Genomic DNA, 57,671 nt, shown 5'->3' on the forward strand with positions numbered 1-57,671 from the left:
CCGCCGCGGCATGGTCTTGGGTAGAAAAAATGTTGCAGGAAGACCAACGCACAGTTGCGCCCAATGCAGTCAGGGTTTCAATCAATACCGCTGTCTGAATAGTCATGTGCAAACAACCGGCAATACGTGCGCCTTTTAAGGGCTGTGCTGCACCGAATTCTTCACGCAATGCCATCAATCCCGGCATTTCAGTTTCGGCAATATTAATTTCCTTGCGGCCCCATTCTGCCAGAGCGATATCGGCGATTTTATAATCTGCTTGGCTCATTATATTTCCTGTATTTAGTTAAAGGCCGACTGCATCTTTTAATGCGTCAACTTTGTCGGTTTTTTCCCAGCTGAAAGTATCCTCGTTACGGCCGAAATGGCCATACGCAGCCGTTGTTTGGTAGATAGGCTTCAACAAGCCCAACATGGAAACCAGGCCTTTGGGTCTTAGATCAAAAATATCTCTGACAATTTCCACCAGTCTGTCTTCACTGACCTTACCGGTACCAAAGGTTTCAATACTGATCGACGTAGGTTCTGCAACACCAATGGCATATGAAACCTGGATCTCGCAGCGCTCAGCTAATTCGGCTGCAACAATATTTTTGGCTACATAGCGCGCCATGTACGCTGCAGAACGATCAACTTTTGATGGATCTTTACCGGAAAATGCACCGCCGCCATGTCTTGCCATGCCGCCGTAGGTATCAACGATGATTTTACGTCCGGTTAAACCGCAGTCGCCGACGGGGCCACCGATAATGAACTGGCCGGTTGGATTAATGAAATATTTGGTGTCTTTATGCAGCCATTCTTTGGGCAGAACCGGCAGAATAATTTCATCCATCACCGCTTCATGCAAGGCTTTTGCACCAATGTCAGGCGAATGCTGGGTAGACAAAACGACCGCGTCAATTGCTACGGGTTTGTTGTTTTCGTAGCGAAAGGTAACCTGACTTTTCGCATCAGGGCGCAGCCAAGGCAGGGTTTTATTTTTACGTACTTCGGCCTGACGCTTGACCAACAGATGAGCGTAGGTAATCGGAGCCGGCATCAGCACATCGGTTTCATTGCTGGCATAACCGAACATTAAGCCCTGATCGCCCGCACCCTGCTCATGATTAGCGGCCTCGTCAACACCCATCGCAATATCCGCCGATTGCTTGCCGATAGCATTTAAAACCGCGCAACTTTGACCGTCGAAACCGATGTCGCCGTGATCATAACCGATGTCGCAAACGACTTTGCGTACCAGGGCTTCAAGGTCAACCCAGGCATCGGTAGTGACTTCTCCGGCCAAAATGACCATGCCGGTTTTTACCAGGGTTTCGCAAGCGACACGTGAGCGTGGATCTTGAGCCAATAAAGCGTCAAGTACCGCATCTGAAATTTGATCGGCAACTTTATCAGGATGGCCTTCTGAAACAGATTCCGATGTGAAAGTATAATTATTGCTCACGATACCACCTTTAAAATGTAAAACCCTGATGTACAAAAGGCTGCCGAGGCAGCCTTTCTTATGTATGGTGGGCCCTGTAGGACTTGAACCTACGACCTGCCGATTATGAGTCGGACGCTCTAACCAACTGAGCTAAGGGCCCTATATGTTTATTTATTCACCATCCAGGAAGCATCTTAATTGCTCTGATCTTGATGGATGCCTGAGTTTTCTCAATGCCTTGGCTTCAATTTGACGAATCCGCTCACGGGTCACATCGAACTGTTTGCCTACTTCTTCCAGCGTATGATCGGTATTCATATTGATACCGAACCGCATGCGCAGAACTTTAGCTTCCCTTGCGGTTAATCCCGCCAACACGTTTTGTGTCGATTCGCGCAAGCCGGCAATCGTTGCTGCTTCCACTGGGGACAATACTTTAGCATCTTCTATGAAATCTCCCAAATGAGAATCTTCATCGTCACCGATAGGCGTTTCCATAGAAATAGGCTCTTTGGCAATTTTCAATACCTTACGAACCTTATCTTCAGGCATTTCCATGCGCTCAGCCAATTCTTCCGGCGTTGCCTCCCGTCCCAATTCCTGAAGTATCTGCCTGGAAATTCGATTCAGTTTATTGATCGTTTCGATCATATGCACCGGAATACGAATAGTTCTGGCCTGATCCGCTATGGATCGGGTGATCGCCTGCCTGATCCACCAGGTTGCATAGGTAGAAAATTTGTAGCCGCGACGATATTCAAACTTATCGACCGCCTTCATTAAACCGATATTGCCTTCCTGAATCAAATCCAGGAATTGTAATCCGCGATTAGTGTATTTCTTAGCAATCGAAATAACCAACCTTAAATTAGCCTCAATCATTTCTTTTTTCGCACGTCTCGCTTTGGCTTCGCCGATAGACATGCGCCGATTAATATCCTTTAATCCGCTAATGTTCAGGCCATATTCCGCCTCTATATCGCTTAATATCTTTTGCGCTTTTCTGACTTCTTTTTCACGCTCTTTCAATGCAGCCGAGTACTTGCTCCCGGCACTTAAATACTGATCGAACCATTCTGAGCTGGTTTCCTGCCCAGGAAAAGAGGCAATAAACTCCTTACGAGGCATCTTTGCATGATTGATGCAAACATCCATAATCAGCTTTTCCTGTTCACGCACAGCGGTAACGCCATTAGGAATAATAGCCGTCAATTTCTTTAAATACGCGGGGATCCATTTAAACTCCATAAACAGATCAGCCACCGCATCAAGCTCATGTCCTGCCTTGTCACTTGAATAGCCATGCTTTTTAATCGTAGCAGCAGCCGATTTCAACTGTTTTCGGAGCACTTCTACTTTTTCTTTAACTTCCTCGTAATTAAGCCCCTTCGGCTCTTCTTCAGCATCAGTCTCTTCGGCATCGTCGGTCACAGGCAGTGCGGCGACAAAATCTTCGGGCTCAGATAAATCGACAAAACCGGAAATTAAATCCGTCAGGCGAATACTGCCTTCTTCACCGGTAATACTATCAAATGATTGTAAAAAATTTTCAACTACTATGCAGGAACGAGCAATGGCTTTAACCAATTGCTGCTGACCTTCTTCAATACGTTTAGCAATTTTTAATTCGTCTGCGCGAGTCAGTAATTCCACTGAGCCCATTTCCCGCATGTACATGCGCACTGGATCCGTGGTTCTGCCGAACTCACTATCAACAGAGGCTAAAGCGGCCACTTCTTCAGCATCTTCATCGTCCGCAGATGCGGCCGCTGAATCAGTAATAAGGGAGTCTTCATCTGGAGCAACTTCGTAAACCTGAATCCCCATATCATTGATCATTCCAATAATATCTTCAATTTGCTCAGGATCAACAATATCACTAGGCAAGTGATCATTAACCTCGGCATAAGTCAGGTAACCCTGCATTTTGCCTTTGGCTATCAATTGTTTAAGTTGGGACTGCTGTTGTTCTTGATTCATATTTACTCACGTAAGACTCTGCTCGACCTAACTTCGCCGAACCGAAAATTATACTACAAATTCCTGTTATTTTGCACCACAAATCTGTCTGGAACAGATTTGCATTTACCCGAAGGGTGTCGGGCATAAAACTATTTACCTGTAAGCATTTTACGCAACAGCTCTTTTTCCTGTGCATCCAATCCCTTGGTCTTGTCTTTATCCAGCAATCTAGCTAATCCAGCCTCCCTGGCTTGAATTAGCAATCTGTTTACTGCGTCACAAAATACGACATCTACCTTGTCATCGGAAATCTGCAGATCCAAAAAAGCCAATGCTTTTATGGATTTTTCTTCAGCAGCATCTCGATAACACTCCATCAAAACAGCTGCATTTGTCGGATGTTTACCTGCAATCATGTTTAAAATATTTTTAAACAGAGGCGCCCCTGAAAATTCAAGCCCACTCCAGTCTATTTCTCGTTGATCAAGCAACTCAGCTAGCCTGGGATTCTGAACCAGCAAGGCAACCGCAACCCGCGCCGACGACAATCTGCCATTATCCTGAGGCCGCTTTCCACCTATTTTTGGCGGAGACTTAAGAGCAAGTGTAGCTGCATTCTCCAAAATATCCAGGCGATCCCACCCAGACAATTCTTTTAGTCGTGCAAACATCATCTCTTTAAAAACACTCTCCGGCATCTTCTCCAGATAAGGCTTAGCCTTACTGACTAATTGCGCTCGACCTTCCATTTCGGACAGATTTAACTCATTCGAAAAATGCCCGAAAAAATATTCCGACAAGGTTTCCGCTCCCTGTACGCGACCAACAAACCCATCAACCCCTTGCTCTCGTATTAGCAAATCAGGATCATGATTTTGCGGTAACAGCATAATACGAATCTGTCGCCCATCTTTTAAGCTGGAAAAAGCGGCGTCCATCGCTCTCCATGCCGCTTCCCTGCCTGCCTTGTCACCATCGAAACAAAATACCAGTTCCGAGGAAAACCGGAACAATAAATCCAGATGCGCCTGCGAAGCCGCCGTTCCTAGGACTGCAACCGCGTAACGAATGTCAAATTGAGCGAGGGCGATAACATCCATATAGCCTTCAACAATCAGAATCCTCTGGGGCTTGGCATTTTTTTCCAGAAGCTCATACAAGCCATAAACTTCTTTGCCTTTGTGAAATAGGGATGTTTCTGGAGAATTCAAGTATTTGGGCAAAGAATCGTCAAGCACCCGCCCACCAAAGCCAATAATCCGAGCACGCTTATCCCTGATAGGGAACATGATTCGACCGCGAAAACGGTCATAGGTGTGCCCGTCTTCTTTACTGACTAGCAATCCAGCATCGAGTAATAATCTTGGGTTAAATCGAGACGCCAAGGCGTTCCATTCGTCTGGCGCATAGCCCAGCATAAAATCACCGGCACAATCGCCGCTGACGCCTCTATTTTTTAAATACTCAACGGCTTTTTTTCCTTCATCACCGATCCGCAGCTGCTCTGCATAAAAATTAGCTACCTGCTCCATTAGCAAATACAAACTATTTAAGTCTTCTTTCTTCTGCCCTGGCTGATATTCGATTGATTCCCTGGGCACCTCGACCCCGGCAAATCCGGCCAAGTCTTCAACCGCCTCAACAAAATCAAGATGGCTAAAATCCATCAGAAAGCTAATCGCGTTACCGCTAACGCCGCAGCCAAAGCAATAAAAGAATTGTTTCTTTTGGTTTACAGAAAAACTGGGCGTTTTTTCGGCGTGAAAAGGGCAGCGGGCGACAAAATTGTTACCCGTTTTTTTTAGAGGGACGTGCGAATCGATTAAGTCGACAATATCAACTCGCACCAAAAGCTCATCAATAAACTCGCGAGGGATTCTACCTGACACACAATGCTCCGACTGCCGATCTAATGGAGAAGACTGACAAAAGTAGGCGCTTTACGACTGCATGGATGCAGGAGGTAGAGCAACGCATGGAGCAGTTGCCGACGACTGCATGAACAGGAAATGATCCTGTCATTTCTCTGCATTCCCCGTATCCCTGTGGGTCATGCAGGAGGTAGAGCACCGCAGGGAGCAGCTGCCGAGGCGGCACAAGAGTCGTTGCCGCACAAAGTCAATAAAAAAACTACCCAGCTAGTGCAGCCTTAATTTTGACACTCACAGCCGACATATCCGCGCGCCCTTGCATTTTTGCTTTAAGCAAAGCCATAACCTTGCCCATATCTTTAACCGATTCTGCACCGGACTCTGCAACCGCGTCTTTAACCATTAAGTCAACTTCGGCTTCAGTCAGAGCTTGCGGCAAAAAATCCTGAATTACTGGAATTTCAGCCTCTTCAATAGCGACCAAATCTTGTCGACCGGCATCAGCAAATTGACGAATGGATTCGCGACGCTGCTTGAGCATCTTATCAAGAACCAGGATAACCCGTTCATTATCCAAAACAATGCGCTCGTCGACCTCAACCTGCTTAATGGCAGCCAAAATCAAACGAATCACCCCTAGTCTTGCCTTATGGCCACCTTTCATGGAGGCCTTCATATCTTCCTTGATACGATCTGTTAACAAATCCATCGTATTAACCTTAATATTTACAGTGCAGGACGTCCGCGACGTAAGTTTTTCAACGCATAACGTTCACGCGCTAATTTTTTCAAGTGACGTTTAACGGCAGCAGCGCCTTTACGTTTGCGTTCTGCAGTTGGTTTTTCATAAAACTCACGACGACGCACTTCTGCCAATACACCGGCTTTTTCACAAGCGCGTTTAAAGCGACGAATTGCAATATCAAAAGGTTCGTTTTCTTTGATTTTTACTGAAGGCATTATAATGACCTGAATATGTTAATATTTAAAAAGTTAGGATTTTTCAATCCACTGAACAAACAGAACCCTTAATTATACCTTTACTTTTATAAAATTCAAAAACTCAATGTACGTTTTAGGCATAGAAACCTCTTGCGACGAAACCGGCGTCGCTATTTATCACTCCGAACACGGCCTGTGTAGTCACCTTTTATACAGCCAAGTCGACATGCATAGCGAATATGGCGGCGTTGTTCCTGAGCTGGCATCACGCGACCACATCCGCAAATTAGTGCCGCTGATCAAGCAATGCTTGCAGGAAAGTCAACTCGCCAGCAGTGATATTAACGGCATTGCTTACACCGCAGGGCCCGGCCTGATGGGAGCGTTATTGGTTGGTGCGGCCACAGCCAGAAGCCTGGCTTGGGCATGGCAAGTTCCCGCAATTGCCGTTCATCATATGGAAGGGCATCTGCTGGCACCGATGCTGGAAGAAAATCCGCCGGAATTTCCTTTTGTTGCACTGCTGATTTCAGGCGGACATACCCTGCTGGTACAGGTTGAGGGTATTGGCCGTTATCAACTATTAGGTGAATCCTTAGATGATGCCGCCGGTGAAGCTTTTGATAAAACCGCGAAGATGCTGGGCTTGGGCTATCCGGGCGGACCAAGACTGTCCGCACTCGCCGAACAGGGCACACCGCAGATTAAATTTCCTCGTCCGATGACCGATCGCCCCGGATTGGACTTTAGTTTTAGCGGCTTAAAAACATTCACCATGAATACCTTCAACGCTTCCGGCAAAACCGAGCAGGACAAAGCCGATATTGCCGCCGCATTTCAACAGGCAGTTGCCGAGACGCTGAGTATTAAATGCAAGCGGGCTTTACAGCAAACCGGCCTAAAAAGACTGGTTATTGCCGGCGGCGTCAGCGCCAATAAGCAAATTCGCGCCTGTTTAACCCAAATGGTTGCCAAGGAGAATGCCCAGCTCTATTTTCCGAGACTCGAATTTTGTACCGATAACGGCGCGATGATTGCCTATGCAGGCTGTCAGCGTTTAATGGCAGGCCAGCAGCAAGGACTGGAAATTTATGCGCGTCCTCGCTGGCCGATTAGTGAATTAAATTAAATCAGGTGAAAGTCAAAATGTCGGGCAACGAAAAGATGTTGCCTGACCTATTCAATTATAGCGGCTTGTTTTCAGGAATTCCATTTCGTGCTATCCATGTTAGATATTCTACGCCTTTGTTTGTAATATGAATTTGGTTGCTTTGAATGGTGATAAGTGAATGTCCAAACATAAAATTGAGATATTGATTAACTGACCAATCATCAAACGTATCTGGATATTGCAATTTAATGCGATCAAAATGGTCATCAACAAAAGATGAAGCTCTGCCTTGCCCAGCAACTTCATTAAGCTTTTTAAGTAGAAAAATTTGGCTGCCAAAAATTAGATTGTGAATTTGTTCAAAAGATAAAAGTAGTTGGGTGCCTGCTAAATGTCTAATGAGAACTTCTATGCTGTCTCCATCCGTACTTAATCCTTTTGTTTTTAATTCATCCTTAATACAATCTTCAATCGCTGTGATTACTATTGAACTACCTATAGCATCAAGAAGTTGCTGTACCGCCTCAGGTTTTTGTTTTTCACGCTGAGCTTCAGGAGCTGAAATAGCAGTTACTCCGTCTTTATCGATTTTTATGGTTCGGTTAATAAAGCCTGAAATTGGTTTATGGAATAATAGAGCTACACCCCCACCAAATATTGGCCACGTTAGTGTTTTTGTTATGTCTGCAAAAAAAGTTAACCAATCCATTCTAGTAAGCCCTATATTTTTTATGATTTTGACAACGATTGCGGTATTTACGAGGTGGAATATTGACTAAATCATTTTCCAAAAGGGATTAGGTTATCGATATGATTTTTAGCCTTTAGCCTTGCTCGACTCTTCCCCAACCATCAAGCGCTGAATATTGCCTTTATGCCGCCATAATAAAAAAACCGTCATAATCAATGAAGCGGCAACGATAGCCTCGTTCCCCGCTATAAACCAGGCAAAAACCGGCGACAGGATCGAGGCGATTAAGGCAGACAAGGATGAAATCTTGCCCAGCTTGTAAATCAGAAACCAGGTTGCCATGAAGGCAAAGCCGAGCACCCAGGAAAATCCGAGCAACACGCCGACCGAGGTCGCAACACCCTTGCCGCCCTTAAAGCCGAAAAACACCGGATAGAGATGACCCATAAAGGCGGCCAAGCCGGTCGCAGCGACTAGCTCGGCGGGAAGTTCCAACACATTCGCGGCATAGACCGGGATCAAACCTTTCAGCATATCGCCCAACAGGGTAATCGCTGCCGCTTTTTTCCCGCCTATACGCATTACATTGGTCGCACCGGGGTTTCCCGAGCCCTGCTCTCTAGGATCGGGCAAACCCATCAGGCGACAAATTATAATTGCACTGGAAATTGAGCCTATCAAATAGGCGGCCGGAACAAACAACCATTCAATCATTAGCTAACCTTTTCATCATTTTGAACTTGTCAGCACCGGACGTTTCCCTGATACTGAGCGCTTTTAAAAAACACGCATCATAACCGGAAATCATTATGGACATCATATTTTTAGGCGGACTGGAAGTTGAAACCATCATCGGCATTTTTGACTGGGAACGAGTAACCAAGCAAACCGTCGTCCTTGATATTGAGATGGCTTTTGACATTCGAAAAGCCGCAGAAACCGACGATATTCAATACACGCTTGATTACAAAACAGTTTCTCACCGTATTATTTCTTTTGTTGAAGGCAGTCAGTTTTTACTGGTTGAAAAATTAATATCAGAAATAGCCGACATTATCCGCAACGAATTTAATGTGCCTTGGGTGAAAATAACCCTGAATAAAAAAGGCGCTATCAGCGGTGCCAGCGATGTCGGCATTGTGATTGAACGTGGAGAAATAAACCCGTGACCCGAGGCTACATCAGCATAGGCAGCAATATAGACAAGGACAAGCACATTCCTGCCAGCCTCAGCGCGCTTGAGCAAGTCTTTGGCGAGCTGACGCTTTCAAGTATTTATGAAACCGAAGCCGTGGGCTTTATCGGTGATGCTTTCTACAATCTGGTGGTCGGCTTTGATTCCGATTTGGAGGTAAAAGCGGTTGCCAAACTGCTGCGACAAATCGAATTGGATAATGGTCGTACCCGCGACAGCCGGAAATTTGCTGCGCGTACCCTGGATCTGGATTTGATTCTATACGGCGACCTGATCATCAACGATGGCCGCCTGCAAATACCCCGCAATGAAATTGAGCATTACGCTTTTGTGCTGGAGCCTTTGGCGGAAATCGCTCCTACCCTGAAACACCCGGTCAGCCAGCTTAGCTATGCCCAGCTTTGGGAGCAATTTGACAAGACCGATCTTAAACAAAAACGCGTCACGCCATCCTGGGCCTCAACAAAATAGGGTGCGCCCGCCATCGACGGTCAGTATCTGGCCGGTGATGTAGTCGGCATCCTTAATCAAAAACAGCACTGCTTTGGCAATATCAAATGGCTCACCGCTACGCTTTAAAGCCACTCGTTGCAGTATCTCCAGTTTGGTCGATGCTAATAGATTATTATCCGGCCAGAGTATAGCGCCCGGAGCCACCCCGTTGACCCGGACTTCGGGCCCCAACTCCTTGGCTAAAACCTTGGTCATGGCGGCCAGTCCGGCTTTTGAGATGCTGTACACCGGATAACCGCTTAAGCCCCGTTCGGCATGGATGTCGACAATATTGACGATGCAGCCCTTATTGTCGACTAAGGTCTTTGCCAAGGCTTGCGCCAGAAAAAACGGCGCTTTTAAGTTACTGCCCAATAACTCGTCCCATTGCCGCTCGCTTACATCGGTCATGGCCGTTGGGTAAAAGGATGAGGCATTATTCACCAGCACATCTATGCCGCCCCAGGCCAGACTGGCCGCTCTGGCAACAGCCTTCAACTCGGCCATGTTCAGCAAGTCGGCCTGCATGATTCTTGCCGAATCGGGCCGCTGTTGATTCAGTTCATCGCAAAGCTGCTGCGCTTCTGTCGCCGAAGACCGGTAATGCAAAAAAACATTACAGCCCTCGCTATGCAACAACCGCGCACAAGCCGCGCCTATGCGCTTGGCGGCACCGGTAATTAATACATTTTTTGCAGCAACATTCATTGAATTACCTCAAGTGCTCAGCACCTAATGATTTTATTTTTTTAGTTAAGCACTGTAGGAGCGGGCCATGCCCGCGATGGGTGCGGGTATGGCAAACAGATCGCCGCAAATCTTCGCGGGCATGGCCCGCTCCTACGTCAATGAGAATTTATGCTTGCTGAGCCAGACTTTTACTCGCCACTTCGTAAACATCTTTGGAAATCGCCTCGGTGGTCATGATCCGTTCCAGTTGTGCTTTAATCAATGATTGTCGGCCTTGGTCATATCTGCGCCAAGACGTTAACGCGCCGACCATGCGCGAGGCAATCTGGGGGTTCAAGGTGTTCAGCGCGATAATCTGATCGGCGAGAAAGCGATAGCCTTGCCCGTTGGCGGCGTGAAAATGCAGCGGATTGGACTGGCTGAAGGCGCCGATTAACGACCTGACCCGGTTCGGATTTTTTAAATCGAATGCCGGGTGTTGCATTAACGCCTGCACAGTTGCAAAGGTTTCGGGCATGCTGCTGGAGGCTTGCAGCGCAAACCATTTGTCGATAACCAGCGCTTCCGCTTGCCATTGATGGTAAAAGCTGTCCAGACACTGTTGTTTGGCGGGATGCGGGTTATCGACGATAACCGTTAATGCCGCCATTTGGTCGGTCATATTTTTAGCTTGGTTAAATTGCTGTTGGGATAATTGATAAGTATCCTTATTTTCCAGCTTACCGAGATAGCTTAAACAGGTGTTTTTGATGCGTCTGCGGCCGATTGCGCCGGAATCAAACTGTCCGGACTCATCCCGATGATTATTTCGATATAAAGTCTGGAATTGCTCTTCAAACTGTTCGGCTAAAATCAGTAGCACAAATTCGCGGGCGGCATGAATCGCTTCAACATCGACAACCTGCATTTGTTCGGCCAGATAGGTTTCCGAGGGCAGACTTAATAATAAAGAGAAATACGACAAGTCATCCCAGGGTTGCTCCAGCACCTGTTGAATGGCGGCGACCATGATAGGACTGACGTGCATGTCTCTGCCGTTTTGCCAATCGGCAACCAGCCCTGAAATAATCTGTCCGGCCAGTTGCTGCCCGGCTTCCCAGCGATTAAAGGTGTCGCTGTCGTAGCTTAATAAAAACGCCAGCTCATCCAGACTGCGTTCCATGACCAGTTTAACCGGCGCTGAAAAGCCTCTTAGGATAGACACCACCGGCTGTCCGACTAAGTTTTCAAAGGTAAAGACTTGTTCGGGTTGGGTGAGCTGCAGAAGGCTTTGTAGGGGCGGATTTATCCGCCCTGGGCGACTGAAGTCGCCCCCACCAGCTTGTAACTTGCAAGGCGCTACAGAGCCGTCTTTGTTAAGTAAACCCACCGTTACCGGAATATGCAGCGGTTCTTTAAGCGCTTGTCCAGGCGTTGGCGGGCAGTTTTGGCTCAAGGTTAACGTCAGGGTTTGTGCGGATGGGTCATAGTGCTGTTGAACGGTCAATACCGGCGTTCCAGCCTGCGCATACCAGCGGCGAAATTGGCTTAAATCAATATTATTGGCCGCCTCCATCGCGCTAACGAAATCATCGCAGGTAACCGCCTGTCCATCGTGACGCTCAAAATACAAATCGCTGCCTTTGCGAAAGCCGTCAGCACCAATCAGCGTGTGGATCATGCGCACCACTTCCGCACCTTTTTCATACACGGTCAAGGTATAAAAATTGTTGATTTCTATATAGGCGTCAGGGCGTATCGGATGCGCCAGCGGCCCGGCATCTTCGGCAAACTGGCGGGTGCGCAGCATGTTGACGTCTTCGATGCGCTTTACCGCTTTTGAGGTTCGGTCGCCGGTAAATTCCTGATCGCGGAATACCGTAAAGCCTTCTTTCAGGCTAAGCTGGAACCAGTCCCGGCAGGTGATGCGATTGCCGGTCCAGTTATGGAAATATTCATGACCGATCACGCCTTCGATATGTTCATAATCGGAGTCGGTTGCGGTATCGGGCCGTGCCAGCACAAATTTGGTATTGAATACGTTCAGTCCCTTGTTTTCCATCGCGCCCATGTTGAAGTGGCTGACCGCGACGATCATGTATAAATTCAGATCGTATTCGCGGCCATAGACCTGTTCATCCCAAAGCATGGCGTTTTTCAGCGACTGTATCGCATGGTCGCATTTATCGACATCGTGTTTTTCGACAAAGATTTGCAGGTCGATGTCGCGACCGGATTTGGTGGTAAAGCGGTCTTCAACGCATTCCAGTTGCCCGGCAACCAGCGCAAATAAATAACAGGGCTTGTTGAATGGATCTTCCCAGGTTACCCAGTGGCGATTATCCGGCAATTCGCCTTGGGCGACTTTATTGCCGTTGGATAACAACACCGGATAACGGTCTTTGTCGCCAACCAGCGTTGTGGTGAACAAGGTCATTACATCGGGGCGATCCAGAAAATAAGTGATTTTTCTAAAGCCTTCCGCCTCGCACTGGGTGCACAACATGCCGCTGGATAGATACAGTCCTTCCAGAGCGGTGTTGGCTTTCGGGTTGATACTATTTTCGATAGTTAAGACAAAACGTTGCTGCTGCGGAACCTGGTTAATGATTAACGCATCCTGGGTTTGCAGATATTGATCTTTGCTTAAGTCATTCACTCTGGGCTGTCCTGCCCAGAGCCCTTCGGGTAAATGCAAATCCGCTCCAGACGGATTTGTGCCGTCATCCAGATTAATGCGGATGAGCTTCATATTTTCACCCGATAAGGTCAGCGCCGTGTCTTTGGACTGACTGGCTGGGTTACGGCTTAGGGTGAGTCGTGAACTCACTCGGGTGTTTTCATCATCCAGGTCAAAATTCAAGGCTACGCTATGAATCAGGTATTCGGGTACGGTATAGTCTTTCAGATAAATGGTTTGGGGATTTGCGTCGCGCATTATTGTTACCTGCTGTGGTGATCGGAAGCCCTGGTGTTTTTGGCTGCGAAAATTGTGATGAGTAACCAGGCTGTTAAAAAACAAACACCGCCGATGGGGGTGATCATGCCTAGCCATTTAAGATTAAGGAGAGCCAGCAAATACAAGCTGCCGGAAAATAGCAGTATGCCGCTGAACATCAAGCGACCGGCCCAGTGCAATAATTTGGAATCGGGTGCTTGCTGGTTGATCAGAGCAATGCCGATCAGACCTAGTGCATGGTACATTTGATAGGTCACGCCGGTTTGGTAGACAGCCAGCATCTCCGGACTGATGACGGTTTTTAAACCATGAGCGCCGAATGCACCCATGCCGACGCCGATTAAGGCGCTTAGCGCACCGAGCAATAAAAATTTCATCTACTTTTCCAATAGTCTGGGCATCAACTGCACCAGATTGCAAGGCCGGGTACGATGATCCAGTTGCTCTTTAATCAGTGCATCCCAGGCGGTGCGGCAGGCTCCCGATGAGCCGGGCAGGCAAAAAATATAGGTCGCATTGGCGACGCCGGCAATGGCCCTGGACTGAATGCTTGAGGTTTTAATGTCCTGATAGGAAAGCATCCTGAAGATTTCGCCAAAACCGTCCAGAACCTTGTCCAGCAACGGCGCAACCGCCTCAGGCGTACCATCCCTGCCGGTGACGCCGGTGCCGCCGGTGGCGATCACGACATTAACCTTATCTGCGGCAATCCAGTTTGAAACCGCCGCCCTGATTTGATAAATGTCGTCAGCGACTATTTTCTTTTCGGTAACCTGATGTCCTGCATCGGTTGCACGTTCCGCCAGTATTTTTCCGGAGACATCGTCGGCATCGGTACGGCTGTCGGAAACGACCAGGATCGCAATGTTTAACGGGATGAATTTTCTGTCTTCTGTAGTCATGTTTTTTAAAGGCGAAGGGCGAAGGGCAAAAAGCGAAGGGGTCAGGATTCAAGGTTCAAATTACGCACCTTTCGCCTTTTGTCTTGCGCCTTTCATCTAATCACTTTAACACAATGAAGAAGCTTTCCTGTCCTCGCTGAATATTAATCAGCAGTGCGCCGTTCGGGTCAATGACCTGTTTTAATTCGTCAAGATTACGAACGCGATAACGATTTGCCGAGACGATAACGTCACCGGGACGCAAGCCTACGCGCCAAGCATTGGACGCCGTATCGACTTTTTCAATTAAAACGCCTTCGATCTGACTCTTTAGCGGCGCGCTTAACAGCGTACCCTGTAAGGTACGATGCAGCTTATCTCCGGCCAATCGCGGCAACTCCTGTTTGCCGATCGTTGCGGTAACCTGTTTTTTCTCGTTGTCGCGGAAGTACTCCAATTCAACATTATCGCCAATTTGCATCAGGCCGACGATATTGCGTATATCATGGCTGTTTTTAATCGGACGACCATTCGCTGCAACAATAATATCGCCCGGCTCCAGCCCTGCTTTTGCTGCCGGTGAATTGCTTTCAATTCGGCTAATAGCGGCGCCATGTTTGTTTTTTAAATTAAACGCCTTGACCAGTTCGGGCGTCAGATTCTGCGTGGTAACGCCTAACAGTCCGCGACGAACCTCGCCGTGCTTAACCAGCGACTCTTTAATGGTCATGACCATATTGGAGGGGATCGCAAAGCCGATGCCGACATTGCCGCCGTTGGGGGCAAGGATTGCGGTATTCATGCCGACAAATTCACCGCGCAGGTTAACCAGCGCTCCGCCTGAATTGCCGGGGTTGATTGATGCATCGGTCTGGATGAAATCCTCGTAGCCTTCTATGCCGAGGCCGGAACGACCCAAAGCGCTGACTATGCCGGAGGTAACGGTTTGCCCCAGGCCGAACGGATTACCGATAGCGACAACAAAATCACCGACTCTCAGTTGACTGGAATCGGCAATAGGCAACATCGTTAAGTTTTCGGCAAGAACCTGAATGATGGCGACATCCGCTTCAGGATCGGTGCCGATTAATTTAGCAGAAAGCTGGCGACCATCGTTCAAGGTCACCCTGATTTTGTCGGCTTTATCGATAACATGGTTATTAGTCAGAATATAGCCTTGATTGCTGTCAATAATGACGCCGGAACCCAAGCTGTTTTTTTGCTGTTGACGCAGCTGATTGGGAACATTAAAAAACTGGCGAAAAACCGGATCCTGCATCAGTGGATTTTCACTGACCATAACCTGGGTCGACGTTGAAATATTGACTACCGCCGGCATGCTGCGCTCAAGCATAGGCGCCAGAGACGGCAATGGCTGGCCTTCAATGTAGGGCGGCAGGTCGGCCTGTGTAACAGAAGTTGTACAATAATAAACAGGTAGAAAAGTTATCATTATCAATAACAGCTGTTTTGCTGATTTAGTGTTCATCATGATTTTCCAGAACTTGTTAAATAGACACAACCAATAATATACGTGCAAAAATGTTTAATACAAGGTGTGTTAAAGTAGTTTTTTAAACAATCAACACTGTCATTTAACGGTGATCTTGCATAGAATATTCAAATGAGCGTAGATGTCAATTCTGAAGATGGGCTGATTATTCGCAAGCTAATCCCGCTCGCAACCTTGTCCGGCACTCAGTTTAATGCGTTATGCGCTGAAATAACTGTCGAAGAAGTCCAGGACGGTTTTTTGTTTAAAAAAGGCGATGTAACCCCCCATTTTGTTTATCTAATAAGCGGCGAGGTTACACTTCAGGCAGCCGGGTTGGTTGTCGAAGTGATTGCCGCGAGCAGCAATTCCGCCAAGTTTGCATTAGCGCACCAGATCCCAAAAAAAATTGACGCTGTCGCAAACGGAATGGTACGTTTTTTACGCCTGAACACTGCTATTGTTAATAACCCCTCCCCCATTGCTTACCAAGAGGACAACAGTTACATGGTCATTGACGAGACTAAAGATGATCCAGATGATTGGATGACGGCGTTATTGAAATCGCCTATTTTTCAACGTCTCCCCCCCGCCAATTTACAAAAAATATTAATGAGCTTGGAAGCCATTCATTACAAAAAGGGTGAAAACATACTCAAGCAAGGCGATACAGGAGATTATTATTATCTGATTAAAAGCGGACAATGCCTGTTAACGCGTAAACCATCGCCTAATGCCAAAGAGATTAAATTAGCTCAGCTGACCAACGGCGACACTTTTGGCGAGGACTCATTGCTTTCCGGCGCGCCTAGAAACGTAACTATTACGGCAGCGACGGATATGACTTTGTTACGCTTGGACAAAAATCAATTTGTATCTTTAATAAAAGAGCCCTCTTTAAAGTTTATTGATTATGCGGAAATGCAGTCGATGGTAATAAAAGGAGCCGTTTTGTTGGATGTCCGTTCACAGGATGAATATGACGTCCAACATCTTGACGGCAGTATCAATGCGCCTTTTTTCTCTTTAAGAATACAGCTTAAAACCTTAAGTCATGAAAAGCTTGTCGTTGTTGTTTGCCGAGATGGCAAGATTAGTGAGGCGGCCGCATTTTTACTGCTTAGGCATAAGATTGAAGCCATGATTTTGAGGGGAGGAATGGAAGGTCTTGCGCCTGAACCGGAAAATGAAGCGCCTATTTCTGCTGATGCTGACCCGGAAAGCTCTGATCAAGAAAGCCATCGAAAACAAGCTGTCGATAATTCGGCAATGGCTCCTGCATCAATGCGGTCGTCAGCAAACGTCTCTGTTAGCATCCTTGAAGATCAAGTCAACACGCTTAAAGTGGAAAATGAAGCGCTGAAAAATACCAACCAACAGCTTAATGACAAGTGCATGAAGCTGGAATTTGATCAACAAAATGCTGAAAAGCAATGCCGAGTATTGCACAAGCAAGTGGAGAAGTTAACCCAGGTACTGGATAAACTAAAGCAAGTGTGAGATCGGACAGGTGAGCTTTGCCCGCAGGGAAAAATGCGACAACCTAACCCGACAGTCAAAATCACTGGCGTCGGGCAGGGTACGCGCGGCTTGCGCCCGTGGAGCACAAGCCGGAAACAAGCTTTTAAATCAACTGATTATTTGATTTTAGCTTCTTTATAAATAACGTATTTACGAACCACAGGATCAAATTTTTTGATCTCCATTTTTTCCGGCATAGTCCGTTTGTTTTTTGTAGTAGTATAAAAGTGCCCGGTGCCTTCGCTAGAAACCAATTTAATTTTATCGCGCATTTTTCTATCCTCTTAAGCATTATAGCCGGATTTACGCAAGTCGGCAAGAACGGCATCGATGCCATTTTTGTCAATGATACGCATACCTTTGGTGGAAATTCTGAGGCGAACCCAGCGGTTTTCGCTCTCTACCCAGAATCTGTGGTGTTGCAGATTCGGACAAAAGCGTCTTTTAGTTCTGTTGTTAGCGTGTGAAACATTGTTACCTGTAACCGGGCGTTTGCCTGTTACTTGACATACTCTGGACATGATTAACCCCTAATGCGTGCCTAAATTCAAAAGTTAGCCGAGCTTTATACCAAAAATTCTTTCCAAGGTAAATAAGAATCTATAAAATAAATAAGATAAAAGGCGCAAGGCAAAGAGCAAAAGACGTATAATTTTTTAGCTTTTAGCCTTGCGACTCAAACAATTACCAGGAAAATAATTATGCCCATTAAGCTCGGCATGGTCATGGATTCCATAGACCATATCAACATAAAAAAAGACACCAGTTTTGCGATGTTGCTTGAAGCACAGGAGCGAGGCTGGGAGCTGCATTACATGGAGCTCAACGATTTGTTTCTGAGAAACGGCAGGGCTTATGCCAGAACGCGGACGCTTAAAGTTCAGCGAGATGAAAATAGCTGGCACGAGTTTACGGCCGAGCAGGATATTCCTCTGGATCAGCTGGACGTGATTATGATGCGCAAGGATCCGCCTTTTGACCAGGAATATATTTATGCCACCTACTTGCTGGAACGAGCGGAAAGTATGGGCGTTTATGTGGTTAACAAACCGCAGTCGTTGCGGGATGCCAATGAAAAGCTGTTTACCGCATGGTTTCCGCAGTGTTGCGCAGAAACTTTGGTCGCTAGAGAGCCTGATCGAATCAGGCGCTTTTTGCTGGAACAAGGCGAAATTATTTTAAAACCGCTGGATGGCATGGGCGGTACTTCTATTTTCCATTTGCGTCAGAACGATCCCAATCTTAGCGTGATTCTGGAAACCATGACCGAGTACAACAGTCGCTATGTGATGGCGCAAAAGTATCTGCCGCAAATTGTAGACGGCGATAAACGGATATTGCTGGTTAATGGCGAGGTCATACCGTACTGTCTGGCGCGCATTCCTGCACAAGGCGAAACCCGCGGCAATTTGGCGGCGGGCGGGCGGGCCGAAGGCCGCGAATTAACCGAACGAGATCGCTGGATTGCCAATCAGGTGGGACCTACCTTACGGGAAAAAGGCCTGATTTTTGTCGGGATTGATGTGATTGGCGATACGCTGACCGAAATTAATGTGACCAGTCCTACTTGCGTTCAGGAACTGGATCGCCAGTTTGGCTTGAATATTTGCGGTCAACTCATGGATCATATTGAAACTGTCTTACAATGAGAGCACATCAGCTAATATTTGAGCCCACTACTGAGCTGTCTACTAATGATTCATTATTGATTGCCTTATTTGTAGCGGCGGTCATTCATGTGGTTATCGGACTGGGAATTAATTTCACCGCGCCGCAGCCGGAAAAAGTCAGCCGAGCTATCGATATTACCCTGGTCAATATGCCGACCCCAAAAGCGCCTGAAAAGGCGAAGTCTTTAGCCCAGGAAAATCAGCTGGCTGCGGGCGAACAAAGTACCAAGCCGCCGCCGCAACAACTGCCCAGTCCGGGCAAAAACAAAACCATGCCGATAAAAAAGAGCGCGCCCGAACAGAGTAAGCCCAAAGCGGCGAAAAAACTGATCACCCAGAAAAAGGCAGAAAAAAAGGTCGTTACTGCAAGCAAGCCGGCTACAAAGCGCCCTGCTGAAAAGCGCCCGCCATTGTCGCCAGAGTTGCTACAGCAACAAATTGCGCAATTGGGTACCGAAATCAGGCTAAACCAGCAAAGTGCCGAGCAAACCAAGATAAAATTTGTCGACTCGGTGAGCGCCCATAAATATGTGGCCGCCCAATATATGAAGGATTGGGAATCTAAAGTGGAGCGTACCGGCAATCTTAATTATCCGGAAGTGGCGGCCAAGAAAAACTTTTCCGGCATCTTAACCATGGATGTCGGCATTAAAGCCGATGGCAGTATTTACAGCATACGCATCAACCAGTCTTCGGGAAATCCGGCATTGGATGAGGCGGCTAAAAGAATTGTTCGTATGAGCGCGCCATTTGCACCGTTACCTGCGGACTTGCTGAAAGAGCTCGATGTTTTGGTCATTACCCGGGTCTGGAAATTTTCTGATGAATCAGGCATGACCTCACGATAAACAGTTGCTTAAGTCACCATAAACTTTGATACTAGGATCCATGAATAACGCAACTTACTTACCAAACCAGTTTATTATCGCCATGCCCAATCTGGCGGATCCCAATTTTTTTCATACGGTTGCCTATTTGTGTCAACATAATGAAGATGGTGCCCTAGGTATCGTCATTAATCGGTCGACGAACATGAAGCTGGGCGAAATTTTTAAACAGATGGATATAGAGGTCAAGTCGCCCACTGCCGCCGAAATGCCGATTTTCGCAGGCGGCCCGGTACAACAGGAGCGAGGCTTCGTGGTGCATACTTCCGGCGGAGATTGGCATGCGACCATGGCTGTTTCTGAAACCATTTCCCTGACAACGTCCCGTGATGTCCTTGAAGCCATTGCGGCAGGAGAAGGCCCTGAGCAGTATCTGGTCGCTTTAGGCTATGCCGGTTGGGCCGCAGGGCAATTGGAAAAAGAAATCATGGATAATGCCTGGCTTAATACGCCTTGCGGCAAACAAGTTATATTTGATACACCCGTTAACTTGCGCTGGAGCGCAGCAGCCGATCAGATCGGCATTGATATTAATCAATTGACCGCCCCGGCAGGACATGGCTGATTTAAGATGGTTGTATTGCCCGAGCCCTTTAGCCTAATCTTTCTTTGAATACCAACCAGACACCGCACCTGCTCCCGGCAGGTTTGCGGCATATACCCCATCCCTGACGATATAAACTATGCAAGACCCCTTACTAGCCAAAGCCAAAGCCAACACCGATACCTATTTGGGTTTCGATTTCGGTACTAAAAAGATAGGTACAGCCGTCGGTCAAACGACCACAGTTAGCGCAAGTCCACTACAAACCATACGCTCGATCAATCAAAACCCTAACTGGGAAATCATCGGCAAGCTGATACAGGAATGGCGTCCAGCCGGTTTAGTGGTCGGCATATCAAAGCAGGCCGACGGCTCCGACAACCCGGTGACGCCGCGTATGTTAAAATTTTGTCGGCAGCTGGAAGGGCGTTATCAACTGCCGGTTTTCCAGCAGGACGAAACCCTGTCGACCTATGAAGCCAAGCAACTGCTGTTTGATGAAGTCAGCGTCAGCGCCAGTAAACTCTGGGAAGTGCAAGATCAACTCGCCGCCCAGCTTATCTTGCAAACCTGGTTAAATGACCGGACAAGAAAGGACTATTAAGTGTTAGCAATACCCGAATTATTAAATCACCTTGAAGCCGAACTAAAACGCATTATCGATCAGAGGCAGCTGGTTAATCCGTTGATGATAGGCATACGTACCGGCGGCGTGTGGATTGCCGAACAAATGCACCGCCGTTTAGCTATCAGCGAACCTTTAGGTTTGCTGGACATTTCATTTTACCGGGACGATTTTTCGCAAATTGGCGTTAATCCCAATGTCAAACCCAGCCAGTTGCCGACTCATATTGAAGGTCGTGACCTTATCCTGATCGATGATGTTTTTTATACCGGCAGAACGATACGCGCCGCGATGAATGAAATTTTCGATTATGGCAGGCCGAACCAGATCGTGTTGGCTGTGCTGATAGAGCGCGACGGCAGACAAATCCCGCTCAACCCTGATTGCGTCGGCGCGAGGATCACCTTAAATGCCGATCAGCGGATCAAACTGACCGGACCTGAACCCTTGGCCGTTCATCTGGAAACCATTGAGGCGGCGGCATAAGCAATGACGGATAACCTGCAATTAAATGCGGAAGGCAAGCTTAAACACTTTCTGACCATCGAAGGCCTGAGCAGGAGCTTATTGACGGAAATTCTCGATACCGCCGAATCGTTCGCCGGCATGTCCGAGCATCAGGTTAAAAAAGTTCCGCTGTTGCGCGGCAAAACCATCGTCAACCTGTTTTTCGAAAACAGCACCCGCACCCGCACAACTTTCGAGCTGGCAGCCACGCGCCTGTCCGCCGATGTGATCAATATGAATATTGCCACCTCGGCTACTTCAAAAGGCGAAAGCCTGCTCGACACCATCCGCAACCTGGAAGCCATGTTTGTCGATATGTTTGTGGTGCGTCATGCGATCAGCGGCGCGGCGCATTTTATCGCCCAGCAGACCGCGCCGCATATCAGCGTGATCAATGCTGGCGACGGGCAACACGCGCACCCGACTCAGGCGATGCTGGACATGTTTACGATACGCCAGCTCAAACCGGATTTTTCCAGCCTCAGAGTCGCCATTATCGGCGATATACTGCATTCCAGGGTTGCGCGCTCGGAGATCCAGGCCTTAAATACCTTGGGGGCGGCCGAAATCAGGGTGATTGCGCCCAAAACCTTATTGCCGGCGCATGTGGAAAGCTTGGGCGTCAGTGTTTCGCATAATTTGACCCAAGGGCTTAAAGATATTGATGTGGTGATGATGTTGCGCTTGCAGAAAGAACGCATGAGTTCGGCGTTACTGCCCAGCGAAAGCGAATACTTCAAATGTTTCGGACTCACCGAAGAGAAACTTAAAATTGCCAAACCCGATGCGATCGTGATGCACCCAGGTCCTATCAACCGGGGCGTGGAAATTGATTCCAAAGTCGCAGACGGCCCGCAGTCGGTGATACTCAAACAAGTCAGCAACGGCATCGCGGTGCGCATGGCGATCATGGCGATGGCGATGCAAACCGCACCTGCTCCCGGCAGGTCTGGCGGCATACACACCATCCCTGGCGATCGCCACGCCGATTCCCTATCGGCTAGCGGCATACACACCATCCCTGGCGATAAGGGAGTAGCGTGATGAAAATTCGCATAGACCGCGGCAGAATCATCGATCCGGCCAACGACATCGGCCGCATCGGTTCCGTGTATATCAAAGGCGGCAAGATTGTGTCGGTGACTGACGAACCGGCCGGATTTAAACCGGATACGGTTATCAATGCCGAAAATCAAATTGTCTGCCCCGGCTTTATCGATTTAAGCACCCGTTTGCGGGATATGGGACACAGCCGCAAAGCGACCTTTAAAAGCGAAGTGCGTGCCGCCGCCGCCGCCGGAGTCACCACAATGTGCCTGCAGCCGGACACCGTACCGGTTATCGATACCACCGCCGTGGTCGAACTGATCAAGGAGCTGGCGGAAAAAGCCGCCTACCCTAAAGTTTACGCGGTCGGTGCCCTCACCCAGAAACTGGACGGCACCGAACTCAGCTCGATGCTATCGCTTAAACAGGCAGGCTGCATTGCTGTCGGTAATGCCAATCAACCTGTGAAAAACCTGTTGATCTTAAGACGAGCCATGGAATATGCGGCCAGTCATGATTTGTTGATGATGTTCCGGCCTAATGATTTTTGGTTGGGCAATAACGGTTGCGCGCATGAAGGCGCAGTCGCGACCCGCTACGGCTTGCCCAGCATTCCGGAGGCAGCCGAAACCATAGCCCTGGCGCAATGCCTGGAACTGGCCGAGCTGACCGGCTGCCGGGTGCATTTTGGCCAGTTAAGCTGCAAGCGTTCGGTGATTAAAATCCATCAAGCCAAAAAATATGGCTTAAAGGTCAGCGCCGATGTCGCGATTCATCAGCTGCATCTGACCGAAAACGACATGCAGCCTTTTGACAGCGCTTATCACGTGTTGCCGCCATTACGGACCGAAGAAGATAGGCAGTATTTGAGACAAGGCCTAGCCGGAGGCACGATTAACAGCATCTGTTCCGACCATCAGCCGCATGATCTGGACGCCAAGCTGGGCGCATTTCCGGAGACGGAACCAGGGATGTCGTCGCTGGAAACCCTGTTGCCGTTAATGCTCAAGCTGGTCACACGACACGCGATAACGCTGGAACAGGGCATCGCCTGCTTAAGCGCAAATCCGGCGCGGGTGCTGCGCTTAAACAGCGGTGCATTAACGCCGGGTTTCTCAGCCGATGTGTGTATTTTCGATCCAGAACTTGAGTGGCAGGTTAATACGGAAAACTGGAAAAGTCAGGGCGCCAACACGCCGTTTTGGGGGCAAACCCTGAAAGGCAGGGTAACCCATACCTTGCAGGCAGGCAAAATCATTCATCGCTTGTAGAATGAGAAGATATTCGTCCACGAAAAGCACGAAAGACACGAAAATATTACATAGTTTTCCCGACGGCTAACGTTACAGCTGTTAAGTAAGACTTGTTCCGTTCGCCCTAAGCTTGTCGAGGCCTGTCATGAGCTTGTCGAATGGGACTCACCACGAAGCCAGAGCGTGGGGACAATAACGATAATCCCTTTTAGACATTTTCGTGCTTTTCGTGTTTTTCGTGGAAAATACATAAAATCAATTAATAACGGAAATCCACAAACATGATGCAAAAAAGAACCGCTCACCAGATCGCCGATGTGCTGATTGAGGCTCTGCCCTATATCCAGCGCTTTAAAGGCAAAACCATCGTGGTCAAATTCGGCGGCAACGCGATGGTTGATGAAGAGCTCAAACACAGCTTCGCACGGGACATCGTGTTGATGAAACTGGTCGGCTTAAACCCGATTGTGGTTCACGGCGGCGGGCCGCAAATCGGTCAGTTGCTGGAAAAATTAGGTAAAACCACAGGCTTTGTCGACGGCATGCGCATCACCGACAGCGAAACCATGGACGTGGTTGAGATGGTGCTGGGCGGACTGGTCAACAAGGAGATCGTCAATTTAATCAATATGCACGGCGGCAAAGCAGTCGGATTGACCGGCAAAGACGGCAATTTTATTCGCGCCAAAAAACTGCATCTTAGCCCTCGCGAGGTATTGCCTGGAGTGCTGGCCCCGGAAATTATCGATCTCGGCCATGTCGGTGAAGTGAGCAGCATAGATCCGGCGGTACTCGATATGCTCGGCAGCAGTGATTTTATTCCGGTTATCGCCCCGATCGGGGTCGGCGATGACGGACATTCGTATAACATCAATGCCGATCTGGTTGCCGGAAAAATTGCCGAGCAATTAAAGGCCGAGAAACTGATTTTACTGACCAATATACCGGGCATCCTGGATAAACAGGGAACGCTGCTGACCGGCTTATCGATCAAAAAGACCGAGGAACTGATTGCCGACGGCACCATTTCCGGCGGCATGATCCCCAAAACCCGCTGCGCAACAGATGCGATAAAAGGCGGTGTGACCAGCGTGCATATTATTGACGGTCGCGTCGACCATGCGGTGCTGCTGGAGCTGTTTACCGATCAGGGGGTTGGGACTTTGTTGCTGAATGGGTGATTTTTTAAGAAGATTTATCACGAACGACTATATGGATGCAGTAGGATGTGCTGAACGCAGTGAAGCGCATCAATACCAACATTCATCACGCGAGCGATGCGCTTCGTACCTCAGCACATCCTACGGCCCTAATGCCAAAAATACGATATTGGTATCGACAATAACCGGTTTCATTGAATTTTTGCTAAAAAACGGCCTTGGTTTTCATGCCACCACTTTTCTTTTAATTCTTCATCAAGGGCCATAGCATCGTCTGTGGTCATTTGACTTTTCGAGAGCAATTCTTTAATGCGCAATATTTCGATAAGTCGCAATAGTTCCCGAGAATTTAAATATTCTTTAGAAAAGGTTAAATTTACAATATTTTCAGTGGCTTGATAGTTCAACATAATTGTTCCCATTGTGAATGATTATAGCCAAAAGAGTGGGCAATGCTTTTCTGCCCACCACGTGTTTCGGTGTCTTCCGAGGACATAAAGCAAAAGAATTGTCCGCTTCCACTGTCTATAAATCTTCGCGCTCTTCGTGTCTCGGCAACTGCTCCTGCATCCATGCAATCGTTCGTGGTGAATTATACGTGTGCTAACACCCGTTACTTACCCACCGCAGCTTCAATAAACGGCCTGAACGCCGACCTTATATCCCGCACTTTCTGGCTGGCGCAGAGTTCAGTGCCTAACGACGATTCCCGGCAGCGGATGTCGAGGAAAAGTTGCCGCTTTTTGTTTTCATCTTCTATTCTTGAGATCGCCAAGCTCAGATCGCTGTCAATTGTAGGTTCCCTGCCCAGAATCAATTTGTCGGTATCGGTGTCAATCGGTGTTGTGGCATGAACTTTGATGAATTCATGCGCGCTAGCCCAGGCCTTGACACAAAGTTCATCTGTCTCGCAGGTATATAAACCAATTTGATCGGAAACTTTATTTTCTGCAATCTTATCAGACTCTTTAGATGGGTCTTTATTATTATCCCGGGTTAAAAATGTAAAACGTTCGATGTCGACTTCAAATTCGGCTTTAACCTGATTCTTTTTTTCGATCTGTTTGTTTATTTCAGCATAAGCGACTTGTATCTGTGCTTCTGTTTGCTTGATGCCGCTCTGCAAATCTTTTGTCATTTTTTTGCCGTTACGCTCGAGTTCTGCGGCTTTCTTTTGCTGTATTCCCAGTTGATTTTCTACCCGTTTTAAATTGCCCTGAGCCACGTTCCGTTGGGCATCCAGAGACTGCATGGTTGCGTAAAGGCTCTCTTCCATGTCCTTCACATTACGAAAGGTGCTGAGCAGCACTTTGTCATTAGCTTGTTGCTGGGCGATGATTTTTTCCTGGGCTTTTTTCAGGTCGGTTAGCCGATTATCCATCGCCTGCTGTTCCTTGGTTTTTGCCTGTTCGATAACACCAATAGACTGGCCTTTTTTGTTTAGCGATTCTCGCCGATATTGAGACTGTTCCGGCGGAACCTTGTCGGAGAAAATGGTTTCGCCATTTTCGTTTACCCACTTGTACATTTTTTTGGCAAGTGCCGACTGGCTACCACATAAAAAAAGGAAACAAACCAGAAAAATACTGACTGAAAAAGTGCGTGTTTGCATGGCTGATGTGTGGTTTTTTCCAAGAAAAATAAATTATAGGGTAAAGATACTGGAAGAGCAGGCGAAAGGCAAAAGGTGCAAGACAAAAAACCTTGGCTTCATCATGGCCGTTTTTTAGTCTTTAAAGCGCAATCGTAACAAGGAAAGATCGAATTGCAGCGCATCAGACAGGTATGGGAGCTTTTTTGGCAAACTCATGGCGATGCGTTTTCTTGGGTTGAACATGGAGTTTCAGCGTCAAAACGCCATGTTCCCAATGGTACCCGTTCAGCCGATCAGATTGGCTAATTGATGCAGCGGCGGCAGCACGACCATTTTTGCCAGTTGCAATAGCATTAACGCGGCTAAAGGCGACAAGTCTATGCCGCCCAGATCGGGAATGAATTTGCGGCAAAGATCAAGCACAGGCTCGGTCAGACTGTGCAAGATAGACGATGCGGCATTAAACGAGCCGGGATTGATCCAGCTGAGGATGGCTCTGGCAAATACCGCATAGATGAAGATATTGATCAGCAACGAAACCAGCTGGGTCAACGATAAAATCGTCAACGCGCCGATACTGATAGCGACGCCTTTCAGCAGCAAGATGGAAAAATCGGCCAGCATTTGCAGGCTGAGTACCAGAACCAGCGAGGACGTATCTATTTTTCCGATAGACGGCACAAAGCGGCGCAGCAGTTTTAACGGCGGGTGCGTCACTTTAACCAGAAACTGGGAGATAGGGTTATAAAAATCGGCGCCGCACCATTGCAATAAGAAACGCAGCAGCACCGCCAGAATGTACAGCGAAAACAGCGAGTCGATAATAAAAATAGTCGGGTCGGTCACGTAACTTGAACCCATTAGAAGCTCTCCATTTGTTTAGACATTTCAATAGAGCGGTCTCGTGCCGCGTGTAAGGCTTTTGACACCAGCTCGGTAAAACCGCCTTGCTCAAAAGTTTCTATAGCCCGCTGTGTCGTCCCGCCGGGAGAGGTGACGCGCTTGCGTAACTTTTCCGGCGATTCGGCCGATTCCAGCGCTATTTTGGCCGCGCCCAATGCCGTCTGTTGTACCAGTAAACGCGCGGTTTCTTGGGTCAAACCCAATTCCAATGCCGCTTTTTCCATGGCTTCCATCAGCAGAAAATAATAGGCGGGGCCGCTGCCGGAAACGGCGGTCACCGCGTCCAACTCGGCTTCATCGTCGACCCACAACGCAATGCCGACCGAACGTAAGATGTTTTCCGCCAGATCGCGTTGTTCAGCCGTCACTTTGTCGTTGGCATGCAAGGCGGTAGCGCCGGTCAATACCAGTGCCGGGGTGTTGGGCATGCAACGCACTATCGCGGTATCAGCGCCTAACCAGCGGCTTAAACTGTTCTGGTTTATACCGGCGGCGATAGACACCACCAGCGATTTTTTTTGCTGAATCAGCGCAGCAGCGCTTTGCGCCACGGCGCTCAGTGTCTGCGGTTTAACCGCCAGAACCACGACATCAACCGCATTGATGATATCGTCATTGTTTACCGAGGTATTAATGTGTAGTTGTTTGCCCAGGTCAGTCAGCGTGTCCGGGTTAATATCCGACACCCAAATCTGCTCCGGTGTATGGCCGCTGGCAATCAATCCGCTAATCAGACTGGATGCCATATTACCGCCACCGATAAATCCTATTTTATGTATTTTCATGCTGGTTAATGTGTTAGTTGAGTTGAAAGTATTTTACCCTATATGAGGTCGGCATAATAAATCACAAGGCTTTTGATCTGGCAAGCTGTGCTACATTAGCCGTACCAAACGATAAACAGAACTTATGATTGAAACCATTTATATAGAACAAGCTATCTTGCAGCACCCACGTGTTCTCGATATTGTGGCGCGATTTCCCCAAGCCAGAAAAATAACCTGTGGCCGTTACGGCGAAGTGTTTAACCCCAAAGCGCAAAACTTTCGCCTGCAAAAGCAACAGCCCGCCTTGATATTGGCGGAAAAATATAAAAACTTTGCGCTGCCTGCGCCTTCGGGTTACGGCATCGGGGCGACAAGAAATTATTATTTCTCGCACATGCTCAACTGCCTGTACGATTGCCGTTACTGTTTTTTGCAGGGCATGTATCAGTCGGCCAATTACCTGCTGTTTGTCAATTACGAGGATTTCCAACAAGACATCCGCCAACTCTGTGCCGAATCACCGGACGAAAACCTGCATTTTTTTTCCGGCTACGATTGCGACAGTCTGGCTTTGGAGCCGGTCACCCGGTTTGCCGAACAGTTTTTGCCGTTTTTTGCGACGCTACCCAATGCCTGGCTGGAACTAAGAACCAAAAGCACCCAGGTCAGAAGCCTGTTAAACCGCGAACCCTTGCCACGATGTATCGTGGCGTTCAGTCTGTCCCCGGATGAAATAGCCGCAAAAGTCGAGGACAAAGCGCCATCGGTACAGCGGCGTCTGGATGCATTGGTCAAATTGCAGCAACAGGGCTGGCAAATCGGACTGCGCTTCGACCCGTTGCTTTATCAATCCGGCTACCAACAGCAGTACCGGCAGCTATTCGAGCAAGTTTTTTCCCGTATCGATGTAAACCTGCTGCATTCGGTCAGTCTTGGCGTGTTCAGACTGCCGGAGAACTTCTTTAAAAAAGTGCATAAACTTTATCCCGAAGCCAAGCTTTTTGCAGGTCCCTTGGTGAGTCAGCAAGGGATGGTTTCGTATAAACAAGAACTGGAGCAGGAGATGATGCACTACTGCAGCGAACAACTCTTAACTTACATACCAACCGACAAATTTTTTCCATGCACACTATAAAACGCACCATTCTGGTGACCGGGGCCAGTTCCGGCATAGGCCGAGCCATCGCCAGGAATTTATTGCAACAGGGGCATCGGGTGCTCGGCGTGTCCCGCGATAGCGCCAAGTTTATCCGGCAGATGGATAACTTCACTCCCGTGCAACTGGATTTAAGCCGGTTAAACGCCATACCGCAAACAATCCGCGAACTGGAACAAGCCTTTCCCGAAATCGATACGGTGGTTTTTTGTGCAGGACGGGGACAGTTCGGCTCGATAGAGGAGTTTTCATACGCCCAGATTGAAGACCTGATGATGCTGAACTTTACCAGTCAGGCCTTTTTGGTTAAGGCCTTACTGCCTGCTTTAAAACGTAAAGATCACAGCGATTTGATTTTTATCGGCTCGGAAGCCGCCTTAAAAGGCAGCCGCAAAGGGACGATGTATTGCGCCAGCAAGTTTGCGCTACGCGGCTTTACCCAGGCCTTGCGCGAAGAATGCGGCAAAAGCAAGGTGCGGGTTTGTCTGATTAATCCCGGCATGGTCAAAACGGCATTTTTTGAACAACTGTCTTTTGAACCGGGCGACGAGGATAGCCATTTTATAGCGCCTGAAGATGTCGCCGAGGCGGTATCCTATGTGCTTAATTCGCGAGCACAGATAGTCGTTGATGAAATCAATCTGAGTCCTTTGAACAAGGTTGTGAAGTTTAAAAAACCCTCATTGCAATAAGCGCCAATAGACTCGCCTATAACCCCGATTAGTCGGCAACGACTTCTGAAATCAAGTCATAAGCTCCATCAAGCATCGTGTACTCCCTTAAACCGATCAACGGAGGATTAAAAACAGATGCCAGTTTCCGATATTTGTAGCGCTTTCAGGACATACAAATTCACAAGACAAATCTGGGCCGGGTTGCCGGAAATACCGCAACTTAATCTACGCAGCTCTGTTTGACGATAAAGAGGAAAATGGGGGGAAATCAAAAACACATGATGACATCCGTATCGTAAAGGCAACCAGTCGGTCGCCTTTACGATAGAACTTGTTGAGCCGACAGTCGTAAAGACTGCCGGTAGATCAATTAATTTGGCAGGGCAGCTAATTTTTGTTGAACTTGAGCCGTAACATCAATTTGATCGCTGGCATAAATAACGCCATCGGTAAGTAACAAATCATAGCTTTGATCTTTGGCTATGCCGCGAATAACTTCAACAATACGATTTTGCAATTTACCCAATTCTTCATTACGACGAACATTAAAATCTTCGCTAAATTCTTGTTGGGCTCTTTTTGCATCCCTTTTCTTGTTGAGAATATCTCTTTCCATATTTGTTCGCGCTGACGCACCCATTACGGCCGAATCTTTGGCCATTCTATCATCCATGCTTTGAATTTCTTTTTGCTGGGCAACTAACTGTTTATCGCGCGGTGAAAATTCTTGTTCCAAACGTTTTTTAGCTTTTTCAGCTTGGGGGGCTTTTTCAAGAACGGCAGGTATATTGACAAAACCAATCTTTAAATCAGCAAAGCTCACATTAGTAATGAGCAACAATCCTAAAAATAAAGCAATTTTCATTTTCATTGTTAAACAGGTCTCTGGTTATAGTGGAATAGGGGAAATAATAAAAAACTTGGACGTTTTGACGAATTATAAGTGGGAGAAGCTATTTAACCAAAAAGATTTGAAAAAATGACATTGGAACCTTAGTTTTTATCCTGAAAAATATAACAGCGACCGGCCCGGGCCGGTCGCTGTTATATTTTTCAGGTATTCAAGAAAGTCAGCTTTTATTCCCCAGCAACCCACTTTGGCTGCTGGCACATTTCATACACAGACTGGAATAAGGTATGGCTTTTAATCGCTCCTTACTGATCGGTTGAGCGCAAACCTGGCACAATCCGTACTGGCCCTTATCTATTCTGGCGATAGCCTGCTTGACCAGTTCTATTTCCGTTCTGGCGGCATTGCCCAAGCCATCCAAAACTTCATCATTTTCCGCTTGAGTCGCCTGCTCTTCAAAGTCTTTATCTAATGGCTCTTTAATATCATGCGTAATTTTAGCCAGTCTATCATCAAGATCTTCCAGCATGTCGATTAGACTATGGCGTACTGCTTCATATTCTTTCATAACAGCGTCCTCTTTTTGTCCGGCCTTAGTGGCGTTTGAATCTTGCTTTATAATAAAGCCGATTTTCATTTAATAACCTATAGCATCCTATCACTCACGATGCAAAATGCAATTCATCGGCTATTAGATTCAGCCAATCAGGTCATACTCGGCAAACCTGATCAGGTTCGACTTCCACTTTGTTGTCTGCTGGCCTTAAGGCCATCTGCTGACAGAAGATATTTTCTGTGTCGGTAAAACCACACTGGCGCAAACTCGGAAGCACATTGGAGGCTCTGCCCTCCCTCTATAAAACACCGGAATGTGCTAAAGTTAGCGCATCGAAAGCGTTATTCTTCTGAACAACGCAAACCATGCCAGTATGCAATATAGTCCCAATATTAACCTCAACCAAACCATGTCGACCTTCCACTTTCAGCAGTTTTCAGTGTTACAAAAACGCTCCGGCATGAAAATATGCACCGATGCCGTTTTATTCGGCGCTATGGCTCCGGTCAAACAGGGCGACCGAGTGCTGGACATCGGCGCAGGAACCGGCGTGCTTACACTAATGGCCGCCCAGCTGGGCGCGGCAAAAGTGACTGCCGTAGAGTTGACACAAGAAGCTTATCAAGAAGCCGATATTAACTTCAACAACAGCCCGTGGGCCGAACGACTTGAGCTTGTGCATCAGGATATTCAAGGCTTTGCGTTAACCGCCAACCGGCAATACGACCTCGTCATCAGCAATCCGCCATTTTTCAAAAATCATCTCAAGGCCGCCGATACCCTTAGAAATACCGCCCGGCATACCGACCAACTGCCCTTTGCCGATTTGATCAGCGTTGCAGGAAGTTTATTAGTCCCGCAGGGTTTGTTTTACCTGTTGCTTCCCGCCCATGCGGCAGCAAAGTTTTCCGCTCAGGCATTAGCGTCGGGGTTTTATTTGCTCAATCAAACCGATTTTCGAGGCTATGCGCATAACGAAGCCAAAGTATCCGCGCTGACATTCAGTCGCACCGCGGCTGGGCTGCAAGCAAGGTTGTTGACGATCTATGAAGCCCACAACGTTTATAGTTCAAACAGTGCGGCTTATTTAGCGGATTTTTTATTGAGGTTTGCTAGAGACCAACTTAAGCGACCAAGCTAAAGGACGAATCAAAACAGCAAGTAGCCTGAATGGAGCTTGCGAAATCCAGGGCTTTGTGGCGCCGATCGCCGGTATTCCGCTACGCTACATGCGGGCTACGAGATTTTCATACACGTTGATAGTGCGGCTCTGCCACCCTTTATACAACCTAAGCAAACACGTCCCTGTGTTGCAGTGTTGCAGATTTTGAATGTTAATCAAATTATCTGACAACGTTGTGTCCGCGGCCGCTCATGCAGTTGTTATAAGCATTCTTGAATTTATCTTCCGAACTAAGACCCTTGGCTGCACCGCCACCAAAACCACCCGCCGCAGCGCCTATGGCTGCGCCCGTGCCCGGATTTCCAGTGAACGCGCCAACAATTGCACCTCCAGCCGCTCCAATTAAACCGCCGACTCCCGCACCGATAGCGGTTTCTTTTGCAGTGCCACCGGAAGCATGACTAGCAAGCTCTTTACATTCAGCCATATCCTGATTAATACGATAGGCATTACGATCATTAGAGGAATCGACTGTGGGCGTCCATCCTCCGTAGCTGTAGCAACCTGAAATTAATGTGCTGCCTATCAAAACGATGCTGGTTGTTAATTTTTTCATATCAATTTTTCCTTTAGTAGTGAGATTTGCTGCAATGGTAGTTCAATATTTATGAATAAAAAATGAACAGAAACCACTTCTGAATTTAACATTATTATAGTTCTCTTAAGACTTGTAGTGGAGATTTATTAACCACCTCTTTCACCCCCCAACATCCGGCCAGACCAACAAATAAAGCGCCGATTAATGGAATAAGTCCCCACAAGTAAACATTGACACTGTAATCCAAATGCATGACCTGTGTATATAAGGCATAGAGGATGGCTTCTGCAATGATTACCGCTAACAGGCCGGAAATCAGTCCGAGCAGGCCAAACTCGATGATGTGCGTTTTTCTTAAAAAGGAGCGATTAGCACCCAGCGTTCTCATTAAGGCACCTTCATAAATCCGGTTATCCAACGTGGAATAAACGGCGGCGAACAATACCGTAAATCCCGCCATTAACGCGAAGTAAAGCAGGTAGCTTATGGCTTGGGTCAGTTGGGTCAGAATGGTTCTAAATTGCTGCAAAATTAAATCGACTTCCAGAATGGTGGTGCTGGGATATGTTTTTACCAGCGTGTTCAAGAAGTTTTTTTGCGCCTCAGGCAAATAAAAACTGGTGATAAAAGTGCTGGGATAGGCATCCAGAGTGCCGGGTGAGAAGATCATATAAAAGTTCGGTTTCATCGTATCCCAACGAAGCTCGCGGATGCTGGATACCGTCGCTTTAATCCGCTCACTGCCGACGGTAAAGGTCAAATGATCGCCCAGCTTGATATTCAGGCTTTTGGCCAGCTTTTGTTCTATGGAAACCAACCCGCTTTGGTCATCCTGCCACCAGTTCCCGGAGATGATTTTATTATCTTCAGGCAAGTTTTGAGTCCAGGTAAGACTTAATTCGCGATGCGTGGCGCTTTCGCCCTGCGTATCCTTACTGACCACTTGTTGCACCGGCGTGTTGTTGATTTCTACCAGACGGCCTCTGACCACAGGATAAAACCGGCTGCCGTTGATGTGTTGCTGTTGCAGTTCTTGTTGAAAAGCGGATTGTTGGTCGGGAAAAATATTCAGCGCGAAATGATTGGGCGCATTATCGGGTAACTGTTTTTGCCAGTTATCGATTAAGTCGCTGCGCACGGTAAAACTGAGCACCATAGCCACCAGCGTAATGCTGAAAGCCAGTATTTGGCTGACGCTGGCGCGACTGTTTCTTAACAAGCCTTGCAGGCCGAAACGCCAGGTCAGGCTCATGTGCGGCAGCAGTTTACGGCTTACCCTCAGCAGGCCGTAAACCGGCAAGCCGAGCAGCAGCATGGCGCCCAAGCCGACACCGAGAATAGTGGCCGTCATTTTAAGATCATCGGTATAGCGCCAGATTAATACGCCGATAATGCCGATTGCCAAGCCGTAGATCAGCCATGCGCTGCTGGGTAAAGGTTCCAGTTCGCGGCGCAACACCCGTAACGGCGAGACTTTTTTAAGGCGCAATAACGGCGGCAGCGCAAAACCCAACAAAATTGCCATGCCGATGATGAATCCGAATGAAATCGCCAATAAACCTGGATTGGCGACTTGCTGAGGCAATAGCGATCTTAATAAATGAAACAGCGCTTCCTGCGCAAACCAGCCCAACAGGCAACCGATGCCGCTGGCTAATAAACCCAAAACGACAAACTGACTGCCATAAAGCCAGAGTATTTCGCGCTGTTTACAGCCGAGACAACGCAATATGGCGGTAGCATTAAAGTGCCGTTCGGTATAGCGGCGCGTCGCCATCGCAATCGCCACGCCGGAAATCAGAATGACGATAATGCTGGATAAGCCCAGATACCGTTCCGCACGTTCCAGCGCCGAACCCAGCTCCGGGCGGTCATCATGTATATCCATGATGCGCTGGGAAGGATTCAATTGCGGTTTGATCCAGCGATTGAATTGGGTTAACGCTTTGCTGTCGCCGCTGAATTGAAAGAAATAACGTACACGACTGCCCGGCTGCACTATGCCGGTCGCTGGCAAATCGTCTGCATTCATCATCACGCGCGGGGAGAAGCTGTAAAAATCGCCGCGTTTGTCGGGTTCGTAAGTGATGATGTGGCTGACGGTGAGATGTTTTTCCCCGACCTGTAAGGCATCGCCCAAGTTGAGTTTAAGCGCCGACAAAATGCGTTTTTCAACCCAGGCAGTTCCAGGTTTCGGACCGATGTGCTCGACGGTTTCGGTCAGATAATCCGCTACCGTGGTTTTTAAAAAACCGCGCAAAGGGTAAGCCGCACTGACCGATTTAATACCCGCCAGCAATAGTTCGTCATGCTCAATCAACACGCTGGAAAATTCAACCGTTTGCGCCTGTTCCAGATTGAGTTGCGTTGCCTTGGCCAGCCATTCGACTGGAATCTCGGTCGGGCTTGCAATTACCAAATCCGCCGCCAAAAACTCTGCGGCCTGAGTCGTCATGGTGCGCTGCAGGCGATCTGCAAACAGCGATATGGCCGCTGAACTGGTGACCGCAATAATCAAAGCCAGTAACAGTATGGTTAATTCGCCGGAACGGCTGTCGCGCCATAACAGCCGCAATGCCAAATTAAAACGTGTCATAAGTTTGCCCATAAAAATTAGTTACTAGTGTTAATCAATGTCCACGAAAAGCACGAAAGACACGAAAAAAATTAACACCATCTGGATTTGCTAATCAACTTCAGTTGCTATCCGAAAGCAGCCATCGAGCGGGTTACTCCATATAACGTTTTCGTGCTTTTCGTGTTTTTCGTGGACTATGCTTTTTCATTGGACGTAAGTGTCACTATGCGTCCTGCATCCAGTTTAATAATGCGTTGGCAACGTGCAGCCAAAGTCTGATCATGCGTCACCAGAATTAACGTGGTGTTGTTTTCTTGATTAAGCTCGAACAACAAATCAATAATATAAGCACCGGTTTTGCTGTCAAGGTTGCCGGTCGGCTCATCGGCAAATAAAATCGCGGGCCTGGTCACAAAGGCTCTGGCCAATGCGACACGCTGTTGCTCGCCACCGGAAAGTTTCTGTGGTATATGCGATAAACGATGCGACAAGCCGACTCTATCCAATAATGCAGTAGCCGAGGCTTTGGCGTTTTTATCACCGCTTAATTCCAAAGGCAGCATCACGTTTTCCAGTGCGGTCAGTCCTTGCAACAATTGAAAAGACTGGAATACAAAGCCTATCAGCTGATTGCGCATCGCCGCTCTACCGTCTTCGTTCATCTCGGTTAATAATTTTCCGTTCAAACTGATAGATCCGGAAGTTGGCGTGTCTAATCCGGCCAGCAGGCTGATTAAGGTGGATTTGCCTGAACCCGACTCGCCGACGATCGCAATACTCTCACCGGATTTGATTATCAAATCTATGGATGACAAGATATGCAATATTCCATCGGAGGTAATAACCGATTTACTGAGCTTTTCCGTTACTATATCGCCAGGGACGGCGTGTATGCCGCAATCCTGCCGGGAGCAGGTGCTGTTAATGTTATTTAATGATTGAGTTTGCATAATGACCCGTTTTTTATTTGCCGTGATTGTTTCATTAATGTCGATGACCGCTACGGCCAAATCCATTGTTGTATTAGGTGATAGTATCAGTGCCGGTTACGGAATTGAAGTGGCACAAGGCTGGGTGGCATTATTACAGAAAAAATTGGCCGAAAAAGCTGCAGGCTATACTATCCATAATGAAAGCATTAGCGGCGATACGACGGCCGGCGGCTTAGCGCGGATAGACCGGATCTTGACCCTGCATAAGCCGGATATCGTCATCATTGAACTGGGTGCCAATGACGGCTTGCGCGGTTTGCCGCCGAAATTGATAAAAAGCAATCTTGCCGAAATTGCCCATCGCGTACAGCTTGTCGGTGCAAAGGTGTTGTTGCTGAGCATGAGAATTCCGCCCAATTACGGTAAACGCTATACCGATCTTTTTTACACTATTTACCCGCAGTTAGCCACAGAACTGGGCGTTCCGTATGTGCCTTTTGTCATGGAGGATGTTGCATTGACTAAGGACATGATGCAAGCGGACGGACTGCATCCCAATGCCCAAGGGCAGCCTGCTATTGCAGATAAAGTATGGCCGCAGCTGCTGCCGCTATTAAAATAACAACGACTTCAACAGGAAGAGAACGATAGATGAAATCACTAACACTTGAAAAAGCCAATATCATTATCAATGCCGCAACCAACAAGGCCCGTAAATTAAACATGGCGCCGCTTACCGTGGTGGTTCTGGATGAAGCCGGGCATTTAAAAGCCATGCAGCGGGAAGACGGCGCGACCATGATCAGACAGCAAATTGCCACCGCAAAAGCCTGGGGTGCGGTCAGCATGGGCATATCATCGCGAAGTCTGGCCAGCGTCGCGGAAAAACGGCCCGATTTCATGAACGCCTTGATCGGCATAACGGGTGGAAACTTAATGCCGGTTCCGGGCGGTGTTTTGATTCGTGATACCAAAAACAATGTCATCGGCGCTGTGGGTATTAGCGGCGACAGTTCCGATCAGGACGAACGTTGCGCCATTGCAGGTATCGAGGCAGTGGGCTTTATTGCCGGAGTTTGAGGGATTGGCATGTGCGCAGCTGATTTTGGTGGACGTCTCTGAACGTCTAAAAAACTATACCCGGTAACAAAAAAGTTTTGTGCGGTGTCGATCTTCGATCTGTACTATCGATTCCGGCTTCCAGCCCGGAATCGGGAAGGATGAAGAGATGAATAAGCTTCCGGGGCGCATTTCAGCTCCGACCTTTTCACCAAGCTCCGCCATGACCGCCGGGGAAAGAAACGCAAACACCACATCATAACCAGAAAGATTGCATCCCCATAAACTGGCGCGTTTTACGTTCGTATTCGGCAGTTTGCGGCAGCGACTAGCGGTAATCAGCCACGGTAGCGGCGCGCGTTCCCACGCATCGACCCTAACGGCTCGACGTTGCGCCAGCGGCACTGCCACCGAGCCGACTCCGGCGCCGAGGTCAGCAAACGCATGGGCGTTTTCCTGTTCGATAATGGTCGCTACCGCATCAGCTACCGCGCTAGAGGATAGGAACAACGGTACATCGCCCTTAACCGTACCCCAGAACACCAGCGCCAGCAGCAGCATAATCGACAGATACAACCAGGAAGACAGCTGCAAGGTGAACATCGCGATTACCATGGGCAGAAACAGCAAATGGATGAGAACCCACCAGTACCGCTGGCACAAAACGGTTGACCACAACGCAGCCGCAGCGCCTTGTATCAGTGCCAAACGCCATGCGCCGTGAAACAACGCAGGCGACATCCAGGCCAACGTTATGGTAACCGTCAAACCCAAGGCCTGTGCGGCAAGCGCTTTACATAAAATTACCAAGCCATCGTTCCTGAAATTTTTATCACGGTAAGAGGCCCGGGATATCTCCAGCTGAGTGGATCACCGTCATTAACTTAAGCCGAAAATAGTTACGGTTGAATACCGTGGGCGCGAATAAATTCGCGCCCACGATAGATTAAATCCTTAACTTAATGGCAGTGAGTTGGGTGGATGCGTTAAATTTTTGGAGATTCTGGTTTGCTCACAGGTGCCGGCATAGGTACAGGAGCGGAAGCCGGATCGAAGCTTTCAGCAGCAGCGGGTTTAGGAGCCTGTTCCAGTTTGGCTTGCCGATTGCCTTCACCATAAAGCGTAGCGGAAACCATAAACAGGACGGTCGATATAATCAGAATCTTAAATCTGTCCGGTTTTTTCAAAAAGAATAAAGGCCATTTGGGCTTAATCATTCCGACAATAAAAAAAACCAGGGCCCAGATCCCAATGTGAAAAGCGGCGTTTATCAGCATTATAATTACTCGTTGACTTACATTTAGACAGATTTATATTATTATTAGTTATGCGGTTGTTTGCAATACGCCGCGACGTTATTTTAACGGTTTTACTTTAATTGTTAGCATTGCTTTTTTTCAGTCGGCTAATAAAACAAGATTTATAAACCGTTTATTGACACATTCCGCGTCGAAAAAACTCGCCTCTATAGAGTTTTTTCATACAAAAATCAGGAGGTTCTATGGGTGGTTTTGTTTTAGCATTGTTAATTTTCGCTGTCTTGATGGTGTTTATGAGTATCAAGTCGGTTCCCCAGGGCATGGAATACACGGTCGAGCGTTTTGGCAAATACACCAATACACTGACGCCCGGCTTGAACATTATCGTGCCGATTATCGATCGTATCGGCAACAAGATGATAATGATGGAGCAGGTGATGGATGTGCCGTCACAGGAAGTTATTACCAAAGATAACGCGATGGTCACCGTAGATGGCGTGGTTTTTTACCAGGTAATGGATGCTGCCAAAGCCGCTTATGAAGTCCGCCAACTGGATTGGGCCATTCTGAATTTGGTGATGACCAATATTCGTACGGTCATGGGCTCGATGGATCTGGATGAATTACTGTCCCGCCGGGATGACATCAATGCAAAGCTGCTGTCCGTTGTCGATGACGCCACTACGCCGTGGGGCATCAAAGTCACCCGAATCGAAATCAAAGACATTGCACCGCCTAAAGATTTGGTCGAAGCCATGGGCAGACAAATGAAAGCCGAGCGTTTAAAACGCGCATCGATTCTGGAAGCCGAAGGTTTAAGACAGTCCGAAATTTTACGCGCAGAAGGCGCGCAACAGGCCGCCATTCTGGAAGCGGAAGGCCGCAAAGAAGCCTCTTACCGTGATGCCGATGCCCGTGAACGTCTGGCTCAGGCCGAAGCCAGGGCGACGTTAATGGTGTCGGAAGCCATCGGTAAAGGCGATGTCCAGGCCATCAATTATTTTGTCGCGCAAAAATACATTGAAGCGCTGAAAGATATTGGCGCATCTAGCAACAGCAAACTGGTGTTTATGCCGCTGGATTCATCCAGCGTGATTGGCGCCCTTGGCGGCATTGGCGAGCTAGCTAAAGAAGCCTTGAGCAAAAAAAGCTAAGATGGCTGAGCTGGAGATTGTTTTTTGGAATTGGTGGGTATTAGCCCTCATTCTGTTGGTAATAGAGCTGCTGGTTCCCGGCTTCTTCTTCCTGTGGATGGCGGCTTCAGGCTTTGTAACCGGATGCCTGCTGTTACTGATACCCTCAATGAGTGTCGAATTGCAGGTATTGATTTTTTCCGTACTGTCAGTGGTTGCTATCACCTTATGGAAATTTTATGGCAAAAAGCACCCGGTGGCGACAGATCACCCTTTGTTAAATAAGCGCGGGCAGCAATACATCGGCAGAGTTTTTAGCCTATACAAGCCGATAGAAAATGGCGAAGGCAAAATAAAAGTCGACGATTCCATCTGGAAAGTTCACGGGGAAGATTGCGATATTAACGCCAAGGTAAAAGTCGTCGCGGTTCGCGGTACCGTGTTTGATGTGGAACGAGCCGAGTAACGTCGAATAGCACTATTTTACGAGCCCTTCGCTTTCCAGAAATTAAAATATAGGAGCGGGCTTTTAGCCCGCTCCTATATTGGCGATAATGTTTAATGCTCATCATCGGCTAAGCACTTATCTTCCGGCTCAACAGTTGCCACTTCCTTCTTAGCTACGCTTTTATGCCAAAGCCCGTTATTTGAAAAACACGCCCAGCCCCATTTCAGCCAGTTGAGCAATGACACCGCCAACCATAGCGACCAGGCCAGCATCAATAACCGGTACACCATCAGCGGAACCGAGATCAGCGTCGCTATGGGCAACGTCGCCAGGCTTCTATCCTGATACCAGTTCAGGTTGAACGCCGAGGACTGGTTGCCGATGATCTGCATATCGGGCGACCCCAACAAACCCTGCTCGACCGCCAAAAACAACAGGCTCAGCGAGACCAAGGTTAAGCCGCCGATAATAATTTGCACCGCATTAAAATAACGCAAGTCCGAAGCCTGCTGGGTCTTGCGCCAGCCTAACAGCATTAACCACGCAATCACCAGACCTGCCGACAGCAGCGGAATCTGGCTAAGCCCTACCAACAACAAAAACCAGTGCCGGTTTCTTAAAGGCGTCAGCGGGATTTTGCCCAAACCTAGCGACACCATAAAAATAACCATCAGCACGCCCCAGAATAAAACCGCAGGCCCCAGTTTCGGCCCCAGCGTAAATAACACCCAGCGATCCTGACCCAGGCCGATATGCAGGTTGGCGTTGACGCTCACCGTTCCCAAGTCGACCTGCGGCGTCCTCATGATGCCGCTTATGCCGGTCGCTTCCCGCCAGCTGATTGAGACTTGCTGCTTGCCGGGATTAATCGGCAGGGTGAGCTTGCTGCCATCCTGCCTGATCGGCTGCATCTGTCCATTAATAGCGACGCTTTGTAACACCGCATTTTCCGGCAGGATCAGCGTGTGCTGCGAGCCTTGCGAGCTTCTTAAGTTAAGGTTTAATTCGGCTTCCTGAGTGCGCTGTCCCGGCTTGATGCTTAAGCGGCTGTTGTCGATGGTCAGGGTTTGGCCTTCTACCGCCTCCGGCCTGGTTACTTGCAGGGTGATTTTCTCTCCGGGCCAGGGATGCCATTCAGGCAGCCATTGCCCGCCGTTATTCAGGTGGATCATCGCGATGCCGGAAGTTTCAATATGCCAGATGGGACTTATATCCGCTTGCAACACTTCTATCCATTGCTCGGTTTGAGTGGCGACAACATCGATTTGTTCCGATTTTTCCAGCGTCGATTCCCATTGCAGCTCGGTTTGCTGGGCAGGGATATTGACCTCGACTTTGCCGTCTTTAACGCGGATGCCTGCACTGGTAACCGACTCGCCCGGCAACAAGGGCACGGCCAATACCACAGCGGAATCGACCGGCGAAACGCGGATGATCCGGGTGACAACGCGCCAGTCCAAACCCAGTTGCAGGATGCGCTCAATCTTGACAAACGGCGGCAACGCGCCCGGCTCCAGTTCGGCTGCTCTTTGCTGTTGCTCGGTCCGGTTTATGCGGCTAAATTGCAGTTGATCGTCAACCTCGCCGTTTTCCTGCAGGCCGATGACTTGCCAACCGGTATTCTGAATGCTGACCCAGTTCGGTTTTAACGGTAACGGCAGCGTGAACTTGCTTAATGAGGGCACCGCTCCGCTCAGCACCACCTGATGCTCGCCTTCGCCCAGATTAATCCACAGGCCGTTGCTATCGCGATACAGCCCCGGCGCTGTTTTGCCGTCAACAAAGACCTGATTAGGGAACCATTGCTCATATTCGGCCGGTAACGGAACCGCTACGGATTGCTGGGCGTGAATCTGCAGGGCAATCGCCAGTTCCTTATCGGTAATGGTTATTTTCATCTGCTGAATTTGCGCGCAACCCGGCAAGCAGTCCGGCGGCACCGGTTTTTCCAGCAGTCGGCTTCTCAGTTCGTCCAGTAAGGCTTTATCCGGAAGTTCGGCGTAAACTTTGGCTGACGGCATCGACAGCAACGGCAACGGCAACAGCAAAAACCACAGCAGCAAAGGCGTCGCTGATTTAGCGGTTGTAAACCTGAACTTTTCGGCAACCCCGAACATCAGCAAGGCCAATGCCGCGACTAGAATCACGCGGGCGAAATTGAGCAGCAGGGTCAGCGTCGGCGTTAAATACCATAAGTGCAGCTGTTGCCCCGCATCGACCGAACCGTTCCATGACAACATTACCTTGTTCCATTGCCATTGCGGCAAGCCGGGGCCGGTCTGTACTTTGGCTTTAGGGTCGATGCGGTCGAAATCGACCGCCTTGTCTGCATAACCATAAGACGATGAGGCGTCGGACGGCATCGATTTTCTTAACACCTTTTCTTTCATCTCGCTGATCGCTTCCGAGACGGGGGCCGGTGCGGTCATTTCGACCGCTGTTCCAACGATGCCGCGATCTTGGAAGATGGGCATAGGGACCGCTTGAGCGGGTTTTTCCAGTTGCGGATACAGTCCGGTACGTATCTGCTGCACCATAAAAGGCAAGGCGATCACGATTAACGCCAGCCAGAAAGCATAGCGATACCAGTTGATAAATTTTAAGAACCTGCCTTGCGGTAATACCCTAATCAATGCGGTTGCGGCCAGAATATTCAGCCAGACGAACCGGGGCGAGTCCGGCTCATGCCAGATCAATACCAGCGTGATCAAGGCGAGAAAGCCCCAATAGGGATTCCACAGCCTGCCGGTCGCCAGCGCGGCGATTAACACCAGGAACAAGTCCAGCAAGGTCCAGCGGGAAATCCAGCTGTCGGGCGCATTATCGACGCCGCCGGCCGCCAGCAAACACCAGCCCGGCGGCAGGTTCAGTTCGGCGCTGACCGTGTGAAAATCCTGTTCCCAGCCCACGGCGCTGGTTGAACCGACAGTACCGGTAACACGGCTATCGGCATCCAGCGTTATCGTGCCGCTCCTGACTTCCACGCCTTGCTTGCCGGATTTATCCTGAGTAACAAGCTGGTTGCCGCCGTTTAATGTGACTCTTCCCAACTGCGTTTGCGGCAGAGTGTTCAGCCGCCAGCCGCGGGTCATGCTGCCGGTAATCGTGTCATTGACGGTATAACCTTCGCCGTCGAAATCCAGCCACAGCTTTCTGGATAGATTGAGTTGATTGGGTTCTGGCTCCGGATCGCCCCGGCGTAGGGTTTTAAAGCCCATAGCCTGTCCCCGGTTGATTTTATAGGCCGGGAGGTTTTTCCAATCGTCCGGTAAATTGGTCAGGCTGGGATCTATGGCGCTGAGTCGTTCGATTTCAACCACGCGCAGTTGCGGACGGGCTTCAAATGACCAGATTTCCGACTCCGGCCAATGGATGCCTTGCTCAGTAGCAACGACCGGCGGTTCGGTAGGGGCGACCGGCTGGTCGCCCCTAAGTAGGAGCACCTTGAGTTCTTTACTGTTTCTGGCCAGTATGTCGATCTGCCAGCGGCCGGGACGCAGTTGAACCAATAACTGTCCGTCGGGTTCCAATCGGGCGGGCAACGGACTTTGCAAACTCAGCGGGATAAAACCGTCCAGCATGGGCCTGGGCAATTTGACTTCGCGCTGCTCGCCGGAGACTTCCAGCATCAGCCGGGTTAAAACCTGCACGGGCACTTCATCGGTGATTTTTCGAAATAGCTGTATATCCAGATTGTTCTGGATATTTTCCGGCTTCTTTAAACCTGTCTCGCTTTCCTTTAGCCACAGCTGTCCGTTTCTTATGGTCGGTGTCGGTATGATCACGCCATTAATACGCAGCTCAATCAGCCCGGTATCGCCGGGTACTTTTAAGTTATCCGGCATAGCGGCCCAGAAGAACTCGCCATTAATTTGATGCTGCGAGCCCGCAGCCAGTTTAATCGAAGGGTCACCGTTTTTATCCATGACCAGCGCGGTTTTGTTATCAACCGTCACATTCAGCGGCCAGTGTGCTTTATCGCCCGGCAAGCTGATCCAGCTGTCCTGATACACCATCCAGCTCATCGAAAACACGCCTTTTTCGGCCGTTAAATTCAGTTGGGTTTGAGTCGGCCAGCTACAGCGTTTTTGCTCATAACTGTTGTAGATAAAAGGGCAGACGGGTTCAGGGCTGTCCTGCAACACCCAGGCTATCCAGGGTTTGAGAGGTTCCGGCACCTGTTCCGGGGTTAACGGCTTTGCCTGAGTGACTGATGCAAACAATACTGCGCTTAGAAATAGCCAGACGATACGACTCATGATGCACTCCTGATTTGTTAACCACGAAAGACACGAATTTTTCTATGTTTTAAGATGAAGAGCCCTTATTAGGGATTTTTTACAATTATTTATGTGGAGCTACTCGTTAACTCACATTCCACTCAAGGTCTCTCATCGATCTCATATCAACAACCAGTGGGTGTGCATCAACAGGTTTTAGCAGTTGACGAATTTTTTGTTGCACATCCACAGGATTGATGGCGCGTGGACGGAGTTTTGAATGCTTCGTTGGTTGCTCAAGATGCAAGACTACTCTCAACTTACGTGAAGCCGATACTGCACGGGCTAATTGCTTTTCATCAGGGTCAGTTGCATGAATTTTTGCCGGAATGATTGCCGCCAATGTATCAAAAACCTTGTGTGCTACTTCTATTCCCAACTCGGATGGTTTTGTGCGTGGATGGAGGCGATAATCTTTAACTTCGATTAACCAAGCGGTTTTATTCAAGTCAACTGCCAGCAAATCCAACGACTTGATGCCGTTTTTTATTGTTATAAATTGATTTCGATAAAATGACCAGTCATCGTATTTGCTGACCAGCCAATCATCGGGAAAATCAAAATTTAATCCATCCACGTTAAAACGTTGCATGATCAATCGACCGCCAGAAAGCGGTCAGATTGTGCCAACTCTTCGTCTAATACAGCTATATCGCCTATGTCGTCTATACTCGAACCTTGATCGATTCTAACGCCGCCCTCGGTTTGATGAAGCCCAAAGAATTTTGTTTTAACCTTTTTATGGTTTTTATCAGATAGCAATATTTCAAGCTCTCGTAGCAAGAAAAGGCTGTGTGTAGCAATAAAAACTTGGATACCGGAATCGCACAAATCCAAAATACTTTTTGCTACTTGTTTTATGAGTATGGGGTTGAGATTAGCTTCAGGTTCGTCCCAGAACAGGTAGCCTTTATCCAAAAGCGCTCCCGTTGCAATCAAGCGCGCAAGCATCCCTAATTTACGCAAACCCTCGGCAACTAATGGCATTTCCATGCGACCGCTATCATTTCTTAAATAAAATCGTCCGTTTTTATCAAGTTCTATTGCTCCACCCATTGCTGATTCTAAAGGTTCAAGAAGCTCACGAATTCGTTTTTCCTTAGGGCCTCTTTGCATTAATGCACCGAGTAAAAGACAGGTATCCCGCCAGGTTTCTTCAAACTCAAGATAATGCCCTTCGTAAACCGAAATGAAATTAGGGTAGATGGTTAACAATTCACGCGTTGGCAGATACACTGGAGAAGCGTCTATCCAGGTCTCCGGTAACGTTTCAATATTGACTTCAGATTTACTGTTGGTGGCAAAATTGAATGCTATGTCCCACTCACTCTGCTCAAACGCTAAGCGAATATCGCAACGATCACGTCCTTGTTTTCGCTTTACTAAACGGCCTAGCGATTCGGGACGAAAATTATTGACCAACTTATCAGCCAGTCGCGATTGTAAAAATGATTTAGTGGGCGCTAACGACGTGGATTGAGCAAGCATTCCTCTCGGTTTACGTCCTTCTTCTGCGCTTACGGCTAATACCGAATAAATCATCTTAAGCAAATGGGTTTTACCGGCACCGTTTTCACCGATAATCACATTCAAATTCTGCCCGAATTCGAGATTGGCCTCTGAAAAGACAGTCAGATTTTTGAGAGTTATCCTTTTTAGCATTGCTTTCTCTCCCCAGAAATAAACGCAGTTTTAACCATTTATAGTTTTCTAACCAGAAGACGAGATAATAAACATTACCTTTCCAAAAAATTCCTCAACAAATCATGCCCGTGCTCGGTCAGAATCGACTCGGGATGAAACTGCACGCCTTCAATATCCAGTTCTTTATGCCTTACGCCCATGATTTCATCCAGCTTTCCCGCTTCGTCCTGCGTCCAGGCGGTTATTTCCAGGCAATCGGGAATGCTCTGCTGTTCAATGACCAGCGAATGGTAACGGGTGGCGGTAAACGGGTTGTTCAGGCCTTTGAATACGCCTTGATTGTGATGAAAAATAAGCGAGGTTTTACCGTGCATGATGCTTTTGGCATGGACGATATTGCCGCCGAATGCATAGCCGATACTTTGATGCCCCAGGCAGACGCCCAGGATAGGCAGTTTGCCGGCAAACTTTAAGATCGCTGCAACCGAGATACCGGCTTCCTTGGGGGTGCAGGGACCGGGGGAAATTACCAGTTTATCGGGCGCAAGCTTTTCCAGGTCTTCAATACTCACCTGATCGTTACGCACCACGGTCACGTCAGCGCCTAACTCGCCGAAATACTGCACCAGGTTGTAGGTGAACGAATCGTAGTTATCGATCATGACGACTTTGACTGAACTCATGGTTGCTCCCCTTCCAAGCCTGCTTCGGCCATACTCACGGCGCGGAAAATTGCGCGGCCTTTATTCATGGTCTCATCCCATTCGTTTCTGGGCACGGAATCGTAAACGATGCCGGCGCCGGCTTGTATATGTAACATGTTGTTTTTGATTACCGCAGTTCTGATCGCGATCGCGGTATCGAGGTTGCCCGACCAGGCTATGTAGCCGACTGCGCCTGCATAAACGCCGCGCTTGACCGGTTCGAGTTCGTCGATGATTTCCATTGCGCGTATTTTCGGCGCGCCGCTGACGGTTCCTGCGGGGAAGGTCGCGGCCAGCACGTCAAAAGCGTTGTCGCCCTGTTGCAACTGTCCGGTGACGTTGGAGACGATGTGCATGACGTGCGAATAGCGCTCGACGATCATTTTATCGGTCAACTGCACGGTGCCGATTTGGGCGACCCGGCCCACATCGTTGCGGCCCAGATCGATCAGCATTAAATGTTCGGCCAGTTCCTTGGGGTCGGCCAGCAGCTCTTTTTCCAGGGCAATATCCTGTTCCGGGGTTGCCCCGCGCGGACGCGTTCCGGCAATCGGGCGAACCGTAACCATGTTGTCTTCCAGCCTGACCAGGATTTCCGGCGACGAGCCGACAATATGGAAATCGTCCAGGTTCAGGTAAAACATATAAGGCGAAGGATTCAGGCAACGCAAAGCCCGGTATAAATTAAGCGGCGAGGCGGTGTAGGGGATGGACATGCGCTGCGATAACACCACCTGCATGATGTCGCCGTCGGTGATATATTCCTTGGCTTTCAGCACCGCATCTTCAAAGCCCTGCTGAGTAAAGCCCGAGATAAAATCAGACTCTTCGACATTTTTGGGCGCGTGATGGTTTTTTGGTTTGGCTTGCAGTTCGCGTAGCTTGACAGCCAAATCATCCACGCGTGCGACGGCGCGGTTATGAGCATCGGCTTCTTCAGGATTGGCGTGAGTCAGCAGCAGCATTTTGCCGGACAGGTTATCGAACACCAGCATTTCTTCGGACACCATCAGCAGGATGTCGGGATTTCCCAGCGGGTCCGGCTTTGCTGTGCCACGCAATTTCGGCTCGATATAACCGATGGTTTCATAGCCGAAATAGCCGACCAGGCCGCCGTTAAACCGGGGCAAAGTGTCAATGTCGGGAACGTTGTAGCGTTCTTTAAACCGCTCTATCCAGATCAGCGGATTATCGTGTGTGAGGGTTTCCAGCAGTTCGCCGTTTTGTTCCAGACGGATTTCATTACCGGTAATTTTGACGATGGTAAGGCAGGGCAGACCGATGATCGAATAACGTCCCCATTGCTCGCCGCCGTGTACCGATTCAAATAAATAGGAATAAGGGCCGTCGGCCAACTTCAGGTAAGCGCTTAACGGCGTATCCAAGTCGGCCAGCACTTCGCGGCAAACCGGGATGCGGTTGTAGCCCTGCCGGGCATAGTGATTGAATTGTTCTGGGGTCATTTTTGTTATTCAATGTATATATGCAAACGAGACGCTGGAGCGTCACTAGCTGCATTTCCACGCCGGAGCCCTTCGACAAGACTCAGGACTGGCGTGAGAATGATGTCACACGGCTATTTTCTTATCGAGTTGAACTTGTTAGCTTTAAAGAACTATTAGAGCAATCACCGGTATTTACAACGCCTAAAAATGCATTGAGCTCTACTTTGCATTTTTCTATGTTCAAGCCATTAGCTCCATCACTTGATATATTGGTTACATAGGGCCCTGCTGTTGTACAGCCTGCCAAAAGACCAGTAATACAAAAAGCTGTAATTATTTTCGATAAGTTCATAAAAATTCCACTTGTAGTCGTTGTGTAGGGTACGCATCGCGTATTTTTTTAAAACAATCCAGTCATTAAAACACCAAAAAGGTACGCATAGCGCACCCTACCGCTATAACTAATCTTTAAACCGCTTTAGCCAATTCAGCGCGCATTTCATCAATCACTTTTTTATAATCCGGCTGGCTGAATATCGCGGAACCTGCGACGAAAGTATCGGCACCGGCCGCTTTAATGTCGCGGATATTATCGACTTTAACGCCGCCGTCGATTTCCAGGCGAATATTCAAGCCGCTGTTGTCGATTCTTGTTCTGACTTCACGCAATTTACCCAGCGATGAAGGGATGAAAGACTGGCCACCAAAACCGGGGTTAACTGACATCAACAAAATCATGTCCAGCTTGTCCATTACATAATCCAGATAATGCAGCGGCGTACCTGGGTTAAATACCAGTCCAGCCTTACAGCCGTTATCTTTGATCAATTGCAGGGTGCGGTCGATGTGCACAGAGGCTTCGGGATGGAAAGTAATGATGCTGGCACCGGCCTTGGCAAAGTCGGGAATAAGACGGTCGACAGGCTCAACCATTAAATGAACGTCGATTGGCGCGGTAACGCCATGTTTTCTCAACGCTTCGCAAACCAAAGGCCCGATGGTCAGGTTGGGCACGAAATGGTTATCCATAACATCAAAATGCACAACATCGGCGCCCGCTTTTAAAACGTTATCAACCTCTTCACCCAGTTTGGCGAAATTAGCTGACAGGATGGAAGGCGCAATCCAGTTTTCATTCATTTTATGTTCCTCATTAAATTAAAAATAGTTAATTATATCTTTTTTTTGGCGCAAGCTCTTGAGTTTACACTTGCGTTTATAATAGCGGCACCTGAAATCATCCGGATAGGCTTAACTCATGAAACTGGTAACCTTTACTCATAACCACGAAACCCGCGTAGGCGCAGTCGTTGATGGCTTTGTTGTTGACAGCAAAAATAATACTAAAATCCCGGTAACCATGCTTGAATTTCTGAGCGCAGGTACCGGGGCGCTGGATGCGATGCGGCAGCAAATCGACAACGGCAACGATCGTATCGCTCTGGATCAGGTCAAGCTGCATGCGCCGGTGCCGAGGCCCGGTAAATATTTAGGCATCAGCCTGAACTACGCCGACCATATCGAAGAAACCGGCCGGGATAAGCCCGAATATCCCGGCTTTTTCACCAAACAAGGCACCTGTGTGATCGGGCCGGGCGAGGCAATACACCGGCCGAAAGTCTCCGATAAGCTGGATTACGAAGGCGAGCTGGCTTTTGTTATCGGCACCCGCTGCCGCCATGTGCCTGTCGATAAGGCTCACCAAGTCATTGCCGGATTTACCATTGCCAACGATGTGTCGGTGCGCGACTGGCAGTTTCGTTCGCCGACGTTTACCTTGGGCAAATCATTCGATACTCACGGCCCGTTGGGGCCTTGGCTGGTAACCGGCGATGAAATCGGCGATCCGCATAATCTGAATCTTAAAACCTGGGTTGACGATGAACTGCGGCAACATGCCAATACCGGACAGATGATTTTTAACTGCTATGAAATGATTGCCTATTTGTCGCAGGCGATGACGCTGGAGCCGGGCGATGTGATTGCCACCGGCACTCCAGCCGGGGTCGGCGTAAAAATGAAACCGCGCGGTTATCTGTTGCCGGGACAAACTGCCCGGATTGAAATTGAGGGCATCGGGACATTGATTAATCCGGTTATTGAGGAACCAGATGATTTTAGTTAACGTTTGTAGCGGCTTTAGCCGCGATCATCGCGGCTAAAGCCGCTCCTGCAATTGCGAATAATCCCGCTCGCCAAACAACGCGGTGCCGATTCTGACGATAGTCGAGCCTTCGGCTATCGCGGCTGTTAAATCGCCGGTCATACCGAACGAGAAGGTATCCAGCTCGGGTTGCCCCAACTTTGCAACGGCCTGATAAAGTATTTTATAGGGCCGGCGTTGTTGCTCAAAATCCTGTTGCGGCGCGGGAATGGCCATTACGCCGTGTAATTTGAGATTCGGCAGTTTGGCGACTAACTCGCACAATGGCGGCAATTCAGCCAAGGTAATGCCGGACTTGCTGGGTTCATCGCTGATATTGACTTGCAGGCAAATATTTAACGGCGGCAAATGAGACGGGCGCTGTTCGCTAAGGCGTCGGGCTATTTTTAAACTGTCCACACTGTGTACCCAGTCAAAGTGGGTTGCCAACGCCTTGGTTTTATTCGATTGTATCGGGCCGATAAAATGCCAGGTAATAGCGTAAGCACCCAGTTCCTGTTGTTTTTTCAATGCTTCCTGCAAATAGTTTTCGCCAAAATGGCGTTGCCCGGATTGATAGGCACAGGCAATCGCTTCGGATGGCTTGGTTTTGCTGACGGCCAATAACAGCACCGATCCGGGCTGGCGCTGATAGGCCAGCTCTGCATCGTTGATTTGCGAGCGTATGTGTTTGAGTCTTTGCGCTAGGGTTGCCATGGTTTTTCCTTAGTGAGTCGTCGGTTATTATAGTGTTTGCTTTTCATTGTCGGTTTTTTTAAATCCGCTTTTTTCTCTCTGCGCAACTGCCCACAGCACACCGATCAAAATCGCAAAACAACCAAAGCAAGCCCAGTCATTCTAAGGAAGGTAAATAACGTCCTGTCTTCGTGGTGAACCATCTTAAATTGTTACCGATGAATTTAACCTAACATAAATTCAGGCGACAACTGATACAACAGCACAGTTTCAAAAAACAACCAGATGATCTATGGTATAAAGATATTTTTTTGTCTTCCTGAGGATGTTATGGATATTGCCGAATTGCTGGCTTTTTCAGCTAAAAACAAAGCGTCGGATTTACATTTATCGGCGGGACTCCCGCCTATGATCAGGGTTGATGGCGATATTCGCCGGATCAATATTCCTGCCTTGGATCATAAGGAAGTGCATGCGCTGATTTATGACATTATGAATGACAAGCAACGCAAGGATTATGAGGAATTTCTAGAAACCGATTTTTCATTCGAATTGCCCGGCGTTGCAAGGTTTCGTGTTAATGCGTTTAATCAGGAGCGCGGTGCCGCCGCTGTATTTAGAACAATTCCCTCGGTCATCATGAGTCTGGAACAATTAAAAGCCCCCAAGTTTTTTGAAGAATTATGCCAAAAACCACGCGGCATGGTTCTGGTGACCGGTCCTACCGGCTCCGGCAAGTCAACTACGCTGGCGGCGATGATTAATCATATTAACTGCAATGATTATGCGCACATACTGACCGTAGAAGACCCTATCGAGTTTGTTCATGAGAGCCAAAAATCGTTGATTAACCAACGGGAAATCAAGCGCGACACCCACGGCTTTGCAGAAGCGTTGCGTTCAGCGCTACGCGAAGATCCTGACATTATTCTGGTCGGTGAAATGCGCGATCTGGAAACCATCCGTCTGGCGATGACCGCGGCGGAAACCGGTCATCTGGTGTTCGGCACTTTGCATACGACTTCTGCCGCGAAAACCATCGACCGTATTATCGACGTTTTTCCTGCCGCCGAAAAAGACATGATCCGGGCCATGCTGTCCGAATCGTTGCAGGCGGTTATTTCGCAAACCTTGCTGAAGAAAATCGGCGGCGGACGTGTTGCCGCGCATGAAATCATGGTGGGTACAGCGGCGATTAGAAACCTGATCCGTGAAGCCAAGGTAGCGCAAATGTATTCTGCGATTCAAACCGGCCGCAAGGACGGCATGCAGACGCTGGATCAGAATATGAAAGAGCTGGTTGATAAAGGCATCATTACTGCAAAAACCGCCATGGATAAAGCGGTTAATAAGGATATGTTCCGTTGAGGAATGAAAATGAAATAACCCGAACACATGATAAATCGTAGGGGCGACCGGCCGGTCGCCCATTGCGCCATATAAATCGGATTGTTGGTTAACCCAGCCCCGAACAACTGATAAAATCATTCTATTTGACACCCAGCGAGAACCTATGACTGCTCCAGAAGCGCTATACCAATCAACACTGTCGTCCTTAAAGCTCAGAGCCCGTGGCAAAGTGCGGGATATTTACGACATTGACGACCGGCACATGCTGATTGTGACCACCGACCGGCTGTCTGCATTCGATGTGATTTTGCCTGACCCTATCCCTGGCAAAGGCCGTGTTTTAACCAACGTATCCAATTTCTGGTTTGAAAAAATGAAGCACGTTATGCCCAATCACCTGTCCGACATTCCGCTGGAACAGGTGGTTCCCGATGCCGCCGAGCGCGCGCAGATTGAAGGCCGCGCTATCGTCGTCAAATTGTTAAAACCGCTGCCCGTCGAAGCCATCGTACGCGGTTACCTGATCGGCTCCGGCTGGAAAGATTATCAAAAATCAGGCGCTGTCTGCGGCATTAAATTGCCCGAAGGCTTGCAGCAGGCGCAGCAATTACCTGAGCCGATTTATACCCCATCAACCAAAGCCGAAGTCGATCAGCATGACGAAAACGTTCCTTTTGAGCTTACCGTCGAATTGATGGGCCGGGAGTTGGCAGAAAAAGTGCGCGATGCCAGCCTGAAGCTGTACAAGGAAGCCGCCGCCTACGCCAAAGAACGGGGCATTATTATTGCCGATACCAAATTCGAATTCGGTGTCGACGATGACGGCAGTTTATACCTGATCGATGAAGCTTTAACGCCAGATTCATCACGCTTCTGGCCTGCCGATCAATATCGGGTCGGCATCAGTCCGCCCAGTTTCGACAAGCAATATATCCGTGATTACCTGGAAACTCTGGACTGGGATAAAACCGCGCCGGGCCCGCATTTGCCCGCAGAAGTGGCTGAGTATTGTGCGGCAAAATACCGTGAAGCGGAAATCAGGTTAACGCAGGGTTGAATTTTAAATAGACACGCAACTCCCCATGCGCGGTCAGCCGCGCATGGGGAGATTATCAGCCGGAATTGATCTGGCGCCGCCAAAAAATGGTCTCAATTGAAGCTGACATTGACTGTCCTGTTTCAACCCAAAACCATCATTCAGAAGTGCTCCCCTAATTGTTCGTTTTATGGAATGTCCTTCCCCACGCCCGTGGGAGGCTAAAGCAGTGGTTGTCCTATCAATTTAGAGACTGTTAAGAAACCATTAACAAAACACTTTTAAGATTGGACCTGCTCGTTTGCAGCTGTCGTGAATGAATGGGCCAATAACAACTTAATTCGAAACAATTTAATGCATCATATCTACAAATTTATATCATGAATCGTAACCACATTTTTAACAAAGCGTTAAATCTGACGCATCAAGAAATCACTAGGAAAGTTGCTATTCATGAAGCCGGACACGCAGCCGCTATTTATCTCGGCAACAAACAAAAAAGGCTGCCACCGATTTTTTTTCAGATTTTTATCACTTCGGTGAATGATGATTCACAATCATCCCGCTTTTTAAGCAAGCTTGCCACTAAATACATTGCCAATATAGGCGGTGGCCGCTTAATTCATACGCTACCCTCCTCAATTGAAGAGGCAACAAACGGTTTTTCTTTAGCCCAGAAAATTGCTTATCAACGTGCTTTTGAAGCGGATATGGTCAACATACTGACCGGATCTTTGGCTGAAGCAAGATATATCGCACAACGAGACGGGAAACTGATTAACTCTGGTCTCATACAGTTACATGACCTACATTACTTTGGTGGCGCTTCCGATTTAGAAAGTGTCCACGAATATCTTGAATGCTTTATTGCAAATTCAGCGCTGAGGGAACAAAAAATCACCGCGTTATTTTTGGCGGCATTCGGCTTCGTTAATGAAAGATCAAATTGGCGGGCAATTACTGCGTTGGCAGACTATATTGTCCGTGAAGATAAAAGTGTCATAGAATGCAACGAAATTATCGACGTTCTGGAAACCGCTAATCAGGGCTCGGCCTTCTAGGTTTCAATCTAGCGGAAACACGGAGTATTAAATTGAGTTGGCCTAAGTACTCAACCGGATTCAGCTCAGCGAATTTTCGCCCTAAATAAGGGGGTCCCAACAACCTGCCAGATCCATTTAGGCAACTCGCTGTTAACGTTGATTAACCGATCAAGATGAGCCGCATCATCAAAAAATCATCTACTGTTTAAGTTAAAAATCACTGCTTTTTATCAGTCTGTTTAGATGAAATGTTAGGCTCCTTTGTAAGGCTTTAGCCTATAACTGCGGGTATCAGGTTGATATTTTCTTGTCTTAATCTCTTGGGGTTCCTTTCCTCTTAGGACCGAAATAACATCTTGTTTGACCGTTTTGTTAAGCCTGTAATACTGATGCCCAGTTGGGTCTTCTTTGAAACTAATGACCGGATCGCAATTAACTACACTAACCTTATCAGGCAAAGCCCGTGAATTACGAGGACCGCTGGCACCCAAACGGTCCGAATTTCCTTTTGTGAAGTCGCTCGCAACCAATACTTTATCGCTGGCGTTATGGTAAACAGTGACTCGTCTTGCCATGTCGGGCAGAGCTTGGAATTTGTAGTCAAACTCAAAGGCATCGTCGTCCTCGTCCGCCGCAAACAAAACCACTTACTCCAGGAGACGCCGGAGACTGGTGCCAGAAGAACTTTTTATTCCCTGCAACGCCCAACGTAATGCGTAGTTGCCCATGCTGTGAGCAAAAAGATGCACGTTTTGCCCACAAAAGTCTTTAGGTCGTGTGCCATGCAAGAAACTAGCGAATTTTTGTAAACCGCGACCCAATGCGACACCGGAAGCTCGCGCGTCATCCCTGTCACTGGCGTAGGCCTTGAATGGCAGCATCGAACCATCTGATGGCCAGGTGAACAGAAAATAGATCATCGGCAAGTCACCATAAAATTTCCTAAGCTGGGCTGTTGTCTGAATTGCTTCCCGAAACGTATAGTTAAATCCATGAATTGAAATCACACAATCCTGTTTTTGTGAAATCATTTCCTGACGGACTGCTTCAAATACAGTTTGGCTGCCCAATATCTGACCACTGAAATCGTTACTTTTTGCATTCGCCAGCCCAACATCCAAAGATTCCGGTGCAACGGTTAGCACGTATTGATCCAGATCATTCCCACTCACATCAGCCCATCCAAAACGCAAATCTGTTAATCCGTTTGAACTGAAACGGCCACCAAAATCGGTAGGTTTTTGCGGGTCGTCCGGATTTCGATTGGTTGCAAAATAAATGCGCATCATCCGCTCCTATTTTCTACGTAACGTTCGAAGTATCCAACGCAATGTGCTGGATGTCATATTAACTTTAGCTAATGAAACTGCATTTTAAAATTATTGCAAAGTTTACTCAATAATACCCTGTAAGGGTTTTTACAAGCCATTGAACGCTATGAACTCCGTCATTTTTCGAGCCATACTGACAACGAGTAAATGCTTGGCTATGGGTTGCCTGGGACTGATGATTTTTTCTGCTTCTTCTGGCTCGGTTTTGCATTACGCGTTATTCGTATCGGTGTTTCCGCAATCCATTGACATTGGGTTTTGCCATGATAATCGACTTGCCGTATTTTCTCGAAATGCAACGCTTCAGGGAAAAAAGACGACAGACGGGGCAAAAGACGGGGTCAGGCCTTACATTTGACATAAAATAACGTGGAGAATGTCAAATGTAAGGCCTGACCCCAAGCACGTTTGAATTGGGGTTTGAACAGGTTAACGTTGTGCGCTGAATTTAACTGGCGAAGTATATTTTATTTTCGTAGTTGAATGCCAGCTTACGACCCAAGGCCGTCATTCGGGCATGAATTTAAGTTTCTCCGAACCTGGCATTCGTGAAGTTTAGCAAACAGTAATAAATAGGTAACCAAAATATTAGACAGTTTGTATGCTTTTATCCAATAAGTTCAAAATAACTTATATTCATCCATCAACTTGCCAGCAGACCAGACAATAAAATCTAGCTTTTTTATATTATCAATGTATTTATATTTCTCAAATTTCTTATCAAATTCCGATAAAGCTAAAGACAAGCTATCATTTTTCAAGATAGTAGAATAGTCAGATAGAAGGAAGTTGTAAAACGATTCCAAACTATCTAGCCTGTCTTCAATTGGCTTTGCTGAAGATAGCGGCCTATATGAATACATTTTGGCTACTTTAGAGTCATAAATTGGAAATTTTGAATTTACTGTATTAGCTAATTTTGTCACAAATGAAAACTGAAGACTTTCAAACCCTCTTTGGTTTTTTATTTCGCACAAGTCATTACATATAACTCGTAAATTTGGATTATTGCCTTTTGATAACTGAAGTATTTCGAAGTAACGGTTTTTGAAATCATCAGTTAGTCCCGCATTATCAATTCTGTAAAATGAACGAAAAACAAACTGTAATAGCTTATTTTCAGTTACATTCCCTTCATTAAACTGGTTCTTGATGAAGCAGTAGACAACAACCGATTCCTCTTTTAAGTTCCCAATGATTGACTCGGCATTATTGTTTATTTCATTTGTATCGAGATTCCATTTCATAAGAAAAAATTAATGAGTTATAAATTTTCATGTTATCAAGAAGTTGGCTAATTTTTTATTGTTAATTTAGTAATTATCAAAACAGTACGATAACACCATCTGAATTAATAGCACATTGCCCATCTTAATTCGGCAATATTCATCACCCTAAAGCAGCCAGTCGCCAATGTCAACAATTGGCCGAATCCTGTCATTATCAGTTGCACGTGTAATC

57 protein-coding genes, 1 tRNA gene and 2 pseudogenes are annotated in these 57,671 nt (G+C 48.0%); 23 read left to right on the top strand and 37 right to left on the bottom strand.

Annotated features, from left to right (window positions below; translation table 11 throughout):
• From RW114_RS00860 to rpsU, 7 genes are all read right to left on the bottom strand, one after another.
• Positions 1–268: adenosylhomocysteinase (locus tag RW114_RS00860; protein WP_340120832.1), on the bottom strand; the 268-nt coding region annotated here is incomplete at its 3' end.
• 18 nt (positions 269–286) lie between these two features.
• Entirely contained in the window at positions 287–1,447 is a 1,161-nt protein-coding gene (gene metK / locus RW114_RS00865; RefSeq protein ID WP_340120833.1) for a methionine adenosyltransferase, read from the bottom strand.
• Between the two features lie 65 nt (positions 1,448–1,512).
• Positions 1,513–1,589, bottom strand: a tRNA-Ile gene (locus tag RW114_RS00870).
• An 11-nt stretch (positions 1,590–1,600) separates the two neighbouring features.
• Positions 1,601–3,409, bottom strand: coding sequence for an RNA polymerase sigma factor RpoD (rpoD, locus tag RW114_RS00875; protein WP_340120834.1), 1,809 nt, complete (start codon positions 3,407–3,409; stop codon positions 1,601–1,603).
• 131 nt (positions 3,410–3,540) lie between these two features.
• On the bottom strand, positions 3,541–5,280 hold the full coding sequence (gene dnaG / locus RW114_RS00880) for a DNA primase (protein ID WP_340120835.1): 1,740 nt from the start codon (positions 5,278–5,280) through the stop codon (positions 3,541–3,543).
• Positions 5,281–5,521: 241 nt separating this feature from the next.
• Positions 5,522–5,971: a GatB/YqeY domain-containing protein gene (locus tag RW114_RS00885; RefSeq protein WP_340120836.1), complete on the bottom strand. Its 450-nt coding sequence runs from the start codon at positions 5,969–5,971 to the stop codon at positions 5,522–5,524.
• A 17-nt stretch (positions 5,972–5,988) separates the two neighbouring features.
• Positions 5,989–6,222: a 30S ribosomal protein S21 gene (gene rpsU / locus RW114_RS00890; protein WP_006890759.1), complete on the bottom strand. Its 234-nt coding sequence runs from the start codon at positions 6,220–6,222 to the stop codon at positions 5,989–5,991.
• Between the two features lie 106 nt (positions 6,223–6,328).
• On the opposite strand from rpsU, the gene tsaD reads away from it, so the two are divergent.
• Positions 6,329–7,333, top strand: a complete 1,005-nt coding sequence (gene tsaD / locus RW114_RS00895; protein ID WP_340120837.1) for a tRNA (adenosine(37)-N6)-threonylcarbamoyltransferase complex transferase subunit TsaD — start codon at positions 6,329–6,331, stop codon at positions 7,331–7,333.
• Positions 7,334–7,388: 55 nt separating this feature from the next.
• Here tsaD and RW114_RS00900 read toward each other — a convergent pair whose 3' ends face one another.
• Together RW114_RS00900 and plsY are read right to left on the bottom strand one after the other, a co-directional pair.
• Positions 7,389–8,024 (bottom strand): hypothetical protein, encoded by a 636-nt coding sequence (locus RW114_RS00900; RefSeq protein WP_340120838.1) that lies wholly within the window; start codon positions 8,022–8,024, stop codon positions 7,389–7,391.
• A gap of 108 nt (positions 8,025–8,132) precedes the next feature.
• Positions 8,133–8,720: a glycerol-3-phosphate 1-O-acyltransferase PlsY gene (plsY, locus tag RW114_RS00905; protein WP_340120839.1), complete on the bottom strand. Its 588-nt coding sequence runs from the start codon at positions 8,718–8,720 to the stop codon at positions 8,133–8,135.
• Between the two features lie 95 nt (positions 8,721–8,815).
• Here plsY and folB point away from each other — a divergent pair, with 95 nt between their 5' ends.
• Together folB and folK are read left to right on the top strand one after the other, a co-directional pair.
• The gene (folB, locus tag RW114_RS00910; protein WP_340120840.1) at positions 8,816–9,175 is read left to right on the top strand and encodes a dihydroneopterin aldolase; all 360 of its coding nucleotides are present in this window, start codon (positions 8,816–8,818) and stop codon (positions 9,173–9,175) included.
• Positions 9,172–9,672 carry a 2-amino-4-hydroxy-6-hydroxymethyldihydropteridine diphosphokinase gene (folK, locus tag RW114_RS00915; protein ID WP_340120841.1) on the top strand — a complete coding sequence of 167 codons (501 nt, stop codon included), beginning with the start codon at positions 9,172–9,174 and terminating at the stop codon, positions 9,670–9,672. Before folB ends, folK begins: the two co-directional genes overlap by 4 nt.
• On the opposite strand, the gene RW114_RS00920 is transcribed toward folK, so the two are convergent.
• The 5 genes from RW114_RS00920 to RW114_RS00940 form a co-directional block, all read right to left on the bottom strand.
• Positions 9,661–10,401 carry a pteridine reductase gene (locus tag RW114_RS00920; RefSeq protein ID WP_340120842.1) on the bottom strand — a complete coding sequence of 247 codons (741 nt, stop codon included), beginning with the start codon at positions 10,399–10,401 and terminating at the stop codon, positions 9,661–9,663. The two genes, folK and RW114_RS00920, sit on opposite strands and share 12 nt — an antisense overlap.
• Before the next feature lie 148 nt (positions 10,402–10,549).
• Entirely contained in the window at positions 10,550–13,300 is a 2,751-nt protein-coding gene (gene pepN / locus RW114_RS00925) for an aminopeptidase N (RefSeq protein WP_340120843.1), read from the bottom strand.
• A 5-nt stretch (positions 13,301–13,305) separates the two neighbouring features.
• Entirely contained in the window at positions 13,306–13,698 is a 393-nt protein-coding gene (locus tag RW114_RS00930) for a DUF423 domain-containing protein (RefSeq protein WP_340120844.1), read from the bottom strand.
• Positions 13,699–14,223 (bottom strand): molybdenum cofactor biosynthesis protein B, encoded by a 525-nt coding sequence (gene moaB / locus RW114_RS00935; protein WP_340120845.1) that lies wholly within the window; start codon positions 14,221–14,223, stop codon positions 13,699–13,701.
• A gap of 100 nt (positions 14,224–14,323) precedes the next feature.
• Complete coding sequence (locus RW114_RS00940) at positions 14,324–15,691, bottom strand: DegQ family serine endoprotease (RefSeq protein WP_340120846.1); 1,368 nt, start codon at positions 15,689–15,691, stop codon at positions 14,324–14,326.
• A gap of 135 nt (positions 15,692–15,826) precedes the next feature.
• On the opposite strand from RW114_RS00940, the gene RW114_RS00945 reads away from it, so the two are divergent.
• Positions 15,827–17,194 (top strand): cyclic nucleotide-binding domain-containing protein, encoded by a 1,368-nt coding sequence (locus tag RW114_RS00945; protein ID WP_422614772.1) that lies wholly within the window; start codon positions 15,827–15,829, stop codon positions 17,192–17,194.
• Between the two features lie 137 nt (positions 17,195–17,331).
• Here the strand turns inward: RW114_RS00945 and rpmG are convergent, their stop codons facing one another.
• Complete coding sequence (gene rpmG / locus RW114_RS00950; protein WP_340120848.1) at positions 17,332–17,487, bottom strand: 50S ribosomal protein L33; 156 nt, start codon at positions 17,485–17,487, stop codon at positions 17,332–17,334.
• Positions 17,488–17,499: 12 nt separating this feature from the next.
• Positions 17,500–17,736, bottom strand: a complete 237-nt coding sequence (gene rpmB, locus RW114_RS00955) for a 50S ribosomal protein L28 (protein ID WP_340120849.1) — start codon at positions 17,734–17,736, stop codon at positions 17,500–17,502.
• A gap of 180 nt (positions 17,737–17,916) precedes the next feature.
• On the opposite strand from rpmB, the gene gshB reads away from it, so the two are divergent.
• From gshB to argB, 8 genes and pseudogenes are all read left to right on the top strand, one after another.
• Positions 17,917–18,864, top strand: coding sequence for a glutathione synthase (gshB, locus tag RW114_RS00960; RefSeq protein WP_340120850.1), 948 nt, complete (start codon positions 17,917–17,919; stop codon positions 18,862–18,864).
• Positions 18,861–19,733, top strand: a complete 873-nt coding sequence (locus RW114_RS00965; protein WP_340120851.1) for an energy transducer TonB — start codon at positions 18,861–18,863, stop codon at positions 19,731–19,733. Before gshB ends, RW114_RS00965 begins: the two co-directional genes overlap by 4 nt.
• Before the next feature lie 40 nt (positions 19,734–19,773).
• Complete coding sequence (locus RW114_RS00970) at positions 19,774–20,337, top strand: YqgE/AlgH family protein (RefSeq protein ID WP_340120852.1); 564 nt, start codon at positions 19,774–19,776, stop codon at positions 20,335–20,337.
• 118 nt (positions 20,338–20,455) lie between these two features.
• On the top strand, positions 20,456–20,920 hold the full coding sequence (gene ruvX / locus RW114_RS00975; protein ID WP_340120853.1) for a Holliday junction resolvase RuvX: 465 nt from the start codon (positions 20,456–20,458) through the stop codon (positions 20,918–20,920).
• Positions 20,921–21,427 (top strand): bifunctional pyr operon transcriptional regulator/uracil phosphoribosyltransferase PyrR, encoded by a 507-nt coding sequence (gene pyrR, locus RW114_RS00980; RefSeq protein WP_340120854.1) that lies wholly within the window; start codon positions 20,921–20,923, stop codon positions 21,425–21,427.
• Between the two features lie 3 nt (positions 21,428–21,430).
• Positions 21,431–22,384: pseudogene (locus RW114_RS00985) on the top strand (aspartate carbamoyltransferase catalytic subunit); the annotation flags it as partial.
• A 107-nt stretch (positions 22,385–22,491) separates the two neighbouring features.
• Positions 22,492–23,766, top strand: coding sequence for a dihydroorotase (locus tag RW114_RS00990; protein ID WP_422614773.1), 1,275 nt, complete (start codon positions 22,492–22,494; stop codon positions 23,764–23,766).
• A 263-nt stretch (positions 23,767–24,029) separates the two neighbouring features.
• Positions 24,030–24,929, top strand: a complete 900-nt coding sequence (gene argB / locus RW114_RS00995) for an acetylglutamate kinase (protein WP_340120856.1) — start codon at positions 24,030–24,032, stop codon at positions 24,927–24,929.
• A 170-nt stretch (positions 24,930–25,099) separates the two neighbouring features.
• On the opposite strand, the gene RW114_RS01000 is transcribed toward argB, so the two are convergent.
• The 4 genes from RW114_RS01000 to proC all read right to left on the bottom strand — a co-directional run bounded on the left by RW114_RS01000 (position 25,100) and on the right by proC (position 28,190).
• Positions 25,100–25,318: a hypothetical protein gene (locus RW114_RS01000; RefSeq protein ID WP_340120857.1), complete on the bottom strand. Its 219-nt coding sequence runs from the start codon at positions 25,316–25,318 to the stop codon at positions 25,100–25,102.
• Between the two features lie 203 nt (positions 25,319–25,521).
• Complete coding sequence (locus RW114_RS01005; protein ID WP_340120858.1) at positions 25,522–26,520, bottom strand: DUF4124 domain-containing protein; 999 nt, start codon at positions 26,518–26,520, stop codon at positions 25,522–25,524.
• Between the two features lie 267 nt (positions 26,521–26,787).
• Positions 26,788–27,363, bottom strand: coding sequence for a YggT family protein (locus tag RW114_RS01010; RefSeq protein WP_340120859.1), 576 nt, complete (start codon positions 27,361–27,363; stop codon positions 26,788–26,790).
• Positions 27,363–28,190 carry a pyrroline-5-carboxylate reductase gene (gene proC / locus RW114_RS01015; protein ID WP_340120860.1) on the bottom strand — a complete coding sequence of 276 codons (828 nt, stop codon included), beginning with the start codon at positions 28,188–28,190 and terminating at the stop codon, positions 27,363–27,365. Before proC ends, RW114_RS01010 begins: the two co-directional genes overlap by 1 nt.
• A 124-nt stretch (positions 28,191–28,314) precedes the next feature.
• Here proC and RW114_RS01020 point away from each other — a divergent pair, with 124 nt between their 5' ends.
• Positions 28,315–29,307 (top strand): SPL family radical SAM protein, encoded by a 993-nt coding sequence (locus RW114_RS01020; RefSeq protein ID WP_340120861.1) that lies wholly within the window; start codon positions 28,315–28,317, stop codon positions 29,305–29,307.
• Positions 29,295–30,020, top strand: coding sequence for an SDR family oxidoreductase (locus RW114_RS01025; RefSeq protein ID WP_340120862.1), 726 nt, complete (start codon positions 29,295–29,297; stop codon positions 30,018–30,020). The genes RW114_RS01020 and RW114_RS01025 overlap by 13 nt, the downstream gene beginning before the upstream one ends.
• Positions 30,021–30,372: 352 nt before the next feature.
• On the opposite strand, the gene RW114_RS01030 is transcribed toward RW114_RS01025, so the two are convergent.
• Positions 30,373–30,873, bottom strand: a complete 501-nt coding sequence (locus RW114_RS01030; RefSeq protein WP_340120863.1) for an OmpH/Skp family outer membrane protein — start codon at positions 30,871–30,873, stop codon at positions 30,373–30,375.
• A 199-nt stretch (positions 30,874–31,072) separates the two neighbouring features.
• Positions 31,073–31,420 (bottom strand): TraR/DksA family transcriptional regulator, encoded by a 348-nt coding sequence (locus tag RW114_RS01035; RefSeq protein ID WP_340120864.1) that lies wholly within the window; start codon positions 31,418–31,420, stop codon positions 31,073–31,075.
• Positions 31,421–31,817: 397 nt separating this feature from the next.
• On the opposite strand from RW114_RS01035, the gene RW114_RS01045 reads away from it, so the two are divergent.
• Positions 31,818–32,549 (top strand): tRNA1(Val) (adenine(37)-N6)-methyltransferase, encoded by a 732-nt coding sequence (locus RW114_RS01045; RefSeq protein WP_340120865.1) that lies wholly within the window; start codon positions 31,818–31,820, stop codon positions 32,547–32,549.
• Between the two features lie 202 nt (positions 32,550–32,751).
• Here the strand turns inward: RW114_RS01045 and RW114_RS01050 are convergent, their stop codons facing one another.
• The 3 genes from RW114_RS01050 to RW114_RS01060 form a co-directional block, all read right to left on the bottom strand.
• Positions 32,752–33,147 carry a glycine zipper family protein gene (locus tag RW114_RS01050; protein WP_340120866.1) on the bottom strand — a complete coding sequence of 132 codons (396 nt, stop codon included), beginning with the start codon at positions 33,145–33,147 and terminating at the stop codon, positions 32,752–32,754.
• Positions 33,148–33,241: 94 nt separating this feature from the next.
• The gene (locus RW114_RS01055; protein ID WP_340120867.1) at positions 33,242–35,725 is read right to left on the bottom strand and encodes an ABC transporter permease; all 2,484 of its coding nucleotides are present in this window, start codon (positions 35,723–35,725) and stop codon (positions 33,242–33,244) included.
• Between the two features lie 176 nt (positions 35,726–35,901).
• Positions 35,902–36,657: an ABC transporter ATP-binding protein gene (locus RW114_RS01060; protein ID WP_340120868.1), complete on the bottom strand. Its 756-nt coding sequence runs from the start codon at positions 36,655–36,657 to the stop codon at positions 35,902–35,904.
• A 1-nt stretch (position 36,658) separates the two neighbouring features.
• On the opposite strand from RW114_RS01060, the gene RW114_RS01065 reads away from it, so the two are divergent.
• The gene (locus tag RW114_RS01065; protein WP_340120869.1) at positions 36,659–37,261 is read left to right on the top strand and encodes an arylesterase; all 603 of its coding nucleotides are present in this window, start codon (positions 36,659–36,661) and stop codon (positions 37,259–37,261) included.
• A gap of 29 nt (positions 37,262–37,290) precedes the next feature.
• Positions 37,291–37,719: a GlcG/HbpS family heme-binding protein gene (locus tag RW114_RS01070; protein ID WP_340120870.1), complete on the top strand. Its 429-nt coding sequence runs from the start codon at positions 37,291–37,293 to the stop codon at positions 37,717–37,719.
• Positions 37,720–37,773: 54 nt separating this feature from the next.
• On the opposite strand, the gene RW114_RS01075 is transcribed toward RW114_RS01070, so the two are convergent.
• Both RW114_RS01075 and RW114_RS01080 read right to left on the bottom strand, forming a co-directional pair.
• Positions 37,774–38,508, bottom strand: a complete 735-nt coding sequence (locus RW114_RS01075) for a hypothetical protein (protein ID WP_340120871.1) — start codon at positions 38,506–38,508, stop codon at positions 37,774–37,776.
• A 176-nt stretch (positions 38,509–38,684) separates the two neighbouring features.
• Positions 38,685–38,915 (bottom strand): hypothetical protein, encoded by a 231-nt coding sequence (locus RW114_RS01080; RefSeq protein WP_340120872.1) that lies wholly within the window; start codon positions 38,913–38,915, stop codon positions 38,685–38,687.
• A gap of 284 nt (positions 38,916–39,199) precedes the next feature.
• On the opposite strand from RW114_RS01080, the gene RW114_RS01085 reads away from it, so the two are divergent.
• Complete coding sequence (locus RW114_RS01085) at positions 39,200–40,111, top strand: SPFH domain-containing protein (protein WP_340120873.1); 912 nt, start codon at positions 39,200–39,202, stop codon at positions 40,109–40,111.
• Position 40,112: 1 nt separating this feature from the next.
• A complete protein-coding gene (locus RW114_RS01090; protein ID WP_340120874.1) occupies positions 40,113–40,556 on the top strand; it encodes an NfeD family protein in 444 nt (147 codons plus the stop codon).
• Between the two features lie 92 nt (positions 40,557–40,648).
• On the opposite strand, the gene RW114_RS01095 is transcribed toward RW114_RS01090, so the two are convergent.
• The 7 genes from RW114_RS01095 to rpe all read right to left on the bottom strand — a co-directional run bounded on the left by RW114_RS01095 (position 40,649) and on the right by rpe (position 49,751).
• On the bottom strand, positions 40,649–44,797 hold the full coding sequence (locus RW114_RS01095; protein WP_340120875.1) for a hypothetical protein: 4,149 nt from the start codon (positions 44,795–44,797) through the stop codon (positions 40,649–40,651).
• Positions 44,798–44,903: 106 nt separating this feature from the next.
• Complete coding sequence (locus tag RW114_RS01100; protein WP_340120876.1) at positions 44,904–45,410, bottom strand: cysteine--tRNA ligase; 507 nt, start codon at positions 45,408–45,410, stop codon at positions 44,904–44,906.
• Between the two features lie 2 nt (positions 45,411–45,412).
• Positions 45,413–46,480 (bottom strand): AAA family ATPase, encoded by a 1,068-nt coding sequence (locus tag RW114_RS01105; RefSeq protein ID WP_340120877.1) that lies wholly within the window; start codon positions 46,478–46,480, stop codon positions 45,413–45,415.
• 74 nt (positions 46,481–46,554) lie between these two features.
• Positions 46,555–47,145 (bottom strand): anthranilate synthase component II, encoded by a 591-nt coding sequence (locus RW114_RS01110; protein WP_340120878.1) that lies wholly within the window; start codon positions 47,143–47,145, stop codon positions 46,555–46,557.
• Positions 47,142–48,629, bottom strand: a complete 1,488-nt coding sequence (trpE, locus tag RW114_RS01115) for an anthranilate synthase component I (RefSeq protein WP_340120879.1) — start codon at positions 48,627–48,629, stop codon at positions 47,142–47,144. Before trpE ends, RW114_RS01110 begins: the two co-directional genes overlap by 4 nt.
• 121 nt (positions 48,630–48,750) lie before the next feature.
• Positions 48,751–48,963, bottom strand: coding sequence for a hypothetical protein (locus RW114_RS01120; RefSeq protein ID WP_340120880.1), 213 nt, complete (start codon positions 48,961–48,963; stop codon positions 48,751–48,753).
• A gap of 116 nt (positions 48,964–49,079) precedes the next feature.
• Positions 49,080–49,751, bottom strand: coding sequence for a ribulose-phosphate 3-epimerase (gene rpe / locus RW114_RS01125; protein WP_340120881.1), 672 nt, complete (start codon positions 49,749–49,751; stop codon positions 49,080–49,082).
• A gap of 118 nt (positions 49,752–49,869) precedes the next feature.
• Between rpe and RW114_RS01130 the strand changes: the two genes are divergently transcribed.
• Positions 49,870–50,736, top strand: coding sequence for a fumarylacetoacetate hydrolase family protein (locus RW114_RS01130; RefSeq protein ID WP_340120882.1), 867 nt, complete (start codon positions 49,870–49,872; stop codon positions 50,734–50,736).
• Positions 50,737–50,769: 33 nt separating this feature from the next.
• On the opposite strand, the gene RW114_RS01135 is transcribed toward RW114_RS01130, so the two are convergent.
• The gene (locus tag RW114_RS01135; protein WP_340120883.1) at positions 50,770–51,471 is read right to left on the bottom strand and encodes a YggS family pyridoxal phosphate-dependent enzyme; all 702 of its coding nucleotides are present in this window, start codon (positions 51,469–51,471) and stop codon (positions 50,770–50,772) included.
• 309 nt (positions 51,472–51,780) lie between these two features.
• Here RW114_RS01135 and RW114_RS01140 point away from each other — a divergent pair, with 309 nt between their 5' ends.
• The 3 genes from RW114_RS01140 to RW114_RS01150 all read left to right on the top strand — a co-directional run bounded on the left by RW114_RS01140 (position 51,781) and on the right by RW114_RS01150 (position 54,897).
• The gene (locus RW114_RS01140; RefSeq protein WP_340120884.1) at positions 51,781–52,818 is read left to right on the top strand and encodes a type IV pilus twitching motility protein PilT; all 1,038 of its coding nucleotides are present in this window, start codon (positions 51,781–51,783) and stop codon (positions 52,816–52,818) included.
• Positions 52,819–52,963: 145 nt separating this feature from the next.
• Positions 52,964–53,857: a phosphoribosylaminoimidazolesuccinocarboxamide synthase gene (locus RW114_RS01145; RefSeq protein ID WP_340120885.1), complete on the top strand. Its 894-nt coding sequence runs from the start codon at positions 52,964–52,966 to the stop codon at positions 53,855–53,857.
• Positions 53,858–54,375: 518 nt separating this feature from the next.
• A complete protein-coding gene (locus RW114_RS01150; protein ID WP_340120886.1) occupies positions 54,376–54,897 on the top strand; it encodes a hypothetical protein in 522 nt (173 codons plus the stop codon).
• A 233-nt stretch (positions 54,898–55,130) separates the two neighbouring features.
• Here RW114_RS01150 and RW114_RS01155 read toward each other — a convergent pair.
• Together RW114_RS01155 and RW114_RS01160 are read right to left on the bottom strand one after the other, a co-directional pair.
• Positions 55,131–56,168: pseudogene (locus RW114_RS01155) on the bottom strand (alpha/beta hydrolase).
• 662 nt (positions 56,169–56,830) lie between these two features.
• On the bottom strand, positions 56,831–57,457 hold the full coding sequence (locus tag RW114_RS01160; RefSeq protein WP_340120887.1) for a hypothetical protein: 627 nt from the start codon (positions 57,455–57,457) through the stop codon (positions 56,831–56,833).
• Positions 57,458–57,671: the final 214 nt, after the last annotated feature.

It is taken from the genome of Methylobacter svalbardensis (assembly GCF_037671525.1).
Classification (GTDB): Bacteria; Pseudomonadota; Gammaproteobacteria; order Methylococcales; family Methylomonadaceae; genus Methylobacter_A; species Methylobacter_A svalbardensis.

Excerpts from the sequence above, each read along its gene's own strand:
- RW114_RS00900 (WP_340120838.1), bottom strand. The coding sequence starts at position 8,024 with ATGGATTGGTTAACTTTTTTTGCAGACATAACAAAAACACTAACGTGG.
- moaB (WP_340120845.1), bottom strand. The coding sequence starts at position 14,223 with ATGACTACAGAAGACAGAAAATTCATCCCGTTAAACATTGCGATCCTG.
- RW114_RS01010 (WP_340120859.1), bottom strand. The coding sequence starts at position 27,363 with ATGGGTTCAAGTTACGTGACCGACCCGACTATTTTTATTATCGACTCG.
- RW114_RS01135 (WP_340120883.1), bottom strand. The coding sequence starts at position 51,471 with ATGGCAACCCTAGCGCAAAGACTCAAACACATACGCTCGCAAATCAAC.
- proC (WP_340120860.1), bottom strand. The coding sequence starts at position 28,190 with ATGAAAATACATAAAATAGGATTTATCGGTGGCGGTAATATGGCATCC.
- RW114_RS00940 (WP_340120846.1), bottom strand. The coding sequence starts at position 15,691 with ATGAACACTAAATCAGCAAAACAGCTGTTATTGATAATGATAACTTTT.
- RW114_RS01065 (WP_340120869.1), top strand. The coding sequence starts at position 36,659 with ATGACCCGTTTTTTATTTGCCGTGATTGTTTCATTAATGTCGATGACC.
- RW114_RS01025 (WP_340120862.1), top strand. The coding sequence starts at position 29,295 with ATGCACACTATAAAACGCACCATTCTGGTGACCGGGGCCAGTTCCGGC.
- pepN (WP_340120843.1), bottom strand. The coding sequence starts at position 13,300 with ATGCGCGACGCAAATCCCCAAACCATTTATCTGAAAGACTATACCGTA.
- ruvX (WP_340120853.1), top strand. The coding sequence starts at position 20,456 with ATGCAAGACCCCTTACTAGCCAAAGCCAAAGCCAACACCGATACCTAT.
- RW114_RS01090 (WP_340120874.1), top strand. The coding sequence starts at position 40,113 with ATGGCTGAGCTGGAGATTGTTTTTTGGAATTGGTGGGTATTAGCCCTC.
- gshB (WP_340120850.1), top strand. The coding sequence starts at position 17,917 with ATGCCCATTAAGCTCGGCATGGTCATGGATTCCATAGACCATATCAAC.
- folB (WP_340120840.1), top strand. The coding sequence starts at position 8,816 with ATGGACATCATATTTTTAGGCGGACTGGAAGTTGAAACCATCATCGGC.
- RW114_RS01140 (WP_340120884.1), top strand. The coding sequence starts at position 51,781 with ATGGATATTGCCGAATTGCTGGCTTTTTCAGCTAAAAACAAAGCGTCG.
- RW114_RS01085 (WP_340120873.1), top strand. The coding sequence starts at position 39,200 with ATGGGTGGTTTTGTTTTAGCATTGTTAATTTTCGCTGTCTTGATGGTG.
- RW114_RS00990 (WP_422614773.1), top strand. The coding sequence starts at position 22,492 with ATGAAAATTCGCATAGACCGCGGCAGAATCATCGATCCGGCCAACGAC.
- RW114_RS01020 (WP_340120861.1), top strand. The coding sequence starts at position 28,315 with ATGATTGAAACCATTTATATAGAACAAGCTATCTTGCAGCACCCACGT.
- RW114_RS01080 (WP_340120872.1), bottom strand. The coding sequence starts at position 38,915 with ATGATTAAGCCCAAATGGCCTTTATTCTTTTTGAAAAAACCGGACAGA.
- RW114_RS01130 (WP_340120882.1), top strand. The coding sequence starts at position 49,870 with ATGAAACTGGTAACCTTTACTCATAACCACGAAACCCGCGTAGGCGCA.
- RW114_RS01005 (WP_340120858.1), bottom strand. The coding sequence starts at position 26,520 with ATGCAAACACGCACTTTTTCAGTCAGTATTTTTCTGGTTTGTTTCCTT.
- RW114_RS00920 (WP_340120842.1), bottom strand. The coding sequence starts at position 10,401 with ATGAATGTTGCTGCAAAAAATGTATTAATTACCGGTGCCGCCAAGCGC.
- rpmB (WP_340120849.1), bottom strand. The coding sequence starts at position 17,736 with ATGTCCAGAGTATGTCAAGTAACAGGCAAACGCCCGGTTACAGGTAAC.
- RW114_RS01120 (WP_340120880.1), bottom strand. The coding sequence starts at position 48,963 with ATGAACTTATCGAAAATAATTACAGCTTTTTGTATTACTGGTCTTTTG.
- RW114_RS00945 (WP_422614772.1), top strand. The coding sequence starts at position 15,827 with ATGAGCGTAGATGTCAATTCTGAAGATGGGCTGATTATTCGCAAGCTA.
- RW114_RS01070 (WP_340120870.1), top strand. The coding sequence starts at position 37,291 with ATGAAATCACTAACACTTGAAAAAGCCAATATCATTATCAATGCCGCA.
- RW114_RS01160 (WP_340120887.1), bottom strand. The coding sequence starts at position 57,457 with ATGAAATGGAATCTCGATACAAATGAAATAAACAATAATGCCGAGTCA.
- RW114_RS01035 (WP_340120864.1), bottom strand. The coding sequence starts at position 31,420 with ATGAAAGAATATGAAGCAGTACGCCATAGTCTAATCGACATGCTGGAA.
- rpoD (WP_340120834.1), bottom strand. The coding sequence starts at position 3,409 with ATGAATCAAGAACAACAGCAGTCCCAACTTAAACAATTGATAGCCAAA.
- RW114_RS00965 (WP_340120851.1), top strand. The coding sequence starts at position 18,861 with ATGAGAGCACATCAGCTAATATTTGAGCCCACTACTGAGCTGTCTACT.
- rpsU (WP_006890759.1), bottom strand. The coding sequence starts at position 6,222 with ATGCCTTCAGTAAAAATCAAAGAAAACGAACCTTTTGATATTGCAATT.
- tsaD (WP_340120837.1), top strand. The coding sequence starts at position 6,329 with ATGTACGTTTTAGGCATAGAAACCTCTTGCGACGAAACCGGCGTCGCT.
- rpe (WP_340120881.1), bottom strand. The coding sequence starts at position 49,751 with ATGAATGAAAACTGGATTGCGCCTTCCATCCTGTCAGCTAATTTCGCC.
- RW114_RS00885 (WP_340120836.1), bottom strand. The coding sequence starts at position 5,971 with ATGGATTTGTTAACAGATCGTATCAAGGAAGATATGAAGGCCTCCATG.
- RW114_RS01050 (WP_340120866.1), bottom strand. The coding sequence starts at position 33,147 with ATGAAAAAATTAACAACCAGCATCGTTTTGATAGGCAGCACATTAATT.
- rpmG (WP_340120848.1), bottom strand. The coding sequence starts at position 17,487 with ATGCGCGATAAAATTAAATTGGTTTCTAGCGAAGGCACCGGGCACTTT.
- RW114_RS01110 (WP_340120878.1), bottom strand. The coding sequence starts at position 47,145 with ATGAGTTCAGTCAAAGTCGTCATGATCGATAACTACGATTCGTTCACC.
- RW114_RS00930 (WP_340120844.1), bottom strand. The coding sequence starts at position 13,698 with ATGAAATTTTTATTGCTCGGTGCGCTAAGCGCCTTAATCGGCGTCGGC.
- RW114_RS01105 (WP_340120877.1), bottom strand. The coding sequence starts at position 46,480 with ATGCTAAAAAGGATAACTCTCAAAAATCTGACTGTCTTTTCAGAGGCC.
- RW114_RS01145 (WP_340120885.1), top strand. The coding sequence starts at position 52,964 with ATGACTGCTCCAGAAGCGCTATACCAATCAACACTGTCGTCCTTAAAG.
- argB (WP_340120856.1), top strand. The coding sequence starts at position 24,030 with ATGATGCAAAAAAGAACCGCTCACCAGATCGCCGATGTGCTGATTGAG.
- RW114_RS01095 (WP_340120875.1), bottom strand. The coding sequence starts at position 44,797 with ATGAGTCGTATCGTCTGGCTATTTCTAAGCGCAGTATTGTTTGCATCA.
- RW114_RS01060 (WP_340120868.1), bottom strand. The coding sequence starts at position 36,657 with ATGCAAACTCAATCATTAAATAACATTAACAGCACCTGCTCCCGGCAG.
- RW114_RS01055 (WP_340120867.1), bottom strand. The coding sequence starts at position 35,725 with ATGACACGTTTTAATTTGGCATTGCGGCTGTTATGGCGCGACAGCCGT.
- plsY (WP_340120839.1), bottom strand. The coding sequence starts at position 8,720 with ATGATTGAATGGTTGTTTGTTCCGGCCGCCTATTTGATAGGCTCAATT.
- RW114_RS01030 (WP_340120863.1), bottom strand. The coding sequence starts at position 30,873 with ATGAAAATGAAAATTGCTTTATTTTTAGGATTGTTGCTCATTACTAAT.
- RW114_RS01045 (WP_340120865.1), top strand. The coding sequence starts at position 31,818 with ATGTCGACCTTCCACTTTCAGCAGTTTTCAGTGTTACAAAAACGCTCC.
- trpE (WP_340120879.1), bottom strand. The coding sequence starts at position 48,629 with ATGACCCCAGAACAATTCAATCACTATGCCCGGCAGGGCTACAACCGC.
- RW114_RS01100 (WP_340120876.1), bottom strand. The coding sequence starts at position 45,410 with ATGCAACGTTTTAACGTGGATGGATTAAATTTTGATTTTCCCGATGAT.
- RW114_RS00970 (WP_340120852.1), top strand. The coding sequence starts at position 19,774 with ATGAATAACGCAACTTACTTACCAAACCAGTTTATTATCGCCATGCCC.
- RW114_RS01000 (WP_340120857.1), bottom strand. The coding sequence starts at position 25,318 with ATGTTGAACTATCAAGCCACTGAAAATATTGTAAATTTAACCTTTTCT.